This window comes from Pseudobutyrivibrio ruminis HUN009, from assembly GCF_000703005.1.
Classification (GTDB): domain Bacteria; phylum Bacillota; class Clostridia; order Lachnospirales; family Lachnospiraceae; genus Pseudobutyrivibrio; species Pseudobutyrivibrio ruminis_A.
Genome location: NZ_JNLH01000001.1, coordinates 777,231 through 834,901, shown reverse-complemented (window position 1 = coordinate 834,901; position 57,671 = coordinate 777,231). Strand labels below are relative to the sequence as shown.

Annotated in this window: 62 protein-coding genes and 4 tRNA genes (2 of these 66 cut by a window edge); 46 read left to right on the top strand and 20 right to left on the bottom strand. The window is 37.3% G+C overall.

Annotated elements, in window-relative coordinates:
- The 16 genes from tyrS to dnaA all read right to left on the bottom strand — a co-directional run.
- Positions 1–513: the 5' end (the start) of a tyrosine--tRNA ligase gene (tyrS, locus tag BO15_RS0103710; RefSeq protein WP_033152543.1), read on the bottom strand. The gene continues 708 nt to the left of window position 1, outside the view; the window shows 513 of its 1,221 coding nt (coding positions 1–513); it begins with the start codon at positions 511–513; its stop codon lies off the left edge, out of view.
- Between the two features lie 95 nt (positions 514–608).
- Positions 609–679, bottom strand: a tRNA-Cys gene (locus BO15_RS0103705).
- A 123-nt stretch (positions 680–802) separates the two neighbouring features.
- A tRNA-Ser gene (locus BO15_RS0103700) sits at positions 803–890 on the bottom strand.
- Positions 891–1,029: 139 nt separating this feature from the next.
- Positions 1,030–2,751, bottom strand: a complete 1,722-nt coding sequence (locus BO15_RS0103695; protein ID WP_033152541.1) for a peptide ABC transporter substrate-binding protein — start codon at positions 2,749–2,751, stop codon at positions 1,030–1,032.
- 69 nt (positions 2,752–2,820) lie between these two features.
- Positions 2,821–3,798: an ABC transporter ATP-binding protein gene (locus BO15_RS0103690; protein ID WP_033152540.1), complete on the bottom strand. Its 978-nt coding sequence runs from the start codon at positions 3,796–3,798 to the stop codon at positions 2,821–2,823.
- The gene (locus tag BO15_RS0103685) at positions 3,791–4,795 is read right to left on the bottom strand and encodes an ABC transporter ATP-binding protein (protein ID WP_033152538.1); all 1,005 of its coding nucleotides are present in this window, start codon (positions 4,793–4,795) and stop codon (positions 3,791–3,793) included. Before BO15_RS0103685 ends, BO15_RS0103690 begins: the two co-directional genes overlap by 8 nt.
- Before the next feature lie 12 nt (positions 4,796–4,807).
- Positions 4,808–5,866, bottom strand: a complete 1,059-nt coding sequence (locus BO15_RS0103680) for an ABC transporter permease (RefSeq protein ID WP_033152537.1) — start codon at positions 5,864–5,866, stop codon at positions 4,808–4,810.
- 27 nt (positions 5,867–5,893) lie between these two features.
- On the bottom strand, positions 5,894–6,805 hold the full coding sequence (locus BO15_RS0103675) for an ABC transporter permease (RefSeq protein ID WP_033152535.1): 912 nt from the start codon (positions 6,803–6,805) through the stop codon (positions 5,894–5,896).
- 58 nt (positions 6,806–6,863) lie between these two features.
- Positions 6,864–7,418 carry a Fe-S-containing hydro-lyase gene (locus tag BO15_RS0103670; protein WP_033152534.1) on the bottom strand — a complete coding sequence of 185 codons (555 nt, stop codon included), beginning with the start codon at positions 7,416–7,418 and terminating at the stop codon, positions 6,864–6,866.
- Positions 7,418–8,260 carry a fumarate hydratase gene (locus BO15_RS0103665; protein ID WP_099047341.1) on the bottom strand — a complete coding sequence of 281 codons (843 nt, stop codon included), beginning with the start codon at positions 8,258–8,260 and terminating at the stop codon, positions 7,418–7,420. The genes BO15_RS0103670 and BO15_RS0103665 overlap by 1 nt, the downstream gene beginning before the upstream one ends.
- Before the next feature lie 115 nt (positions 8,261–8,375).
- A complete protein-coding gene (gene gyrA / locus BO15_RS0103660) occupies positions 8,376–10,910 on the bottom strand; it encodes a DNA gyrase subunit A (RefSeq protein WP_033152531.1) in 2,535 nt (844 codons plus the stop codon).
- A gap of 50 nt (positions 10,911–10,960) precedes the next feature.
- The gene (gene gyrB / locus BO15_RS0103655; protein ID WP_033152529.1) at positions 10,961–12,889 is read right to left on the bottom strand and encodes a DNA topoisomerase (ATP-hydrolyzing) subunit B; all 1,929 of its coding nucleotides are present in this window, start codon (positions 12,887–12,889) and stop codon (positions 10,961–10,963) included.
- The gene (recF, locus tag BO15_RS0103650; RefSeq protein WP_033152528.1) at positions 12,886–13,983 is read right to left on the bottom strand and encodes a DNA replication/repair protein RecF; all 1,098 of its coding nucleotides are present in this window, start codon (positions 13,981–13,983) and stop codon (positions 12,886–12,888) included. The genes gyrB and recF overlap by 4 nt, the downstream gene beginning before the upstream one ends.
- Positions 13,973–14,188: a S4 domain-containing protein YaaA gene (gene yaaA, locus BO15_RS0103645; protein ID WP_033152527.1), complete on the bottom strand. Its 216-nt coding sequence runs from the start codon at positions 14,186–14,188 to the stop codon at positions 13,973–13,975. The genes recF and yaaA overlap by 11 nt, the downstream gene beginning before the upstream one ends.
- Positions 14,188–15,303, bottom strand: a complete 1,116-nt coding sequence (gene dnaN / locus BO15_RS0103640; protein WP_033152526.1) for a DNA polymerase III subunit beta — start codon at positions 15,301–15,303, stop codon at positions 14,188–14,190. The genes yaaA and dnaN overlap by 1 nt, the downstream gene beginning before the upstream one ends.
- A 273-nt stretch (positions 15,304–15,576) precedes the next feature.
- A complete protein-coding gene (gene dnaA / locus BO15_RS0103635; RefSeq protein ID WP_033152525.1) occupies positions 15,577–16,962 on the bottom strand; it encodes a chromosomal replication initiator protein DnaA in 1,386 nt (461 codons plus the stop codon).
- Between the two features lie 471 nt (positions 16,963–17,433).
- Between dnaA and rpmH the strand changes: the two genes are divergently transcribed.
- From rpmH to BO15_RS0103550, 17 genes are all read left to right on the top strand, one after another.
- A complete protein-coding gene (gene rpmH, locus BO15_RS0103630) occupies positions 17,434–17,568 on the top strand; it encodes a 50S ribosomal protein L34 (RefSeq protein ID WP_015550658.1) in 135 nt (44 codons plus the stop codon).
- Between the two features lie 48 nt (positions 17,569–17,616).
- Entirely contained in the window at positions 17,617–17,955 is a 339-nt protein-coding gene (rnpA, locus tag BO15_RS0103625; RefSeq protein WP_033152524.1) for a ribonuclease P protein component, read from the top strand.
- A 20-nt stretch (positions 17,956–17,975) separates the two neighbouring features.
- Complete coding sequence (gene yidD / locus BO15_RS0103620; protein ID WP_090395199.1) at positions 17,976–18,188, top strand: membrane protein insertion efficiency factor YidD; 213 nt, start codon at positions 17,976–17,978, stop codon at positions 18,186–18,188.
- A gap of 17 nt (positions 18,189–18,205) precedes the next feature.
- A complete protein-coding gene (locus tag BO15_RS0103615) occupies positions 18,206–19,477 on the top strand; it encodes a YidC/Oxa1 family membrane protein insertase (protein WP_033152523.1) in 1,272 nt (423 codons plus the stop codon).
- Between the two features lie 13 nt (positions 19,478–19,490).
- Complete coding sequence (jag, locus tag BO15_RS0103610; RefSeq protein ID WP_033152522.1) at positions 19,491–20,120, top strand: RNA-binding cell elongation regulator Jag/EloR; 630 nt, start codon at positions 19,491–19,493, stop codon at positions 20,118–20,120.
- A 148-nt stretch (positions 20,121–20,268) separates the two neighbouring features.
- Positions 20,269–21,639, top strand: coding sequence for a tRNA uridine-5-carboxymethylaminomethyl(34) synthesis GTPase MnmE (gene mnmE / locus BO15_RS0103605; protein WP_033152521.1), 1,371 nt, complete (start codon positions 20,269–20,271; stop codon positions 21,637–21,639).
- A 79-nt stretch (positions 21,640–21,718) separates the two neighbouring features.
- Positions 21,719–23,605: a tRNA uridine-5-carboxymethylaminomethyl(34) synthesis enzyme MnmG gene (gene mnmG, locus BO15_RS0103600; protein WP_033152520.1), complete on the top strand. Its 1,887-nt coding sequence runs from the start codon at positions 21,719–21,721 to the stop codon at positions 23,603–23,605.
- Positions 23,606–23,671: 66 nt separating this feature from the next.
- Entirely contained in the window at positions 23,672–24,391 is a 720-nt protein-coding gene (gene rsmG, locus BO15_RS0103595; RefSeq protein WP_052169753.1) for a 16S rRNA (guanine(527)-N(7))-methyltransferase RsmG, read from the top strand.
- Between the two features lie 35 nt (positions 24,392–24,426).
- Positions 24,427–24,894 (top strand): hypothetical protein, encoded by a 468-nt coding sequence (locus BO15_RS0103590; RefSeq protein WP_033152519.1) that lies wholly within the window; start codon positions 24,427–24,429, stop codon positions 24,892–24,894.
- Between the two features lie 300 nt (positions 24,895–25,194).
- Positions 25,195–25,965, top strand: a complete 771-nt coding sequence (locus BO15_RS0103585) for a ParA family protein (protein ID WP_033152516.1) — start codon at positions 25,195–25,197, stop codon at positions 25,963–25,965.
- Positions 25,966–25,967: 2 nt separating this feature from the next.
- Entirely contained in the window at positions 25,968–26,858 is an 891-nt protein-coding gene (locus BO15_RS0103580; RefSeq protein ID WP_033152514.1) for a ParB/RepB/Spo0J family partition protein, read from the top strand.
- A 26-nt stretch (positions 26,859–26,884) separates the two neighbouring features.
- Positions 26,885–27,376, top strand: coding sequence for a DUF4446 family protein (locus BO15_RS0103575; protein WP_033152513.1), 492 nt, complete (start codon positions 26,885–26,887; stop codon positions 27,374–27,376).
- 10 nt (positions 27,377–27,386) lie between these two features.
- The gene (locus BO15_RS0103570) at positions 27,387–28,262 is read left to right on the top strand and encodes a DUF3881 family protein (RefSeq protein WP_157752310.1); all 876 of its coding nucleotides are present in this window, start codon (positions 27,387–27,389) and stop codon (positions 28,260–28,262) included.
- 29 nt (positions 28,263–28,291) lie between these two features.
- Positions 28,292–28,365, top strand: a tRNA-Arg gene (locus BO15_RS0103565).
- Positions 28,366–28,549: 184 nt separating this feature from the next.
- Positions 28,550–29,155, top strand: a complete 606-nt coding sequence (gene fliY / locus BO15_RS0103560; protein ID WP_033152511.1) for a flagellar motor switch phosphatase FliY — start codon at positions 28,550–28,552, stop codon at positions 29,153–29,155.
- Between the two features lie 12 nt (positions 29,156–29,167).
- Complete coding sequence (locus BO15_RS0103555) at positions 29,168–30,697, top strand: ABC transporter permease (RefSeq protein ID WP_033152505.1); 1,530 nt, start codon at positions 29,168–29,170, stop codon at positions 30,695–30,697.
- Between the two features lie 203 nt (positions 30,698–30,900).
- Positions 30,901–30,973, top strand: a tRNA-Lys gene (locus BO15_RS0103550).
- Between the two features lie 88 nt (positions 30,974–31,061).
- Here BO15_RS0103550 and trmB read toward each other — a convergent pair.
- A complete protein-coding gene (gene trmB, locus BO15_RS0103545; protein WP_033152503.1) occupies positions 31,062–31,706 on the bottom strand; it encodes a tRNA (guanosine(46)-N7)-methyltransferase TrmB in 645 nt (214 codons plus the stop codon).
- A 112-nt stretch (positions 31,707–31,818) separates the two neighbouring features.
- Between trmB and BO15_RS0103540 the strand changes: the two genes are divergently transcribed.
- The gene (locus BO15_RS0103540) at positions 31,819–33,213 is read left to right on the top strand and encodes a D-alanyl-D-alanine carboxypeptidase family protein (protein ID WP_033152501.1); all 1,395 of its coding nucleotides are present in this window, start codon (positions 31,819–31,821) and stop codon (positions 33,211–33,213) included.
- Between the two features lie 128 nt (positions 33,214–33,341).
- Here BO15_RS0103540 and BO15_RS0103535 read toward each other — a convergent pair whose 3' ends face one another.
- Positions 33,342–33,854, bottom strand: a complete 513-nt coding sequence (locus BO15_RS0103535; RefSeq protein WP_033152500.1) for a hypothetical protein — start codon at positions 33,852–33,854, stop codon at positions 33,342–33,344.
- A gap of 171 nt (positions 33,855–34,025) precedes the next feature.
- Between BO15_RS0103535 and BO15_RS0103530 the strand changes: the two genes are divergently transcribed.
- Positions 34,026–34,658: a type IV toxin-antitoxin system AbiEi family antitoxin domain-containing protein gene (locus tag BO15_RS0103530; RefSeq protein ID WP_052169752.1), complete on the top strand. Its 633-nt coding sequence runs from the start codon at positions 34,026–34,028 to the stop codon at positions 34,656–34,658.
- On the top strand, positions 34,658–35,512 hold the full coding sequence (locus BO15_RS0103525; protein ID WP_033152498.1) for a hypothetical protein: 855 nt from the start codon (positions 34,658–34,660) through the stop codon (positions 35,510–35,512). The genes BO15_RS0103530 and BO15_RS0103525 overlap by 1 nt, the downstream gene beginning before the upstream one ends.
- 3 nt (positions 35,513–35,515) lie before the next feature.
- On the opposite strand, the gene mobA is transcribed toward BO15_RS0103525, so the two are convergent.
- Positions 35,516–36,133 (bottom strand): molybdenum cofactor guanylyltransferase, encoded by a 618-nt coding sequence (gene mobA, locus BO15_RS0103520; protein WP_033152496.1) that lies wholly within the window; start codon positions 36,131–36,133, stop codon positions 35,516–35,518.
- Positions 36,134–36,197: 64 nt separating this feature from the next.
- Here mobA and BO15_RS0103515 point away from each other — a divergent pair, with 64 nt between their 5' ends.
- From BO15_RS0103515 to BO15_RS0103455, 13 genes are all read left to right on the top strand, one after another.
- A complete protein-coding gene (locus BO15_RS0103515) occupies positions 36,198–37,556 on the top strand; it encodes an aminotransferase class I/II-fold pyridoxal phosphate-dependent enzyme (RefSeq protein ID WP_081828545.1) in 1,359 nt (452 codons plus the stop codon).
- A gap of 46 nt (positions 37,557–37,602) precedes the next feature.
- Entirely contained in the window at positions 37,603–38,196 is a 594-nt protein-coding gene (locus BO15_RS0103510) for a guanylate kinase (protein WP_033152488.1), read from the top strand.
- A gap of 1 nt (position 38,197) precedes the next feature.
- Positions 38,198–38,638: a YaaR family protein gene (locus tag BO15_RS0103505; RefSeq protein WP_033152486.1), complete on the top strand. Its 441-nt coding sequence runs from the start codon at positions 38,198–38,200 to the stop codon at positions 38,636–38,638.
- A 19-nt stretch (positions 38,639–38,657) separates the two neighbouring features.
- Positions 38,658–39,698, top strand: a complete 1,041-nt coding sequence (holB, locus tag BO15_RS0103500) for a DNA polymerase III subunit delta' (RefSeq protein ID WP_033152484.1) — start codon at positions 38,658–38,660, stop codon at positions 39,696–39,698.
- A gap of 12 nt (positions 39,699–39,710) precedes the next feature.
- Positions 39,711–40,586 (top strand): PSP1 domain-containing protein, encoded by an 876-nt coding sequence (locus BO15_RS0103495; protein WP_033152482.1) that lies wholly within the window; start codon positions 39,711–39,713, stop codon positions 40,584–40,586.
- On the top strand, positions 40,586–41,329 hold the full coding sequence (locus BO15_RS0103490; protein ID WP_033152480.1) for a tRNA1(Val) (adenine(37)-N6)-methyltransferase: 744 nt from the start codon (positions 40,586–40,588) through the stop codon (positions 41,327–41,329). Before BO15_RS0103495 ends, BO15_RS0103490 begins: the two co-directional genes overlap by 1 nt.
- Positions 41,330–41,353: 24 nt before the next feature.
- Positions 41,354–42,199: a 16S rRNA (cytidine(1402)-2'-O)-methyltransferase gene (rsmI, locus tag BO15_RS0103485; protein WP_033152478.1), complete on the top strand. Its 846-nt coding sequence runs from the start codon at positions 41,354–41,356 to the stop codon at positions 42,197–42,199.
- 16 nt (positions 42,200–42,215) lie between these two features.
- Positions 42,216–42,674, top strand: coding sequence for a divergent PAP2 family protein (locus BO15_RS0103480; RefSeq protein WP_033152476.1), 459 nt, complete (start codon positions 42,216–42,218; stop codon positions 42,672–42,674).
- A gap of 23 nt (positions 42,675–42,697) precedes the next feature.
- Positions 42,698–43,456 carry an NAD-dependent protein deacylase gene (locus BO15_RS0103475; RefSeq protein WP_033152474.1) on the top strand — a complete coding sequence of 253 codons (759 nt, stop codon included), beginning with the start codon at positions 42,698–42,700 and terminating at the stop codon, positions 43,454–43,456.
- 157 nt (positions 43,457–43,613) lie between these two features.
- A complete protein-coding gene (rpsF, locus tag BO15_RS0103470; protein ID WP_033152473.1) occupies positions 43,614–43,904 on the top strand; it encodes a 30S ribosomal protein S6 in 291 nt (96 codons plus the stop codon).
- A gap of 24 nt (positions 43,905–43,928) precedes the next feature.
- Positions 43,929–44,369, top strand: coding sequence for a single-stranded DNA-binding protein (locus BO15_RS0103465; protein ID WP_033152471.1), 441 nt, complete (start codon positions 43,929–43,931; stop codon positions 44,367–44,369).
- A 46-nt stretch (positions 44,370–44,415) separates the two neighbouring features.
- A complete protein-coding gene (rpsR, locus tag BO15_RS0103460; RefSeq protein WP_028234190.1) occupies positions 44,416–44,670 on the top strand; it encodes a 30S ribosomal protein S18 in 255 nt (84 codons plus the stop codon).
- An 84-nt stretch (positions 44,671–44,754) separates the two neighbouring features.
- Complete coding sequence (locus BO15_RS0103455) at positions 44,755–45,288, top strand: histidine phosphatase family protein (protein WP_033152468.1); 534 nt, start codon at positions 44,755–44,757, stop codon at positions 45,286–45,288.
- Here the strand turns inward: BO15_RS0103455 and BO15_RS0103450 are convergent.
- Complete coding sequence (locus tag BO15_RS0103450; RefSeq protein WP_033152466.1) at positions 45,285–45,812, bottom strand: hypothetical protein; 528 nt, start codon at positions 45,810–45,812, stop codon at positions 45,285–45,287. The genes BO15_RS0103455 and BO15_RS0103450 overlap by 4 nt on opposite strands.
- Before the next feature lie 125 nt (positions 45,813–45,937).
- Here BO15_RS0103450 and BO15_RS0103445 point away from each other — a divergent pair, with 125 nt between their 5' ends.
- The 13 genes from BO15_RS0103445 to BO15_RS0103385 form a co-directional block, all read left to right on the top strand.
- Complete coding sequence (locus BO15_RS0103445; protein WP_052169750.1) at positions 45,938–47,056, top strand: CapA family protein; 1,119 nt, start codon at positions 45,938–45,940, stop codon at positions 47,054–47,056.
- A gap of 15 nt (positions 47,057–47,071) precedes the next feature.
- Entirely contained in the window at positions 47,072–48,190 is a 1,119-nt protein-coding gene (locus tag BO15_RS0103440) for a hypothetical protein (RefSeq protein WP_033152465.1), read from the top strand.
- Between the two features lie 44 nt (positions 48,191–48,234).
- Positions 48,235–48,783 carry a prolyl-tRNA synthetase associated domain-containing protein gene (locus BO15_RS0103435; RefSeq protein WP_033152463.1) on the top strand — a complete coding sequence of 183 codons (549 nt, stop codon included), beginning with the start codon at positions 48,235–48,237 and terminating at the stop codon, positions 48,781–48,783.
- Positions 48,784–48,807: 24 nt separating this feature from the next.
- Positions 48,808–49,077, top strand: a complete 270-nt coding sequence (locus BO15_RS0103430) for a DUF1294 domain-containing protein (protein WP_033152461.1) — start codon at positions 48,808–48,810, stop codon at positions 49,075–49,077.
- A gap of 14 nt (positions 49,078–49,091) precedes the next feature.
- Positions 49,092–49,742 carry a DNA/RNA nuclease SfsA gene (gene sfsA / locus BO15_RS0103425; RefSeq protein WP_033152460.1) on the top strand — a complete coding sequence of 217 codons (651 nt, stop codon included), beginning with the start codon at positions 49,092–49,094 and terminating at the stop codon, positions 49,740–49,742.
- 3 nt (positions 49,743–49,745) lie between these two features.
- The gene (locus BO15_RS0103420) at positions 49,746–50,651 is read left to right on the top strand and encodes a DMT family transporter (protein WP_033152458.1); all 906 of its coding nucleotides are present in this window, start codon (positions 49,746–49,748) and stop codon (positions 50,649–50,651) included.
- Between the two features lie 215 nt (positions 50,652–50,866).
- Positions 50,867–52,159, top strand: coding sequence for an ABC transporter substrate-binding protein (locus tag BO15_RS0103415; RefSeq protein ID WP_033152456.1), 1,293 nt, complete (start codon positions 50,867–50,869; stop codon positions 52,157–52,159).
- A gap of 52 nt (positions 52,160–52,211) precedes the next feature.
- On the top strand, positions 52,212–53,084 hold the full coding sequence (locus BO15_RS0103410) for a carbohydrate ABC transporter permease (RefSeq protein WP_033152454.1): 873 nt from the start codon (positions 52,212–52,214) through the stop codon (positions 53,082–53,084).
- Entirely contained in the window at positions 53,084–53,905 is an 822-nt protein-coding gene (locus BO15_RS0103405; protein WP_033152452.1) for a carbohydrate ABC transporter permease, read from the top strand. The genes BO15_RS0103410 and BO15_RS0103405 overlap by 1 nt, the downstream gene beginning before the upstream one ends.
- 9 nt (positions 53,906–53,914) lie before the next feature.
- Complete coding sequence (locus BO15_RS0103400) at positions 53,915–55,420, top strand: alpha-N-arabinofuranosidase (RefSeq protein WP_033152449.1); 1,506 nt, start codon at positions 53,915–53,917, stop codon at positions 55,418–55,420.
- 25 nt (positions 55,421–55,445) lie between these two features.
- Positions 55,446–56,435 (top strand): LacI family DNA-binding transcriptional regulator, encoded by a 990-nt coding sequence (locus tag BO15_RS0103395; RefSeq protein ID WP_033152447.1) that lies wholly within the window; start codon positions 55,446–55,448, stop codon positions 56,433–56,435.
- Positions 56,436–56,585: 150 nt separating this feature from the next.
- Entirely contained in the window at positions 56,586–57,065 is a 480-nt protein-coding gene (locus tag BO15_RS0103390) for a hypothetical protein (RefSeq protein ID WP_033152444.1), read from the top strand.
- A gap of 13 nt (positions 57,066–57,078) precedes the next feature.
- A protein-coding gene (locus tag BO15_RS0103385; protein WP_033152442.1) for a hypothetical protein crosses the window boundary here: on the top strand, positions 57,079–57,671 show its 5' portion. Its footprint extends 343 nt past the window's final position; the window shows 593 of its 936 coding nt (coding positions 1–593); it begins with the start codon at positions 57,079–57,081; the stop codon falls past the right edge of the window.

Below are 57,671 nucleotides of genomic sequence, written 5' to 3'. Positions count from 1 at the left end.
CTGCATAATCATGTAGTTGAACTCAAGGAATGAAAGCCCCTTTTCCATACGCTGCTTGTAACACTCAGCACGAAGCATGTTGTTAACTGAGAAACATGCACCAACTTCTCTAAGAAGCTCTACGTAGTTGAGATCAAGTAACCAATCAGCGTTGTTAAGCATAAGAGCTTTGCCATCAGAGAAATCGATGAAACGCTCCATCTGACGCTTGAAGCACTCAGCGTTGTGATCGATGTCCTCACGTGTAAGCATCTTTCTCATGTCTGTACGACCTGAAGGATCACCAATCATAGTAGTACCGCCACCGATAAGGGCGATTGGCTTGTTGCCAGCCATCTGTAATCTCTTCATAAGTGTGAGAGCCATAAAGTGACCGGCTGTAAGGCTATCTGCAGTACAATCGAAGCCGATATAGAAAGTTGCCTTGCCCTCATTTATTAATTTTTTAATTTCTTCTTCGTTTGTTACCTGAGCAATCAGGCCACGAGCAACTAACTCGTCATAAATTGTCATTGCAAAATTCTCCTTTCTCACATTTTTGAATAGTTAGTTTTGTATAAACAAAAATCCCTCGCCCCCATTACTTAGGGTCGAGGGATTTAAATTAGAGGTGCCAACCAGATTTGAACTGGTGATAGAGGTGTTGCAGACCTTTGCCTTACCACTTGGCTATGGCACCATATGGAAATGAATTTATTTGCTCCGCAAAGAAATTCGTTTCCCACGACACATCCCATTCGCGAAGCGAATTATCAATGGATGTGTCTTCCCGCTATTTCTGGGAAAACCTTTTCTCAAAACACGGAGAAGGAGGGATTTGAACCCTCGCGCCGGTTGCCCGACCTACACCCTTAGCAGGGGCGCCTCTTCGGCCTCTTGAGTACTTCTCCAAAGTTGTAGGTAAATTACTTATTTTGTTTCGACGCAAGTGTTATTCTACTAGAGTAATGCACCATTGTCAACAATATTTTGGGGAAATCTTCACGATTTCCCCAAAAATTTTTCACACTTTAAAATCTAGTAAAAAGACTAGTTGATTGTTGCGTGATAGAAGTACTTCATTCCCTCTACAGTACCATATACACCCTTTACATAATCCTTGATCATGTATGGATCGTTGTAGTAGTAGATAGGGATGATGCACCATGTATCCATAAGGTAATCCTCAGCCTCATGCATAAGCTCTGCACGTGCAGCAAGATCTGCCTCTGAACGGATATCAGAAATCATCTGATCATACTTAGCCCAATCAAGATCCTTGCTAGAATCCTTACCGAACTGTGGGTTGTTGTTTCCTGAAGATGTTGTGTACATTTCAAGCATATTTACAGGATCGTTGTAATCCATGATCCAACCTTCACGAGCGAAGTCATACTTACCAGCCTTACGTGTCTCCTGGAATACGTTCCACTCTTCCTGATCGATAGAAAGGTTGATTCCTACTGTTGCAAGGTCAGCCTGGATACACTCACCAATCTTTACATTACCTTCTGAGTTATTTGTAAGGTATGTTAATGAAATATCCTGTGTAAGAGCATCTGAAGCTGTATCATATAAACCGATAGACTCAAGAAGTGATTTAGCCTCTTCTACGTTTGCTTCGTAATCTGTTGAGTAGTAATCCTTGTTCTTGAACTCACCACCGTTACCATCTGAGCATCCAGCTGGAACGAATGATGTAGCAACTTCCTGGTTGTTCTGACCAACTGTATCAATGATGTACTGACGGTCAATTAAAAGAGTGATAGCATGACGGAATACCTTTGCCTGCTCCTCATCAAGACCAAGTTCATCATAAAGATCTGTGTTGTAGTTGAATGATGCATAGTATGTACCAAGGTTATCAAGTACTACATACTCTGAACTTGTCTTAGCTGTTTCCATTTCCTCTACAGGAATATCATCGATGAAATCAAGATCTCCTGTTGTGTAAGCTGTGTAAGCAGCTGTTGTTTCAGCTGTAAGCATTACGTTAAGTGTTGTAACTGTTACTGAATCAGCATCCCAGTAATTGTCGTTCTTTACATATGTCATATCTGAATCATGATTCCATGATTTAAGAACATAAGCACCGTTACATACGAAGTTGTCGCCTGCATCGTTTGCCCATGTACCAACTGGATCACCATCAGACATAGAAGCTTCTACAGCTTCCTGGTTAACTGGGAAGAAGAATGGGAATGCACATAAATCAAGGAAATATGGACATACGCTCTTAAGTGTTACTGTAAGTGTCTTACCATCTTCAGAAGCAACCACATCTTCATCACCAAGACCTTCCTCATATGTGAAGCTTGGGAAGATTTCACAAAGGTAGCTGTAATCAGCTGCAACCTCAGGAGAAGCTGCACGCTTCCAAGAGTAAACGAAATCTGTTGCATCAAGATCATCACCGTTAGACCACTTTAAACCATCACGCATTGTGAATGTGTATGTAAGTCCATCATCTGATACCTCATAGCTCTCTGCACAAGCTGGCTCAAGCTCGCCTGACTCGTTGTAACGCATCAAACCTTCAAATGAGTTTACTGCAAGACATCCACCATCTACTGATGAGTTAAGAGCTGGATCAATGTGAGCTGGCTCACTAGACATCCAAATATTAAGTGTTGTCTTATCTTCCTTTGTTGTTGCAACTGCTGGTGCTTCACCTGTAGATGAGCTCTCAGTAGATGCTGCCTTATTGCCACATGCAACCATTGAAAGTGCCATAGCAGCAACAAGTACTAATGAGACTAATTTCTTCTTCATACTATCCCTCCTATAATTTTAATCTCTTTATATTTCAATCCCTTTAGGAATTAAAACCAATACCTTCTCTTATTTGTTCCAACATGCAACCATGTGACCATTTCCTCTATCTGTAAATGGAGGCATCTCACATGCACACTGCTCTGTAGCGTAGCGACATCTTGTTCTGAAAGGACATCCACTAGGCATCTTAAGAGGACTTGGAACATCGCCCTCAAGAATAATTCTCTGGCTCTTTCTAGCTGTCTCAGGATCTGGAATTGGTACTGCTGAAAGAAGTGACTGAGTATATGGATGAATTGGGTTGTCCATAAGCTCGTCTGCATCAGCAATTTCCATCATGTGACCTAAGTACATAACAGCAATTCTGTCAGAGATATGCTGAACTACTAATAAATCGTGAGCAATAAATAAGTATGATAAACCTCTTTGCTTTTGGAGGTCCTCAAACATATTTACAACCTGTGCCTGAATTGAAACATCAAGAGCAGATACAGGCTCATCACAAACGATAAATTTTGGATCTACAGCAAGGGCTCTTGCAATACCGATTCTCTGACGCTGTCCGCCTGAGAACTCGTGAGCATAACGTGTTGCATGCTCAGCGTTAAGTCCAACTGTTTCCATAAGCTCCATGATTTTGTCATGGCGCTCTCCCTTTGATGTGTAAAGCTTGTGCACATCAAGAGGCTCACCAATAATATCTTCTACAGTCATACGTGGGTTAAGAGAAGAGTATGGATCCTGGAATACCATCTGCATCTGCTTACGATATGGCTGCATTTTTACATCAATTTTTTTCTCGCTATCATAAAGAACATCGCCATCAAAAACAATACGTCCGCTTGTTGGCTGATAAAGACGTAAAAGAGTACGTCCTACAGTTGTCTTACCACAACCTGACTCACCAACAAGACCAAGTGTCTCACCTGGCTTGATTGTAAATGAAATATCATCAACAGCCTTAAGAGGAACTGTTCTAAATCCATTTTTTACTGGGAAGTACTGCTTTAAGTGGCTTACTTCTAAAATATTCTCGCTACTCATTTACTACTTCCTCCTGCTTCATATTCTTAATATTCATCCAACATGATGCCATGTGTGTCTCGCCAACTCTGATTTCTTCTGGCTTTTCCTTTAAGCAAATCTTCATTGCTTCATCGCAACGAGGACAGAATGCACAGCCCTCTGGCATATTTAGAAGATTGATTGGTGTACCACCGATTGGTACTAATCTTTCTTTGCTATTTGATTTTGTTGGAATAGAGCGGAGTAAGCCCTTTGTATATTCGTGTGAAGGAGAGTAGAAAATATCATCTGCTGTACCTCTTTCACAAACACGACCACCATACATAACGATAATTTCATCACACATAGATGCGATTACACCAAGGTCATGAGTTACCATGATGATTGCCATACCAAGCTTTTTCTGAAGATCTTGCATAAGCTCAAGAATCTGTGCCTGGATTGTAACATCAAGGGCAGTAGTAGGCTCGTCAGCAATAAGGATATCTGGCTCACAAGCAAGTGCCATGGCAATCATAACACGCTGTCTCATACCACCTGAAAGCTCATGTGGATACTGCTTGAGACGCTTTTCTGGCTCATTGATTCCTACAAGGCTAAGTAATTCCTTTGCTCTTTCGTTTGCCTGTTCCTTTGTTTTATTTGTATGTAAAAGAATTGCTTCTTTTAACTGATAACCGATTGAAAATACTGGGTTAAGAGATGTCATTGGATCCTGGAAAATGATAGAAACGCATCTACCACGGAAACCTGCCATCTGCTTAGCATCCCAATCTACAATGTTTTCGCCTTTGTATAAAACCTTGCCGCCGGAAATGCTTCCGTTGTCAGCAAGAATCTGCATTATTGAATATGCAGTAACTGATTTACCTGAACCAGACTCACCTACGATACCAAGAGTCTTTCCTGGCTCAAGTGTAAAATTAACTCCGTTTACAGCACATACATCACCGTTATCTGTAGTAAAGGTAGTATGTAGATCCTGCAACTCTAATATGTACTTATAATCTTCCATCACTATCACCTCTTATCTAGATAACTTTGGATCGAATGCGTCACGAAGACCATCGCCAAGTAAGTTTAATGCAAGTACAATCAAGCAGATTGCAAATGCTGGGAACAAAAGTCTTTCTGGATATGTCATCATACCGCTTCTTGCTTCGTTTGCAAGAGAACCAAGTGATGGCATTGGAGCAGAAACACCAAGTCCTACGAATGAAAGGTAGCTCTCTGTAAAGATAGCTGATGGAATCTGAAGGGCAGTAGTAATGATAATTACTGATAAGCAGTTTGGTAAGATGTGCTTCAAAATTGTACGTGATGTAGATGTACCGATACATTTTGCAGCAAGAACATACTCATTCTGCTTGATAGTAAGAATCTGGCCTCTGATAAGACGGGCCATACCTACCCAATATAAAAGTCCAAATACGATAAACAAAGCAATCATATTTGTTCCAAGTTTGGCAAAAATAGTTCCTTTGATAACACTTCCAAGTGTTTCGTTTAAAACTACAGCAAGAAGAATTATCAACAACATGTCTGGTAAAGAATAGATGATATCAACAATTCTCATCATAACAAGGTCAACTCGTCCACCAAGGTAACCTGAGATAGAACCGTAAAGCATACCAATCATTAAAACAAGGATTGATGCAAAGATACCAACTACAAGTGAAACTCTTGCTCCGTAAATTACACGGATAAAATAATCTCTTCCAAGAGAATCAGTACCGAAGATGTGTGGGAATACGCTTTCCCCTTTTGCTATTTGCTTAAGCTCTGATGCACTGTATTCAAATGGATGTAAGTTTGCAGAACCCTTCATGATATCTGCATAACCGTAAGGAATAACAAGTGGTGCAAAAATAATAACTATGATAAGTGCTACGAGAATTCCAATAGCAAGCATTGCTAAAGGATTCTTTCTAAGACGTCTCATACCATCCTTAAAGAATGTAGTAGATTCGCCCATAACATCCTGCTGTCTTTTTTCTTCGTCTGTTGCCTTTTCAAAATCCTGCATAGAAAACTTGCTAAGGTCAATCTGTGCAGAAAAAGGCGCCTTTTTAAAATTGTCCTTCATCGAATATAACTCCTTTTCAATTGATTCTTAGTCAAGCTTAATACGAGGGTCAACAATCTTATAAACAATATCTGTTATAAGGTTTGCAATTACCATTACTGTTGCAAGGAAGATGGTAGTTGCCATGATAAGTGTGTAATCACGGTTTGTGATAGCACTTACGAACTTTGATCCAAGTCCACCAAGGTTGAAGATTGCTTCTACAACCATTGAACCAGTAAGAATACTAGCAACCATTGGTCCAACATATGTAATAACTGGAATTAATGCATTTCTAAGACCATGAACGAAGATAACTTTTCTCGATGAAACACCCTTTGCCTTTGCTGTGCGGATGTAATCCTGTCCAAGTGCATCAAGCATTGATGTCTTTGTAAGTCGAGTAATATATGCAAGTGGAGATAAACAAAGAGCAAGCACTGGCAAGAATACTAAGTTTTCTCCAGCAGAGAAAGCTTGTATCACACCAAGCTTTACACTAAATACGTAAAGCAAAATAGTTGCTACTACAAACGATGGCATGGAGGTAATTATCGTAATGAAGAAGATAATCAATCTATCCTGCCATTTATTTCTCTTAAGTGCTGCAATTGATCCAAGGATAATTCCAAAGATGATTGCAAAGAATGCTGCAATTAAACCAATCTTTGCAGAGATAGGAAAACTCTCCGCGAAAATATCTTTAATCTCACGACCGTTTTTAAGAGATACACCGAAATCGCCGTGTGCCATATTTTTCATATAAATTATGTACTGCTCCCACAGAGGCTTATCCAAATTATATCTAGCCTCAAGCTGTCTAATAACAGCCTCGTTGACAGCCTTTTCTTTATTGAAAGGACCGCCTGGAATAGCATTCATTGCAAAGAATGTAATCAAACTAATAACGATTACAGTTACGAATGCCAGCAAAACTCTTTTAACAACATATTTTGCCAATTTTTTATACTCCTTTTCTTGTACTACTTTATTTAAAAACCCCGCACAGTTTTTAAATCTAATTTAGAATTTGAAATTCCTTGATAGCTGTTTCGTATAGGTTGTTTCCATCAGAATCAATAACCACGATTACTGGAAAATCCTCTACATAAAGCTTTCGGATTGCTTCAGCTCCAAGGTCCTCGTAACAAATCACTTTTGAAGATTTGATACATTTTGATAGAAGAGCACCAGCTCCTCCAACAGCTGCAAAATATACAGCTTTGTTTCTAACTATGGCATCTACAACATCTGGATTTCTTTTACCCTTTCCAATCATGGCCTTCATTCCAAGGTCAAGAAGCTGTGGGGCGTATTTATCCATACGGCTTGCTGTAGTAGGACCAGCCGACCCAATTGGTCTTCCTTCCCTGGCTGGGGATGGTCCCATATAGTAGATTGTGGAATTTTCAATAGATATTGGAAGTTCTTCTCCCTTATCAAGAGCTTCTTTCATCCGCTTGTGAGCGGCATCTCTAGCAACATATATTTCTCCTGTTATGTAGACATAATCACCTGAATGAAGTGATGTTGCTATTTCTGAAGTTATTGGAGTTTGAATTTTATGCTCCATTAAATCTCCCTTGTAATATGCCTATTTACGTGGCAACAAATATTGATTGCCACTGGTAGTCCTGCAATGTGAGTTGCATATGTATTAATATTTACTGCTAGAGCAGTAGTAGTACCACCAAGTCCTCCTGGACCAATACCAAGATTATTAATCTTTTCAAGCATTTCATCCTCTAGGTCCTTAACCCATGGGGTTGATGGTCTATCATCGAAGCTTCTTGTAAGTGCTTGTTTGGCCATGAGGGCTGACTTTTCAAAAGTTCCACCTATGCCTACTCCAACAACCATTGGTGGACAGGCATTTGGCCCAGCATCTTTTACCGCCGTAAGAATAGCTTCTTTAACTCCCTCGATTCCATCAGCCGGCTTTAGCATGAAAACTCTACTCATGTTTTCAGAACCAAATCCTTTTGGTGCTAATGTAATCTTTAATTTGTCCCCAGCTACATAATCGTAATGGATTACAGCAGGTGTGTTATCTTTTGTGTTGATTCTTTCGATTGGATCTGAAACTACTGACTTTCTAAGGTATCCCTCAGTGTAACCTTTTCTAACGCCCTCGTTTATCGCATCCGTTAAAAGTCCATCGTCGATATGAACTTCCTGCCCAATCTCCACAAAAAATACTGCCATTCCAGTATCCTGGCAAATAGGATTTTGTTCCTTATCTGCTATTTCAAGATTTTCTTGAAGCTGGTTTAAAATTTTCCTTCCAAGCTCAGATTTTTCAGTGTTAACAGAATTTTTTAATCGTGAATTCATATCATCAGATAGATAATGATTTGCCTGAATACACATTTCACTAACGATGTTAACAATATCTGCTGTTTTAATGTTCTTCATCACTATATCCTGTTAATGCTTTAATTTATCGTCGCTTTAAATGAGTAAAGCAATAAGTTTTAAATAAAAAGGGCTGCTATTTTTAAAATAACAGCCCCATTGCTATTACACACTTTTATGATTCGGTTGTTGAACCTTCATTTAATTCTTCAACCTCTTCCGCAAGTATTGTATCACTTTTTCTAACTTTTGCAATACTAATTAGCTTAGTATTTTCTTTTAGGTCGATTAATTTAACACCTGATGTGATTCGACTTAGAAGAGCAGTGCCGGCTACATTGATTCTGATAATTGTACCAGCATCATTGATGAGCATTACTTCATCATCCTTCTCAACTTCCTTTGCTCCGATTAGGTTACCAGTCTTTTCTGTAATCTTGTAACACTTAACACCCTTACCACCACGATGGATTGTGTTGAACTCAGTCATAAGAGTACATTTACCAAGACCATTTTCTGATACAGTCATCAAGCTTTCGCCCTGAGATATAAGCTGCATTCCAATAATCATATCATCAGCTGCAAGGTTCATACCGATAACACCCATTGTTGCACGGCCTGTTGGACGAACTTCCGTCTCGCTAAAGCGGATTGCCTGACCATATTTTGTAACCATAATTACATCTTCATCGCCATCTGTAAGCTTAACTTCAATAAGCATATCATCATCACGAAGTGTAATTGCTGTAAGACCATTCTTTCGAATGTTTTCGTATTCAGTTATCTTTGTCTTCTTAACAAATCCATCTGCAGTTGCCATGAATAAGTATTTATCTTCGCTATAATCCTCAATAGGAATCATAGCTGTTACCTTTTCATCTGGCTGAAGCTGAAGGATATTTACTACTGCAATACCTCGGCTTGTTCTGCTGCTTTCTGGAATCTCGTATGCTTTGATTCTGTATACTCGACCCTTATTTGTAAAGAAGAGGAGATAGTCATGGGATGACATCATAAGCATTTCAACAACATAATCATCATCGATTGTATCCATGCCCTTGATTCCCTTACCACCTCTGTGCTGAGTCTTGAAGTTGTCTTCGTTCATACGCTTGATATAACCAAGCTTTGTGAAGGTAACAACTGTATTAGTGACAGGAATCATATCCTCCATATTGATATCGTACTCATCATATCCGATTGATGTACGTCTATCATCGCCGTACTTATCAGCGATTTCTGTAATTTCAGTTTTGATTACTGAAAGAAGTACCTTTTCATCTGAGAGAATAGCCTTCAATTTTCCGATTAATACCTGTAATTCATTGTATTCCTGCTGAATCTTGTCTCTTTCCAAACCTGTAAGAGCACGAAGACGCATATCAACAATGGCCTGAGCTTGAGCATCTGAAAGACCAAAGCGTTCCATCAATGTAGCTTTGGCTGTTGCTACATCAGCTGAATTACGGATAATCTGAATTACTTCATCGATATTATCAAGGGCGATAAGTAATCCCTCTAATATGTGAGCACGTTCCTCAGCTTTGTTGAGCTCGTACTTTGTACGACGAGTAACAACATCCTTCTGATGGTTAAGGTAATGTACAAGCATTTCCTTAAGGCTAAGAATCTTTGGCTGATTATCAACAAGTGCAAGCATGATAACACCAAAAGTATCCTGAAGCTGAGTGTGCTTATAAAGCTGATTTAAAATGATGTTAGGATTTACATCACGTCTAAGCTCAATACAGATTCTCATACCTTCACGAGATGACTCATCACGAAGATCTGTGATTCCGTCGATTCTCTTATCTTTGTGAAGCTCTGCAATCTTTTCAATAAGACGAGCTTTGTTTACCATGTATGGAAGCTCAGTAACAACAATTCTGTTTTTACCATTGTCCATTGGCTCGATTTCTGTAACGGCACGAACTCTGATTTTAGCACGACCTGTACGGTATGCTTCTTCGATTCCAGCCTTTCCAAGGATTACACCACCTGTAGGGAAATCCGGACCCTTTACAATATCAAGAAGCTCGTCGATTTCTGTATCTCTATCTTCTTCGATTTGGTTGTCTATGATTTTATTAACAGCACCAATTACCTCACGAAGATTGTGCGGTGGTATATTTGTTGCCATACCAACGGCGATACCAGTTGTACCATTAACAAGAAGGTTAGGGTAGCGGGCTGGAAGAACTGTTGGCTCTTTTTCAGTCTCATCAAAGTTTGGCATGAAGTCTACGCCATCCATGTCAATATCTTTACCAAGGGTGAACTTTTCATCCTTGTAGTTGATACCAAACATTGTCATGGAAATCTTTGAAAGACGAGCCTCTGTGTATCGCATGGCAGCGGCGCCATCGCCATCCACAGAACCAAAGTTACCATGGCCATCTACTAGTGGATAACGTGTGTTCCATTCCTGTGCCATGTTGACAAGTGCACCATAAATAGAACTATCACCATGAGGGTGATATTTACCCATTGTATCACCGACAATACGAGCACATTTTCTGTGTGGCTTGTCAGGACCATTATTAAGCTCAATCATAGAGAAGAGAACTCTACGCTGAACTGGTTTTAAACCATCTCGTACATCTGGAAGAGCACGTGAGGCAATTACACTCATGGCATAATCGATGTATGAGGTTTCCATTGTTTGTTTCAGATCAACATCATGAATATTATCAAAAATTTTGTCGTCCATATTTTTCCTTCGTCTTTGCTATCGGGGCTTGCCCCGAAATTTTTTAAGATTTAGATATCTAAGTTCTGTACGTATTTAGCATTTGCCTCGATGAATTCGCGTCTTGGCTCAACCTTGTCACCCATAAGAGTAGAGAATGTAACATTGATTTCTGAAGCATCTTCATCATCAATAACTACACGCTTAAGAATTCTCTTTTCAGGATCCATTGTTGTTTCCCAAAGCTGCTCAGCATCCATCTCACCAAGTCCTTTGTATCGCTGAATCTTGTTTGAGCTATCACGTCCAACTTCTGTAAGGATCTGATTTAATTCTTCATCAGAATATGCATACCAAACCTTTTTGTTTTTCTCCAACTTGTAAAGTGGAGGAGTAGCAAGATATACATAACCCTGCTTAATAAGCTCTGGCATAAATCTGTAAAGGAATGTAAGCATAAGTGTTGCAATGTGAGCACCATCAACATCGGCATCGGTCATGATAATGATTTTATGGTAACGAAGCTTTGAAATATCAAAGTCTTCATGAATACCAGTACCGAATGCTGTAATCATTGCCTTGATTTCGGCATTGCTGTAAATTCTATCTTCACGGGCTTTTTCTACGTTAAGGATTTTTCCACGAAGTGGCAAAATAGCCTGTGTTGCACGGCTTCGAGCTGTTTTTGCTGAACCACCAGCGGAATCTCCCTCTACGATAAAGATTTCGCAGTTTTTAGGATCTTTGTCTGAGCAATCTGCAAGCTTTCCAGGAAGTGACATTCCTTCAAGAGCTGTCTTTCTACGAGTAAGATCACGAGCCTTTCTAGCTGCTTCTCTTGCTCGCTGCGCAAGCAGCGATTTTTCGCAGATAGTTTTAGCAATTGTAGGATTCTGCTCAAGGAACCATGTAAGCTGCTCAGATACAATAGCATCAACAGCACCACGAGCTTCTGAGTTTCCAAGCTTTTGCTTTGTCTGACCTTCAAACTGAGGCTCTTCAATCTTGATAGAAATAATTGCTGTAAGACCTTCTCTAATATCATCACCATCAAGCTGTGGATCTGAATCCTTTAAAATCTTGTAATCTCTAGCATATTTATTAAATACTTTTGTAAGAGCACCTCTGAAACCAGTAAGATGTGTACCACCTTCTGGAGTTACGATGTTGTTAACGTAGCTGTAAGCCTGGTCCTGATATCCATCGTTGTGCTGCATAGCAACTTCAACGTAGATATTATCCTTTGTGCCTTCGCAATAAATAACTTCATCGTAAAGTGCTTCGTTTCCACGGTTGATATACTGAACAAATTCCTTGATACCACCTTCATAGTGGAAGCTTTCCTCATGTGGTTCATCGCCTCTTTTATCTGTAAGAGTAATACGAAGTCCCTTTGTAAGGAATGCTGTCTCACGAAGTCTTACTTTAAGTGTCTTATAATCGAAAATTGTAGTTTCAAATATTGTATCATCTGGAAGGAATGTTACCTTTGTTCCAGTCTCTTCAACAGGACAAGTTCCAATCTCTTTAAGAGGATACATTGTCTTTCCACGCTCATATCTCTGCTTAAAGATTTTTCCTTCACGCTTAATTTCTACTTCAACCCAATTTGAAAGGGCATTAACAACTGAAGCACCTACACCGTGAAGTCCACCTGATACTTTATATCCGCCACCGCCGAACTTTCCTCCGGCATGAAGCACGGTAAATACAACCTCTACCGCAGGGATACCTGCCTTACTGTTAATTCCTGTAGGAATTCCTCGGCCATCATCGACTACTGTAATCGAATTGTCAGGATTAATTGTTACTTGAATATGAGTACAAAATCCAGCAAGCGCTTCATCTACAGCATTATCAACTATCTCATATACTAAATGATGAAGACCTCTTTCAGATGTAGATCCAATATACATACCAGGACGCTTACGAACTGCTTCAAGTCCTTCCAAAATCTGTATTTGGTCTGCACCGTACTCCTGATTTACTTCCTTACTCACCTGTGTTCCTCCGTTATTAATTCTATAGAACCATTTGTTACTTTATAAACTGTGTTTAGCAAAAATCTATTTTTTACAAATTCATCAAGACCTGTGCAGGTAATGATAGTTTGTGTATCAATTAAATTATCAAGCAAATCACTTTGACGATTTTTATCAAGCTCTGATAAAACATCATCTAAAAGTAATATTGGTTTATCATTTATTGTATTTTCAACTAATTTAATTTCTGAAAGCTTTAGCGAGAGAGCGCAGGTACGCTGCTGGCCTTGGCTTCCATATTTTCTAATGTCAATTCCATCAACTGTTATTTTGATATCATCTCTGTGAGGTCCAACAGATGTTTGGCAGAACCTCATGTCTTTTTCCTTGTTTTTAACTAATTCATCAAGAAAAAATATATCCTCTATATTTGGATCATAGGTTACTTCAATATTTTCCTTACCAGAGGTAATCTTTGAGTGGATATCTTTAACAATAATGTTGATATCATTGATAAATTGCTGACGTCTTGTGATTATCTTTTTGCCATAGGATATAAGTTGTTCATCCCATAAGCTTAAAGTTTCTTTTAATTCAGGCTTATAAATCATCTCTTTAAGAAGAGCATTTCTTTGATTTAAGGCTTTGTTGTAATTTGTTAAATCTGAAAGGTAGATTTTATCAATTTGGCAAAGCTCTGCATCCATAAATTTTCTTCTCTCAGAAGGACCATTTTTAATGATGTTTAAGTCCTCGGGAGAAAAGAAAATAATATTTATAAGTCCAAATAATTCAGCTGCTTTTTTTATTGGAACCCTATTAATGGCAATTCCTTTTGATTTATTTTTCTTAAGGTGAATATCTATTTGATATTCCCTGTCATTTTTTTCAACAATAGTTTTGATATGACTTTCATCAGTATCAAACTTTATTATTTCTTTATCACGACTTCCCTTATGGGATTTTGTGGTGCCACTTAAATAAGCAGCCTCTAATATGTTTGTTTTACCTTGAGCGTTATCTCCATAAAGAATAGTAGTATGATCATCAAAATTTATATTAAGTGATTCATAATTTCTAAAATTCTTAAGTTCAATGGATTTAATTATCATTAGTAACTGTTACGCTTTCTCCATTAAATTCAACAACATCGCCAGGATAAATTTTCTTGCCTCGACGAGTTTCTACTTCGCCATTATATTTAACAAGACCTTCTTCAATAACTTCCTTTGCCATTGCACCTGATTCAACAAGATTTGCAAGCTTGAGAAGCTGGCCAAGTTTTATAAATTCATCTCTAATTTGAATAGTTTCCATTAGTTTGCTCCTGGATTATTAAAGTTTACAGGAAGAACGATGTAAATAAATGATCCATTATCATCCTTGATGAAACATGGACTCTTTGCATTTAACATGTAAAGATTGATTTCTTCATCGTCTATTACCTTAAGGGCATCAATAACAAACTTTGGATTAAATCCAATCATGATATCTTTTCCCTCTTTTACAATATCAATATCTTCATTCATTGATCCAATAAATGATGAAATTGAAAGTGACATTGTATTATTTGTTGCATTTACAATAATTGGCTTTTTGTCACCTTCGTTAACAAGAATAGTTGCTCTATCAATACAATCAAAGAATTCTCTTTTATTGATTTTGATTTTTGTTTCATAATCAGCTGAAAGCATCTGCTCAATTTTGAAGTATTCTCCTTCAATGATACGAGATACAACAGTAGTCTGATCAAATTCGAAAATGATGTGGTTATCAGTAACAAAAATATTTACTTCATCATCAATACCACCATCAATGATTTTTACAATTTCATTAAGTGTCTTCTTTGGAACTACAACCTTTACATCAGGTGCATCGTTCTTTAATTCAACATTTCTGATAGAAACTCTGTGTCCATCAAGTGCTACAACTTTAAGCTTATTATCTTTAATTTCAATAAGCTCACCAGTCATCATTTTATTATTATCATTATCAGCAACAGAAAAGATTGTCTGTCTGATGATATCTCTTAATGTAAGCTGTGATAAAACGATTGGCTGATTTCTAGGAATTACAGGAATATAAGAAAAGTCTTCTCCAGATTTTCCTACAATATCAAATTTAGCTTTTTCACATGTAATAGATGTTTTAAATGAAGAATCTGTTTCTATAGTAACTTCATTTTCAGGAAGCTTTCTTACAATCTCAGAAAACTTTTTAGCATCAAGAGCAATGATACCTCTTTCTAAAATGTTTCCATTAACAATAGTTTCAATTCCTATTTCCATATCATTAGCAGTGAGTTTGATTTCACCAGAAGATGCATCAATAAGAATACATTCAAGTATTGCCATTGTGGTTCTGGTTGGTACTGCCTTTGATACAATATTTACTCCTTTAACAAGGTCAGCTTTTTGACAAGTAATTTTCATTTGATACGCTCCCTTTCTTAAACATAAAAAATAAATAACTTTTATTCTAAGTATTATTCTTATAGGTTGTTGATTTGTATATAACTGTGAAACACCAGTATTTATACGTAAAACATGAATTGTTAACTCATGAAAAACTGTGAATTAAGTATTGATAATGTATGGATAAATTGTGAATAAAAAGTGTCTAAATTTTCAAATATTAACCGTTATGTAATATAATAAACATGGTTTTAACAATTTATCCCAAGGGTTATCAACAAGTTATTAACATTAATTAGGATTTATTTTTTTCTTAATTGTTTCTACAAGGTTTCTTGTATTTTCATCTTTATCAATTTCATCTTCGATTTTATTAGCACCGTGGATGATTGTTGAATGATCTCTTCCTCCAAGAAGAAGACCAATTGCTTGTAAAGATGAATCTGTCATTGTGTTACATAAATACATGGCAATTTGTCTAGGTCTAACTACTGAGCTAGATCTATTTTTAGAAGCCATTTGATCAACTGTAATATTAAAGTGCTCAGCAACTACTTCTATTATAAGCTGCGGAGTAATTTCTCTTGAAACATTAGGAGAGATGAAGTTTTGTAATTCTCTCTCAGCAATATCCATTGTAATATCAATCTTTTCAAGTCGTGAGAAAGCAATAAGCTTGTTAAGGGCTCCTTCGATTTCTCTAATGTTTGATTGAATATTTTCAGCAATATATTTTCTAATTGATTCATCAAGATTAAAGTTTTTCTCTTCAATCTTTTTATTAAGAATAGCCATACGTGTTTCATAATCTGGATATCCAATATCAGCCATAAGACCCATATCGAATCTTGATTTGAAACGATCATCCAATGTCTCCATATCCTTTGGAGGTTTATCAGATGAAATAACAATTTGTTTACCCATTGCATGTAATGCATTGAAGGTATGGAAAAATTCTTCCTGTGTTGATTCCTTTCCTATAATAAATTGAATATCATCTACCATAAGAACATCAACTGTACGATATTTATCGCGGAAGCGCTGCATTGCAGTAGCGTTATTGTTTGTTCTAAGGTTTTCAATAACCTCGTTAGTAAATTCTTCTGATGTTACATATAATATGTGAGTGTTTGGATTTTGATTTTCGATGTAATTACCAATAGCTTGCATTAAGTGAGTTTTACCAAGACCTGGTCCACCGTAGATATATAGTGGGTTGTAAAATTCTCCTGGTGATTCAGCAACTGCAAGAGCTGCAGTTTGAGCAAATCTATTATTTCTACCAACGACAAAATTATCAAAAGTAAACTTAGGATTAATAGTAGAATTACCCATTCTTTTTTCTTCAAAAGAAGGTGTTTCTTCTATTTTAATGTGTTCGATATTTTTTTCTTTTTTGATTTGGTTTGCATTGTCTTGAGATATGACTAAGATGTCATCATATTGAATTCCAGTAAGTTCTGCGATTGTGATACGAAGTGGAGTAGTAAACTTTCTGGTTACATAACCAAGTGTCATACTGTTTTGATCACCGTTATAGATGATATATAATTTGTTATCTTCTATTTGAAATAATTCTAGAGGTTTAAGCCAAGAATCATAAGAAACATCAGTGACTTTATACTCATTTTTTAGGTAGTCTAGGATTTCATCCCATTTTTTAACAAGTTCTTCCATATAATTTCCCTTTTATCCACATTTAAACTATTTTATATTCTACCTTAAATACGGCTTTTATTCAATAATTAGTGTAAAAACGTGTAGGGGGTAGTTTAAAGGCTAAAATGGCTTATTTTTTGAATTTGAGCGTTTAAAATTGATATTGTGAGTTATCCACAGTTATAGAAGAGAGTTTTCCACAATTTTTGCCTTTAAAATTCATATAATTTTCTGTTTTTTGTGGAAAAATGTTAATTATTACTATTTTATCCACATGGTTATCCACAGCTTGTAGATAAATAATAAATTTTTTTTTGCAATTTTATACTATATTTAGTATTGTTTATTTTTGATTTTATTTATATCTTGTGTTTTTTAGTTATCCACATTGTTTCATTATTATAATAATGCTTTTTATTATTGACTTTATGGGCTTTTCCTTATATAATTTTAACTGATGTTTTCTCATAAAGAGGAGGTGGATATATTATGAAGATGACATATCAACCAAAAAAGAGACAGAGATCCAAAGTTCATGGATTTAGATCTAGAATGAGCACAGCAGGCGGACGTAAGGTTCTTGCTGCAAGACGTGCAAAAGGAAGAAAGAAATTATCAGCTTAGGCCACAGACCATGTGGTCTTTCTTTCTATTTTAAGGAAAATTTTTGTTATGGAATTTAGTGAATCTCTAAAAAAAAATAAAGACTTCACAACTGTATACAGAAGAGGTATGTCTAAAGCTAACCGACAGCTTGTAATGTATATCTACCATAATAATACAGATCGAAATCGAATTGGAATTTCTGTTAGTAAAAAGGTTGGAAATTCAGTAGTACGACATCATTTGACGAGACTGATAAGAGAAAGTTATAGACTTAATGAAGAGATGTTCAATAGTGGTTTGGACATTGTAGTCGTTGCAAGAGAAGCCAGTGCATCCGCAACTTTTGATGAAATACAAAAATCTTTACTTCATCTTGCAAATCTTCATAGGGTAACTCGAAAATAAATGGAATCGTCGTTTCTATTATGTTGAAGAAGATATTTATATATTTAATTAAGTTTTATCAAAAATATATTTCTCCAATGAAAACTACCAAGTGTCCTTATTATCCAACATGCTCTTGCTACGGCCTTGAGGCAGTTCAAAAGTATGGGGCTATTAAAGGCGGTGGATTAGCTCTTTGGAGAATTATCAGATGTAATCCTTTTTCTCATGGTGGATTTGATCCGGTTCCATAGTAACTGGAGGTTTTACATTGAGCGATTTATTTCTTACCGCTTACGGTGGATCTATCCTTGGACCTATTGCTAAGGTTTTAGGATGGATTATGGATAAGATTTATGTTTTTCTTGCTGGTTTAGGTATTGAAAACATAGCTCTTACAATCCTTATTTTTACTATTCTTATTTATGTTTGTATGTTTCCTATTACATACAAGCAGCAGAAGTTTGCAGTACTTACTCGTAAGATGCAGCCTGAGATGAAGGCTATTCAGGATAAGTACAAAGGTTCTAGAGACCAGGCAACTATGCAAAAGCAGCAGGAGGAGACTCAGGCTTTATATGACAAATACGGCATTTCACCTACTGGTAGCTGTGTTTACATGTTAATTCAGATGCCTATTCTTTTCGCACTTTATAGAGTTTTCTATAATGTACCTGCTTATATTGGTTCTGTTAAGAATATTTTTACAGAATTAGTTAATGGTATTGTAGCTACAGATGGTTTTGCTACTACTATGCAGACTATCTATGATGATGCTGGAATCAGATTACAGCAGACACCTGAATTTGCAAGTGCAGATACTGATGCAGTTTCAAACTTTATAATTGATGTTTTGTATAAGCTTCCTGCTTCAGGATGGGCAGAGGTTGCTGATAAGTTCCCTAGCTTATCTTCATCAATCGATTCTGTTGTTGCAAAGCTTGAGCAGATTAACTATTTATTTATTTTAAATATTTCTGATACACCACTTAACCTTGTTAAGACTGGTTGGGCTGGAAAGAATTTTGGTTTAATCATTGCTGCTTTAATGGTTCCACTTCTTTCATATCTTTCACAGCTTGCTACAATCAAGCTTATGCCTACAAATACTGAGGGACAATCAGATCAGATGGCACAGCAGATGAAGACAATGAATCTTATGATGCCTTTAATGTCACTTTTCATTGGTTTCACTGTTCCTGTTGGTCTTGTTTTCTACTGGATTGTCGGTGGTGTAGTTCGTATTACACAGCAGTACTTCTTAAATAAGCATTTTGAGAAGATTGATCTTGAAAGTATTATTGAAAAGAATAAGGATAAAGCAGCTGCTAAGGCTGAAAAGCGTGGTATTCGTCAGGCTCAGATTTATGAAGCAGCTCGTATGTCTACAAAGTCTTCTTCTATGGCTGACAAGGCAAACCTTGTAAAAAATAATGAAGAAGCAATCAATGCAGCTAATGAGTTAAGATCAAAAGCTAATCCTAATTCACTTGCTGCAAAGGCAAATCTTGTAAAAGATTTCAATGAACAAAATAATAAGTAAGGGGGCAATAATCTTGGAATTCAAAGAATTTACAGGTAAAACTGTTGATGATGCACTTACTAATGCTACTGTTAGTTTAGGTGTTACATCTGATCAGATTAAATACGAAGTTATTGAAGAGGGAAGTACAGGTTTCCTTGGAATCGGTTCAAAGGATGCAATTATTAAAGTTGTTATTTCTGCTGATGAAGATCCAAAGGAAGTTGCTAAGGAATTCCTTGAAGGAGTTTTCGAGGCAATGCAGCTTGAAGTTAATATTTCAATGTCATTTGATGAAGAAGATAAAACTCTTTCAATTGATTTAGCTGGTCCAGAGATGGGTGTTTTAATTGGTAAGCGTGGACAGACACTTGATTCACTTCAGTATCTTACAAACCTTGCAGTTAATCGTTCATCAGAAAATTATACTAGAGTAAAAATCGATACAGAAGATTATAGACGTCGTAGAAAAGAAACTCTTGAGAATCTTGCAAGAAATATGGCAAGCAAAGTTAAGAGAACAAAGAAGTCTGTTACTCTTGAAGCTATGAATCCTTATGAGAGACGCATTATTCACTCTGCACTTCAGAATGATAATAATGTTACTACTCATTCAGAGGGCGAAGAGCCATATCGTTATGTAGTTATTACTCTTAAGAAATAATTTTTGATTTTTTTAGGGTTAGTCTTTTTATTTGGACTAACCCTTCTCTTTGTTTTTAAAAGAATCTAGATAAATATGATTTTAAATAGTATTTTATAGTTAAGTGTTATTTAAAATTATATTTATTAATTTAATTTGGAGGTTTGATTTGTACCAGTCAGATACTATTGCTGCAATCGCAACATCTATGAATAGTTCTGGAATAGGTATCATTCGCGTTAGTGGCGAAGATTCTATTGCTATCGTTGATACTATTTTTCGTGGTAAGAATAAATTAAAAGATTGCGATAGTCATACAATTCAATATGGTCATATTTATTCTGGTGATGAGATAGTAGATGAAGTGCTAGTACTTATCATGAAAGCTCCTCGTAGTTATACTACGGAGGACGTTGTTGAAATAGATTGTCATGGTGGCATTTTAGTTCTTAAAAAAGTTTTATCTCTTTTAGTTAAAGCTGGAGCACGTATTGCTGAACCAGGTGAGTTTACAAAGAGAGCTTTTTTGAACGGACGTATAGATTTATCAGAAGCAGAATCAATTATGGATTTGATTTCTTCAAATTCAGAGCTTGCTATGAAGAATTCTATAAAGCAGCTTTCTGGTTCATTAAATAAAATTATTGTTGATTTGCGTGACAAGATTTTATATGAGACTGCTTATATAGAGTCAGCATTAGATGATCCAGAGCATTATGATTTAACTGGCTATCCGGAAGAACTTAAAGGTAAGGTTGAAGGAATTATTGATACTGTCGATGGATTAATAGATTCATTTAATTCTGGCCATATTTTAAAAGAGGGTATCAATACTCTTATTCTTGGAAAACCAAATGCAGGAAAATCTTCTTTGCTCAATACTTTATCAAGACGAGAGAGAGCAATTGTTACAGATATTCCTGGTACCACTCGTGATACGTTGGAAGAGCAGATTACTATCAATGGTGTTAGTTTAAATATTATTGATACAGCAGGTATCAGAGAAACAGATGATGTAGTAGAAAAGATTGGCGTTGATAAAGCAATTGATTCTATTGATGACGCTGATTTAATTTTATTTGTTTTGGATTCATCGAGACCTCTTGATGAGAATGATGAGTTCATTATTAATAAGATTTTGGATAAAAAGGTTATTATTTTATTAAATAAATCTGACCTATCATCAGTAATTAGCGAGGAAGAAATATACAATAAATACAATAAATGCGTTATTTCATTCTCGTCAGTAAGCCTTGATGGACTTAAGACACTTGAATCTACTATTACTGATATGTTCTTTAGTGGTGAGGTTCGCAGTGATGATACTTTATACATTACAAACTCTCGTCAGGCTGCTTGTCTTAGTAATGCAAAGACAAGTCTTGAGAATGTTTTAGCTAGTATTGAAAATATGATGCCAGAAGATTTCTTTTCTATTGATTTGATGGATGCCTATAGTTATTTAGGTGAAATTACTGGTGAAACAATTGATGATGATTTAGCTAATAAAATTTTCTCAGAATTTTGTATGGGAAAATGATATTTCAAATCGAACAAAGTGAAGATTTGAAATATCAGGAGGGCCTTCGCCCGACTATAAGAAATAAAAGGAGTTATTTATGTCTGTAGTTGAAGAATCCTATGATGTAGTTGTTGTAGGTGCAGGTCATGCTGGTTGTGAAGCTGCTCTTGCATCTGCTCGAATGGGATTAAATACAATTTGTTTTACAGTTAGCATGGATTCAGTTGCTTTAATGCCATGTAATCCAAATATTGGTGGTAGTTCAAAAGGTCATCTTGTCAGAGAGTTAGATGCACTTGGTGGTCAGATGGGTATCAATATTGATCATACATTTATTCAATCAAAGATGCTTAATTCTTCTAAGGGACCTGCTGTTCATTCACTTAGAGCTCAGGCTGATAAAAGTGCTTATTCTCTTAGAATGAGAAAGACAATGCAGGATACTGATAATCTTACACTTAGACAAGCTGAAGTCACTGAACTTATTATGGATGGTAAAAAGGTTGCTGGTGTTAAGACTTTATCTGGAGCTATTTATCATGCAAGAGCAGTAGTTATTTGTACAGGAACTTATCTTAGAGCTAGATGTTTGTACGGAGATGTAATTGAACATACTGGTCCTAATGGTTTAAAGGCAGCTAACCATTTAACTCAATCATTATTGGATAATAATGTAGAAATGAACCGCTTTAAGACCGGTACTCCGGCTAGAGTTGATAGTCGTTCTATTGATTATTCTAAGATGGAAATCCAGCTTGGTGATAATCCTGTAGTTCCATTTTCATTTAGTACCAATAGAGAAGATGTTCAGATTGAACAGGTTCCATGTTATCTTACTTATACTAACGAAAAGACTCATGAAATTATTAGAGCTAATCTTGATAGATCGCCAATGTATTCTGGTGTAATTGAAGGAACTGGTCCTAGATACTGTCCAAGTATTGAAGATAAGGTAGTTCGTTTTGCTGATAAGAATAGACATCAATTATTTGTAGAGCCAGAAGGTCTTAATACAAATGAGATGTATATTGGTGGCATGAGTTCATCAATGCCAGAGGATGTTCAGTACGCTATGTACCATACAGTTCCTGGTCTTGAAAATTGTAAAATTGTTCGTAACGCATATGCGATAGAATATGATTGTATTAAAGCAACTCAGTTAAAAGCATCACTTGAGTTCAAAGATATTGATGGTCTTTTTGCTGCTGGTCAGTTTAATGGAAGTAGTGGATATGAAGAAGCTGCAGCACAAGGATTAGTTGCTGGTATAAATGCAGCACTAAAATTACTTGGAAAAGACCCAATGATTCTTGATAGATCTAATTCATATATTGGTGTTCTTATTGATGACCTTGTTACAAAGGAAACAAAGGAACCATATCGTATGATGACCTCAAGAGCAGAGTATAGACTACTACTTAGGCAGGATAATGCAGATTTACGCCTCTCTAAAATTGGATACGAGGTTGGTTTATTACCTAAAGATAGGTATGATCATGTGGTAGAAAAGGAGCGCCAAATCGAAGAAGAGGTTGCTCGAGTTAAAGAAATCAACATTGGGGCTAGAAAAGAAGTTCAAGCTCTTCTTGAGTCATATGGAAGTATACCTCTTTCAAATGGTATCAAGTTAGTTGACTTAATTAGAAGACCGGAACTCGATTACGATAAGCTTGCACCTATTGATCCAGATAGACCAGAGCTTTCTGATGAAGTAAGAGAGGAAGTTAATATTTATATCAAGTATGAAGGATATCTTACAAGACAGGCTAAACAAGTTGCTCAGTTCAAAAAGCTGGAGTCAAAGATGATTCCTACTGATATAGATTACAATGATGTTTCAAGTTTACGTATTGAAGCTCGTCAAAAACTCACAAAACTTAGACCAGCAAACATCGGACAGGCATCAAGAATCTCTGGTGTAAGTCCAGCAGATATCTCAGTACTTTTAGTTTATTTGGAAACTTATAAGAGTAAAGAAAAATAATTGGTCTGTTTTGAGGGTACTTCTATATACCCTCAAAACACTACGATTTTTTATAATAGGAGATTTATGAGTAGAGATTATTCATATTTAAAAAATACAATCAATGATTGGAATCTTACTTTAGATGATAATCAGATAAATCAGTTGGATTTATTCTATGAGATGCTAGTCGAAAAAAATAAGGTAATGAATCTTACAGCTATTACTGAGTTTGATGAAGTTATAGTTAAGCATTTTGCAGACAGTTTATCTATAGGTAAGGTTATGCCTTCAAATATTAATACTGTTTGTGACCTTGGAACAGGAGCTGGTTTTCCTGGTATACCTATGGCTATTGCTTATCCTAATATTCAATTTACATTGATTGATTCTCTAAATAAAAGAATCAAATTTCTTCAGGAAGTAGTAGATTCATTGGGATTATTGAATGTTACTTTGATTCATGCAAGAGCAGAAGAGGCTGGTAGAAACAAACTATACAGAGAGCAGTTTGATTTAGTTGTTTCTAGAGCCGTTGCTAATATTAGTACATTATCCGAGTACTGTTTACCATTAGTAAAACTCAATGGATATTTTATTAGCTTTAAATCTGGTGATATCAAAGAAGAGGTTTCATTATCTGGTGATGCTATCCAAAAGTTAGGTGGCTCTATGGAAGAACCTGTATATTTTTCTCTTCCAGATACAGATATTAGTAGATCTTTTATTATTATTGATAAGAAAAAATCTACACCTAAGGCTTATCCTAGAAAAGCTGGCACACCTAGCAAGGAACCTTTAAAGTAAATTTTCACATGAAACATTATTATGGGGGATGATTTATGGTAAATGACTTCCTAAAAAAATATCAGGAAGAAATTATTTCTGAAAAAATACAGCTAAAAGAAGATATGGATTTATTAGAAACTAAGATAAAAGAAGAAAAAAAGTTTCTTAATGTACTTGAAGAATCTAATGAATCTTATTTTGTTGAGTTTACTCCTAGAGATATTAATGCAAAAAATAATGCAAAGGCTGCAGAAATTCGTCAAATTCTTTCTGATTTAGAATCTCAAATGAGTAATAAAACAAAACAGATGAAGTTTTACGATAGTAGATTAGTAGAGATTAATGCTCTTCTTAATAATACTGCAGTTATAAATAGACCATCTGATTCTAATAATCAAGTTATAGTTGAAAATAATATTGATGATAATATTAAAAATCAGCTTAATTCTATTAAAGACATTATTGTTTTAGATCCTTATAGAGCAAAAATTGAACTGGAAAATTTAATTTCTAGTCTATAAAATAGTTACCAAACTAGATATAGAAAATGTTTCACGTGAAACATTTTCTATATTTAAGGATGTTAAACACAAAATATAGTATAAGGATTTTTGAATCAACTTCTATATATTGCTATTTTTATAAATAATGTTTCACGTGAAACATTTCTAAAAGATATATAAATTATCAATATCTAGTAAACAAACATCCATATATTGCAAACCAAAACAAAAATTCTTGGTAGAATTGAATATATTGGAATGATATAATTTTACTGTTCACAAATTTAAATACTAAACTATAAAAGAGGGAGACAATAAATGAAGAGAGTAATTGCAATAGCCAACCAGAAGGGTGGAGTTGGTAAAACTACTACAAGTATTAACCTTTCAGCATGTTTAGCTGAAGCAGGTAAAAAGGTTCTTGTTATTGATACTGATCCACAGGGAAATGCAACAAGTGGACTTGGTCTTGATAAGGACGAATGTGAGAATACTGTTTATGATTTAGTTCTTGATCAATGTAGTATTAAAGAATGTATGTATAAGGTTGAAAATATTCCAAACCTTACTATTATTCCTTCAAATGTAGACTTGGCCGGAGCGGAGATTGAGCTTCTTGGTATTAATGAAAAGGAATATATTCTTAGAAATGCAGTTGACTATGTAAAGGATGACTTTGATTATGTAATCATTGATTGTCCACCATCTTTGAATATGTTAACTATTAATGCTATGACAACAGCAGACTCTGTACTTGTACCAATTCAGTGTGAGTATTACGCACTTGAAGGTATTAGCCAGTTGATTCATACAATCGACCTTGTTCAGCAGAGACTTAATTCAAAGCTTAAGATTGATGGCGTAGTATTTACTATGTATGATAAGAGAACAAATCTTTCTTCTGATGTTGTTGATACAGTTAAGAATAATCTTAATGCAACAGTATATCAGACAATCATTCCTAGAAATGTAAGACTTGCAGAAGCTCCATCTCATGGACTTCCAATTAACTTATATGATGAAAAGTCTGCTGGTGCAGAAAGTTATCGTAATCTTGCAAAAGAAATCATTGGAAGAAAGGATTTATAATTATGGCAGCAAAAAAGGGAGGATTAGGTAAGGGACTTGATTCCCTTATTGTTAATAAGAACGAGGGTGTCGTAGTAGCAAACCCAGAACAGCACGGTGCTCCAGTTGAAGTAGAAATTGATAAGGTTGAACCAAACAAGCTTCAGCCTAGAAAAAACTTTGACGAAGATAAGTTACAGGACTTAGCGGAGAATATCAAAATTCATGGAATCATCAATCCACTTCTTGTTCAGGATAGAGGTTCATATTATGAGTTAATCGGTGGCGAGCGTAGATGGAGAGCTGCTAGAATTGCTGGTCTTAAGAAAGTACCAGTTATCATTATGAATCTTAGTGAGCAGGAATTCGTAGAGATTTCCCTCATTGATAATATTCAGCGTGAGCAGTTAAACCCAATCGAAGAAGCTATGGCTTTTGCTAGACTTATTGATGAGTTCAAGCTTAAGCAGGATGAAGTAGCAGAGAGAGTTTCAAAGAGCCGTACTACTATTACAAATGCTCTTAGATTATTGAAGCTTGATAAGCGTGTTCAGGATATGATTGTAGATGATAAGCTTACAACAGGTCATGCTAGAGCAATGCTTGCAATTACAGATTTGGATAAGCAGTATGAATTTGCAGAGAGAGCATTCGATGAAAAGATGTCAGTTCGTGATGTAGAGCGTGAGGTTAAGAAGCTCTTAAATGACAAGGCTGATAAAAAATCAAAGGCTGCTGGTCTTGATCCTCAGCTTGCTGCTGTATATCAACAGACACAGGAAAAGCTTAAGGGTGTACTTGGAACAAAAGTATTTATCAATGCAAAAGACAATAAATCAGGAAAGCTTGAGATTGAGTATTATTCTCAGGATGAGCTTAACAGAATCGTTGATTTACTTGAATCTATAAAATAAACATATGTTCGATTGGAGAAATAATAATGATAGAACAATATCTTGGAATTAGTACAGACTACATTGTAATAGGACTTGCAGCACTAGTTCTGATAATGACAATCCTTTTAATTGTATTTATCGTGCAGATGCATAAGCTTAAAAAGAGATACAAAATCTTTATGCAGGGCAGCGATGCAAAATCATTAGAAGATACACTTGTTTACAGATTAGAGCAGGTAGATGAGCTTATAGAAGCAAATGCTAGCAATGAAAGAAATATTGATGCAATCTTCAAAAATATGAAGGATTGCTTCCAAAAAATCGGTCTCGTTAAATACGATGCATTTAACGAGATGGGTGGAAAGCTTAGCTTTTCACTTTGCATGCTTAATGAGAAGAACTCAGGTTATATCATTAATGCGATGCATTCAAGAGAGGGTTGCTATACTTATGTTAAGGAGATTATAGATGGCAATTCTATAATTCAACTTGCAGAAGAAGAGGAGCAGGCTCTTAATCAAGCTTTAAATGTTTAATGGACGGTATATGATGCATAAATTTTTACCAGCAATTGGATTTAGTAAACTTAATAAAGAAGCACTGAATAATCTTATTCAAGAAATAATTCTTCGACCTGATTACCAGGAGTCTGCAATAGATTTCGAAGGTAATCAGTTTGTTGAGCTTAGATATATGGTGGCAGACAATGTTGGCCTTGTTTTGCGTGGAATCTATAACGATAATGATGAGTTTATATTAGATTACTATTATCCAACTTATCTTGGTGAGAGTATATCATCCAATAATGAAGTGGATGTAATAAAGCAATCTGATAAAGAATGCTATCATGTTATGGTAGATGAAGTTAGATTAGGAGTTAATCTGATTTTTCATCTCCAAAACATGGGAGAGTATCTCAGAAGAAATACCACCAACGGTAAAGGTGTTAAGCGTGATATTAGATTAGCTGCTTTATCATTGGAAGGAAAGGTTATTCTTCCTCTTTACGATAATGAAAAAAGTCGAATAAAAGAGAAAATGAATAACAAGAAACGCATTGATCTTGTAGAGCAGGCTAGAGAGGGGAATGAAGAAGCTCTTGAAAGCCTTACCATGGATGAAATAGATTTATATCAGCGTATTACAAGAAGAGTTTCACGAGAAGATATATTGAGTGTTGTCACAAGCTTCTTTATGCCTTACGGAATAGAAAATGACAAATACGAGATTATGGGTGACATTCTTGATGTTAAAACAGTTGTAAATCATCTCACAATGGAGGAATTATATCTGCTTGTAGTAGAAAGTAACGATGTAGTTCTTGAAGTGTGTATAAACAAGAATAATTTATATGGAGAACCTACAATAGGACGCCGTTTTAAAGGCACTATTTGGCTACAGGGAACTGTTGATTTTTCTTAAGCTTTAGATTAAAATCAAATAGTTGTCGCGTTTGAGTAGCTCAGCTGGATAGAGCGTCCGCCTCCTAAGCGGAAGGCCGTGGGTTCGAATCCCATCTCGAACATGATCGGAAGGAGTCTATGAAATAGGCTCCTTTTTTAATTAGGAAATATAACACTTTGTCCACACAAAATTCGCAACTTTGGGGTAAAATACCTTTGTATGGAGAATTGTATATTGTATAATAAAATATAAATAAAACAATTCAAAGAAAAGGGGGAAAATAAATTAGAGGAGGACGGTAGTGTATGGCAGATTTAAGTTTAACTAAAGAGCAACAGGATACTCTTGGAGAAATTGCAAACATCAGCATGGGTTCATCTGCAACATCTCTGAGCGCATTATTAAATAATTTAAAGGTAGATATTACAACACCAAAAATCGAGCTTATTCGTAAAAGCGAATCACTTGATGATTATCACAATGTTTGCGTGTTGGTACATATAAATTATATTAAGGGATTATCAGGAAGTAACGTATTAATCCTAAAGGAAAATGACGTAAAAATAATCGCTGATCTTATGATGGGTGGCGATGGTACAAATACAAGTGGTGAAATTGGCGAGCTTCAGCTTTCAGCTGTTTCAGAAGCTATGAACCAGATGATGGGAAGTGCAGCAAGCTCAATGTCACAGCTACTTAATAGAGTAGTAGATATCTCACCACCAAAAACAGACAATATCGACGTAGAAAGCGTAAAAATATTCGAGAGATTATTTGAATCACCTGAAATAGATTTTGTCAAAATAACATTTGATTTAAAAATAGGAACGATAATAGATTCAGTTATGGTACAGTTGTATCCTATTTCGTTTGCACAGGATATGGTATCTCTATTTGAAAAAAAGGATTAACTAGGGGGCACAATGGACGAGAACGCAAAGAAAATTCAAACAGAAATAGCCAAGGATAAGATTCAGATTATTCTATCAAGCATAGCACTTGCTGTGTTAATTATCATGGAGTTTTATATCATGATAAATTTCAAAAGCAATTTTATGGCTATGGCGGTAGGAATACTTCTGATGATAGTTGCTTTGTTTTTCCTTATAAGTGCCATGTTAGATATATCTCTTAAGCAAAAAAACATGGAGCAGGAAAAGTATGAGGAAATTTACAATGCACAAAAGGCATCGTATCTCGTCATAAAGAAAAGCTTTGATGAAATGGATCAAAGACTTCGAACAATCGAGGAAAACAGTGCTTTACCTGCTGAAGATATTATTAATGCACAAAAGGCCGTAGCTAAGGTTACTATTTCACGAAGCAAGGAAAATACGGATGCGTTGATGAACTCAAATGATGAGTTGATCAATCAGCTGGTAAATATCCAGGAAAAGCTTGAAAACAATAACAGTCAGATTCTTGAAAAACAGCAAACTTTATTAAAAGAAACAAATCTTGATATACAGCAAAAGATAGCAGCTCTTACATCGCAAATATCTAATATTGAAGGAAAAATCCAAAATGGAATTCCAGTAATGGCTCAGCCGATGCAGATGCAAATGACACCACCTCCAGTAATGCCAGTAATGCCTGAACCTGTGGCAGCACCAGAGCCTGAACCAGAGCCAGTAATGGAAAAACCTATGGTTGAGGAAGTTCCATTAGAAGAACCTGTAGTAGAGGAAGCTCCAGTGGAAGAGGTAATTCCAGAGGAGCCAGTAGCTGAGGAAGCTCCTGTAGAGGAAATAACAAACGTAGAAGATATTGAAATTCCAGAAGAGGTTGTAGAACCTGTAATGGAAGAAATTCCAGCTGAAGAAATACAGGTAGAAGAACCAATTGAGGACGTAGGCCTTGACTTAGACGCTGTGATTGAAGAAGAGCCTACAGAAGAGCCAGTTGAAGACCTGGGCCTTGATTTAGATGCTATAGTAGAAGAACCTTCAGTGGAAGAGGAAATTCCAGTAGAGGAATTGCCAGAAGCTGAAGAACCAGTTGATGATTTAGGCCTTGATTTGGATGCAGTGGTAGAAGAAGAAACTACAGAGGAGCCAGTAGAAGACCTGGGCCTTGACTTAGATGCAGTAGTAGAAGAAGCTCCAGAGGAGGAAGTAATCCCAGAGGAGCCAGTAGCTGAGGAAGCCCCAGTAGAAGAATTAGTTCCAGAGGAACCAATAACAGAAGAAATCCCAGCCGAGGAGCCGGTTGTAGAAGAACCAGCAGCAGAAGAAACTCCAGTAGATGACATAGGTGCAAACTTAGATGCTCTATTAGATGAGGTTGGAGATATTCCAGAAGAGGAACCAGAGCCTGAACCTGAACCGGAGCCAGAGCCTGAGCCAGAACCAGAAGATGATTCTATAGTTATCCCAGATGTAGGAATTGATTTAACTGATCCAAATAGGGTAATGAGTCCAGAAGAAATAGAAAAGCTATTTGCAAATATATAAAATTAAGATACCTGTCTCAAATCAGAGGCAGGTATTGTTATTTATATAATCAATAAACAATAAAGAATGAGCGTGTTGGAATTTTCAGATAACTGTAGTAAAAAAAGTTGTTAAAAAACGTAAAAAAATGAAAAAAAGACTTGCAAAAAAATCAATCAGGCTATATACTTATATTCGTTGCTGAGGCAATAACAAATGAATGAGCGCGATTAGCTCAGCTGGCAGAGCACCTGACTCTTAATCAGGGTGTCCAGGGTTCGAACCCCTGATCGCGCATTTGACCATCGAAGATTCTTCGGTGGTTTTTTTATATCTAAAAATATTTAAAATAAAAGCCTTGATTGTAATAATCAAGGCTTTACTATTATCTACTTGTAATGAGCTTACAAATTGGATTTCCCTTACTAGAAAACTTCTCTTCGTATTCAGTCATAATATTGCCGGCGTTCATAGTCTCATCATTATGTAAATCGTAAGTTACAGCATCAAGTTTCCATAAAGGATGATTGTCTATTTCTTCTACAGAAAAATCAAATAAATCTCTGTTGTCAGTTTTGAATTCAATATGTCCTTCCTTAGAAAGAATTGAATTATATCTGTTTAAGAAAGTAGAAGATGTAAGGCGACGCTTCGCATGTCTGTCCTTTGGCCATGGATCGCTGAAGTTGAGATAGATTCTATCTACTTCATGGCAAGCAAAGATATCAAGTATCTCAGCAGCATCAAAACAGATGAAACGAAGATTAGGAATTTCTTCATCCTGCACCTTCTGAACGGCTCTAAGTAAAACAGAAGTGTATCTTTCGATTCCTATATAGTTAATATCAGGGTTCTCTTTTGCAAGAGTGGTGATAAACTGTCCTTTACCCATTCCAATTTCAATATGAATAGGATTGTCATTGCCAAATACTTCTTTTTTATATGAGCCCTTGAGCTTTGTAGGATTCTGAATGCAATAAGGACTATTTGCAACAACCTCATCAGCTCCTGGGATATTTCTTAATCTCATAATAACCTCCAAAAATAAAATCAAAATGGATTATAACATAAAAATCGTAAGATTAGTATTGCAACAGACTAAATAGAGAAGTTATACTAAATAGTCGTAAAGGAAAAAGAGTATGAATATAAAAAGAAAACTTGCAAAGGCATTAGCCTTTATTTTTATTGCTAACAGCATATTTTCAATGAAAACAATCCAGGCTGAGGCTGCAGATTATTGGCCTAGTGGAGTTGATGTAGTGGCGGAATCAGCCATTGTAATGGAAGAGGAAACAGGAACAATCCTATATTCTAAGAATATGGATGATGTGCATTATCCTGCCAGTATCACAAAAATAATGACAGCCCTTATCGTCTTGGAAAATTGTGATTTGGATGAGACAGTCACATTCTCTGCAGAAGCGGTATATGGCACAGAGCTTGGTTCGTCCAGCATTGCCAGAGATGTTGGAGAGGAAATGACGGTTGAGCAGACACTCTATGGAATGATGTTAGAGTCAGCAAATGAGTGCGCTTATGCATTAGGTGAGCATGTGGCCGGAGATATGGATAGCTTTGTTGATATGATGAATGCTAAGGCTAAAGAACTTGGCTGCAAGAATACCCACTTCAACAACTCAAATGGTCTTCCTGATGAAGAGCATTATACAAGTGCTTATGATATGGCTTTGATTTCAAGAGCAGCATACAAGATTCCAAAGTTTGCAGAAATCGTTGGAACAAAGAACTATACAATTCCAGCCACAAATAAACATTCAGATCCAACACCACTTAATAACCATCATCAAATGCTTCATTACTACAAAACAAATCAGTATCTGTACGATTACTGCTTAGGTGGTAAAACAGGATACACTGTAGTGGCAGGCGCAACACTTGTTACATATGCTAAGAAAGATGGTATGACCCTTGTGTGCGTTGTAATGAAAGATACAACCACAGACGAATACACTGATACAACAAACCTGTTTGAGTACTGCTTTGATAATTTCAGCAAATATGCAGTAGCGGATTTTGCTTCAATATCAGAGGATGATGTTAATGTAACTGGTGTCCTTAGTGAAAACAGTGAATTAATAAAAGTAGACGAAGACGGAATAATTGTTATTCCTAAGACAGCCAGTATATTAGATGTAACCTCAACTGTAGTTCCATATTCTGATGAGGAAGATTCATCAGTTATAGGACAGTTACAGTATTCGTATGCAGATAAATCAGTGGGATATGCCAATTTGATATTTACAAACGCAGATACAACTGGTAGTTATCCATTCGATAACATTCCAGTAGAAGATGGTGGAAGTGGTAAAGAGTATATACAAGTTGATTATCCTAAAATTGGGTTAGTAATCCTTATAGTTCTTGCGGTTATTTGTTTGATTATGTTTATAAGAAGTAAATCAAGTGAGATACTTTTATTCAGACATCGATTCATGAGCAGACATCAAAGACCACAAAAGACAAACATGACTATCATTAGAGATAATGGTAGGAGAAGAAAAAGACGTAGATAAACGACAAGAAATGTCCTGATTCTTCATGATAAAGACAAAGTATAACAAAAACGACAGCCTAAGTTAGATAAGCTGTCGTTTTGTATTATTATAGACATGAAAATTATTTTCACGTTAACAGAAAATATTTATCTATTTATCAGACTATTTATTAAGATTTCTAATTGATGTTTGTTGTTTGTAAACAATATAATCCCATTTGAAGAGTTAATCATGGTAATTACCTTGTCTGCAAATGTATCTGATTCTGAAAGAAGCTGGAACAGATAATCCTTGTATTTGCCATCAGCCTTCAGAAATAGAGTTTCATAATTCTCAAAAGGAACGAGCTCGCAATGAGACTTTGTCATAAGAAAAGAAATTTCTTTATCCTGGCCAAGCTGTTCTTCAGTTTTGTTTATGATGAAATAGCCTCGATCATCCTTTGGCATACCAAGAGCTTTCACTGCACGTTGAACCTGTTTTGTTAAGCTGTCACTAGCAGGGTAAAGAGACTGAAAGTAGCTCATAAAATCAGAGGCACTTTTGAAATGTTCATTTGTACCTCGTTCTAGCACCTCTGTCATTAGTATCTTCCTAATTACCTTCTCACATTCTTTACGAGAAGGATTTTTTCTAAGTGTGATTTTTTCTTCAGACATATATTCCTCCAAAAAGACAAAAATAATAGCTATATTTGTATTATAAGACAAAATTACGACAAAAAGAAGACATTATGCAAAATATCACAGAAATATAGATTAGTTGACACCTCAATAATAGAATGTGATAATGAAGAAAATAACCTCGTAAAGCAAGCAGGAGTGGAAAAAATGGAAAACTTATTTTCAAGAGATGAAAAGAAGCAGTATCAGCTGGAGCAGATTAATGATTTAGTAGAGGCTAACGGCGGATTAATCAAAACAAGTGAAATTGAAGCCCTGGGAGTAGACTATCGTCGCGTGCTTAAGTTCGTAGAAGAGGGATATTTAATCAGAGTAAAAAGCGGATACTACACTACAAAGTATTTCGAGTGCAGTGAGGAGCAGTGGATTTATAAGCTGTTTGGAGAAGACGGAATCCTGACAATTGAATCAGCTCTTTGGGTGTATGGTTATTTAAAGGACAGACCATACAAGTGGAGTATTGCGATTAATAAAAACACAAGTAAATCTAGATTCCATATTGATTATCCAATTGTGGAGCCATACTATACAGAGCCAGAAGTTTTGGAGCTTGGTGTAACAGAGACGGATTTTGCAGGTGGTCGTATGAAAATCTACACCAAAGAAAGATTAATCTGCGACGTACTGAAATATCAGGAAAAGATAGATAGAGAGATATTCAAAACTGGAGTGTTAGCCTACATCATGGATGAAAAAAAAGATGTGGCAAAGCTTATGGAATATGCCAAGGAGCGTAAGGTTCTTAAAAAAGTTCAGAATATGATAGGTGTGTGGTTGTAATGATAAACAAAGGAAACATAAAGGAAAAGTCGGAACAACTAAATATTCCTTTCAAGAATTTGCTTTCTGCAGCAGTATGTGAAATTGTAATTGAGTTGCTTGCCAATGGAAAATATTGCAATGAGCTATATCTATGTAATTCGGCGGAATTCAAGTCAGATGTCTATAAAGATCTTTGCATTAGCAATATCTACTACGAGTATGTAAGAGACCTTGATGATAAAATGGCAATTCTTTACGTGCGAGATATACTAAAAGAAATAATGGCTAAGGGCGCTTTAGAGGGTATGGTGGTAAACGGTTCTGTAGGTGAAACCGGAATCAGCTTAAAAATAACCATTGATGATATGTACATTCCGATAAATCTATATTTCAAAAAGCACGGGGCAAGCCATGAACCAGAAAAAATCACCTTGGAACTGATTGCATACGGAAATAGAAAAGTAGATGTGCTTATCAATCCAAAAGAGGAAGAATTGTCAAAGCATCTGCTTGAGATAATAGATAAACTAGAGCTTATAAATAACATGGATCATTATTATGATGCCTATGAAATCCTTACATCAAATCCAGTAAATGGGCGAAAGGTAAAGGATAGATTAAATGAGCTTGTAAAAGAAAAAGATATAGTTATCGATGACACAAGACTTAATATGCTCAAAAGCTACGGTGATTACACCTACATGAAAAGAAAGTGGAAGGTTGAGTTGAGGCAAAAAAAGAAGTCCGAGCCACAATGGTCGGACGTTAATAATTGCCTAATTAACTTTTTAAGCCCTATCTGGGACGCCATGGAAAAAAACATGGTCTTCCTTGGAGATTGGATGCCACAGCTTAAGCGATTCCTAGATTAAGTCTTAGCAAACAAAGTTGTGCTTCAAAATAGAGAAGACAGCATAGTAATATGAGTTTCTGTCGTTTACTTTGTAGAACTGTTGCTCCATAGAAACAGTGGAAATGCTGTCAATAACTTCTGTATCCACAAGATTGGTATAGCATCTAGCCTGAATGTAACTCTTGGTAGTTTTTTTGAAAAAGATACCTTTGAAAAGAGGGCCGATGCAACGCTTGTGATAAACACCACAGATGGTATCTAAAAATTCACCATCAAACTTAAAAGTTGTGATGTCGTAATTATATGAATGGTCATAGAGATAAGCTGCAATGCGTGGATCCATAAATGGAGTGTCCACTGACATGAAAAATGCTCTATCTCCTGAAATCATTGTAAGGCAGGAAAGAATGGCGCCTACAGGGCCGGCGTTTCGATAGATGTCAGGAATTTCCTGAGCATCAAGGCCCAAATGAGTAAGGTCACCACGCTCATTTACTGAAAGGTAAATCTTATCAAAAAATGGACTGAATTTATCGTAGATATATTCAACCATAGTTTTATCTTCAAAGGGTAAAAGTGCTTTCTTTGTACCCATGCGGGAACTATCGCCACCGCAAAGGATAACTAAAGTCCTATTCATAACATCCTCCTTGCTTTGATAAAATCCATTATATTGATTCTTTGTAGAAAATAAAAGCTAGAAAATGAGTTTAGAAAAAATATTAGAAGATTATTCAAAATCGAATATGTATCCATTCCACATGCCAGGCCATAAGAGAATGCTTGAGGGGCCATACAAAATAGATATGACGGAAGTGGATGGAGTGGACGATTTGCATGACCCAGAGGAGGTTATAGCTGAGGAGCAAAATAGGCTGGCTAGAATCTATGGAGCTGATAAAAGCTTTATTTTAGTAGGCGGCTCCACGGTAGGAAACCTTGCTGCGATATATAGCTGTTGTTGTGAAAATGATTTAATTCTTATCCAGAGAAATTCTCATAAAAGTGTTTACAATGGCGCAATCCTAAGACACTTGAAGGTTGGATATGTTAATTCTAGAGCAGATGAAAACGGAATATATAGGGCAGCAACTTTAGAAGAGATTAAATCTGCAGTAGAAAAATACGGTATGCCCAAAGCAATTCTTCTGACGAGTCCTACTTACGAAGGATATCACTGTAAGCTGGAAGATATTTCAAAATACTGTCACGCCAAAGGCATAATACTGATAGTGGATCAAGCCCATGGTGCTCATCTCGGATTTAATGAAGCATTTAAAGAATCTGCAGTTGGTAAAGCAGATATCACTGTCCAAAGTCTCCATAAAACTTTACCAGCTCTTACACAGACAGCGGTAATGCATGTGAGTGGAAATAGAGTTGATAGTAGAAAGATTGCAGCAGCATTGGATATTTTCGAGACCAGTTCACCAAGCTATGTACTGATGAATTCCATTAGTCACTGTATGACCATTCTTGAACAATCTGCGGATATGTTTAGGGATTATGTGGATAACTTAAAGGATTTCTATAAGATTAGCGGACAATTAAAGCACCTGAAAGTATTGGTAGAACCTAGCGAAACAAAGGATCCAGGAAAGCTTGTAATAATTACAAAGCACACAAATATCTCCGGGGTGGAACTGGCTAGAATCCTCAGGGATAAATACGAAATAGAAACAGAGCTTTCAAGCTTTTCATATCTGCTTGCCATGACAAGCATTATGGATTCCAGGGAAGGTTTTGAGAGATTAAAAAAAGCATTGCTTGAAATAGACGAAGGACTAGAGAATGGAAACGTAGATGTGCCAATGGTCTGGATTGATAGCAAAAAAATAATGGAGCCTTGGGAAGCCAAGAAAGGCGAAGGTCGACAGGTCAACATTTCACAGGCCACAGGACTTGTATGTCAGGATGAGATTTGTCTTTATCCGCCAGGGGCACCTGTTGTAGTACCTGGAGAAGTCATTTCAGCGGAGGCAATCAAACTAATCCGCCAGGCAAAGGAAAGTGGAATACACGTAACAGGAATAAATAATGACTGTATCTACGTTGTCAATTAGCCTTGGCTGAATTATACTTTAGATACAAAAGAAAAAAGAGGACAAAATGGGAAGTATTTATTGCATAATGGGCAAAAGCTCATCGGGAAAAGACACTATATTTAAGCTTTTGCTAGACAAAGGGGATTTAGATTTAAAGCGAATTGTTTCATACACAACCAGACCAATCAGAAGTAATGAAAAGCCTGGTGATGAATACAACTTCGTATCCATTGAAGAAAAGGACAAATTAGTTGAGGCGGGAAAAGTAATCGAAATTCGTAAATACGATACTGTTCATGGTCCATGGTTCTATTTTACTGTAGACGATGGACAGATTGATTTATCGAAAAATGATTATCTTATCATTGGTACAGTTGAAAGCTTTGTAAAGATTCGTGATTATTACGGAAAAGACGCTGTTTTGCCGATATATATAGAGGTAGATGATGGTGTTCGTCTTTCGAGAGCACTTGAGAGAGAACGAAGTCAGGAACACCCAAAGTACGAGGAAATGTGTAGACGATTCTTGGCTGACCAGCAGGATTTCTCCCAGGAGAATCTAGATGCAGCACAGGTTTCCAATGTCTTCAAAAATGATGATGACAGCAGAATCACCTGCGACAGAATCGCCGCCTTTATAAAAGATAGAAGGGGTTAGCATGGATATTAGAGTAAATGATGTGAGCCAAGTTCAACCTACAGACCAGGCAAAATCCACAGCACCTGTAGATGACACATTCAAATTTACACTTGCAGCAGCCGTAGATGATGCTGAGCTTCAGGAAAAGCTCACAAATCTTTTAAACGACATAACCACTCAGGGAAAGCTTTTGTCTGAGCATATGGACATTCGTGACATGAAGCGCTACCGCGGATTGGTCAAGGATTTCCTTAACGAGGTTGTAAATCGAAGCCACAAGTTTTCGCGAGAAAACTTTTTAGACAGACGTGGTCGCCATAGAGTTTATGGTATGATAAAGCTTGTAGATGAGCATATGGACGAGCTGGCAACAGCCCTTGTTCAGGATGAAAAGGACCACATTGATATATTAAATAGAGTAGATGAAATCAGGGGATTGCTCCTTGATATAATCACCTAGATTAGGAGAATTTTGTTAGATGAGCTTTGCGCAGATAGTAGGGCAGGAAGAGGCAAAAAGCCTATTAAGAAATGCAGTTAAAACAGGAAATCATAGCCATGCCTATATTTTCAGCGGTGAAAAAGGCTCAGGAAAGATGATGCTTGCAGAGGCATTTGCGGCAATGCTTCAGTGTGAAAACCCATCCGAGGAAGATGCTTGCATGGAATGTCATTCCTGCAAACAGGCATTATCAAGAAACAATCCAGACATTATTTATGTTAGAAGAGAAGATGGCAAAAACAACATTAGCGTAGATGTAGTACGTGAGCAGATTGTAAATGATGTTGATATCAAGCCATACAGCAGCAAATATAAAATCTATATAGTAGATGAAGCAGAGAAAATGAATCCTCAGGCGCAGAATGCCATTCTTAAGACCATTGAGGAACCACCTGAATACGCGATTATCATTCTGCTTACAGCAAATCATAATGCATTTCTTCAGACAATCCTGTCTAGATGCGTTCTTATCCAAATGAAATCCGTAGATACAGAAAGCATAAAGCGGATATTGCAGACCAATTACGAAACTGTTGATTATCAGGCACAAATGGTGGCAAGCTTTGCCCAGGGAAATGTGGGAAAAGCCATAGCGTTAGCTACAGACGTCACCTTTAATGATGTAAAAAATCGTGTTGTTGCCTTATGCAAAAAAGCAAGCAAAATGGATGAGCAGCAGATAGCTGACGAAGTGAAATCCATCAAAGAGGACAATGACAGAGATAAAAAAGAAGATTCCGATAATGAGAAATTTCAGCCATTTATCGAGCAATTGCTAGATTTAATAACTCTTTGGTATCGAGATGTGCTATTATATAAATCGACATCGAGGGATGATTTACTGCTATTTTCAGAAGATGCCTTCGATATTCACGACCAGGCCCAGAACCTGTCATATCATGGCCTAAACGAGATTTTCGATGCAATCTCAGAAACTAGAGCCAGACTAAATGCAAATGTCAATTTTGAATTGACCATTATGCTTCTTATACAGAGGATGAGAAATCCTGAAAACTAAAGGAGACACTAGATGATAAAGGTTATTGGAGTACGCTTCAGAGGAGGCGGAAAAGTATATTACTTTGATCCAAACGGCATAGAGCTTAAGCGCGAGGATCAGGTTATTGTTGAAACAGTTCGCGGTGTTGAAATCGGAACAGTTTTACTTGTAGACAAGGAGATTTCAGATGATGAGGTTCCAGGACCTATCAAGAAAATCATCCGTAAGGCTACCGAGGAAGACGCTAAAAAAGCTATAAAGAACATTGAAAAAGAAAAAGAAGCCATGAGAATATGCGAGGAGAAAATCGCAAAGCGTGAGCTTGAAATGAAGTTGGTTGGTGCTGAGTACACATTCGACAACAACAAGCTTATTTTCTATTTCACAGCAGATGGACGTATCGACTTCAGAGAGCTTGTAAAGGATCTTGCAGCAGTGTTCCATACACGTATAGAGCTTCGTCAGATTGGTGTTCGTGACGAGACAAAGCTTATGGGTGGCATCGGAATCTGCGGTAGAGAGCTTTGCTGTAAGAGCTGGCTTGGTGATTTTGTTCCAGTATCAATCAAGATGGCAAAGGAGCAAAACCTTTCACTTAACCCTACAAAAATCTCAGGACTTTGCGGCAGACTTATGTGCTGTCTAAAGAACGAGCAGGAAACATACGAATACCTCAACAGCCGCCTACCAGGAATCAACGACACAGTTACAACTCCTGAGGGAATCAAAGGTACAGTTCAGTCGGTAAACGTTCTTCGTCAGACTGTACGAGTTCTTTTTGAAGATGGCGATTTAAAAGAGGTAAAGGATTATCCTACATCAGTTCTTAAGTTCAAGCCTCGTAAGAAAAAGGTACAGGTTTCCAAGGAAGAGGCAAAGGAACTTGCCGACCTGGAGGATAATTAATGAATAATCTGTTGCAGGAAGACGAGCGACTAGATGATTTACAAATAAATGGATATCAAATAATTCAGCATCCTGACAAATTCTGTTTTGGCATGGATGCTGTCTTGCTATCGGGCTTTGCTAGCGTCAAGGAAGGAGAAAAGGTTCTTGATTTGGGAACAGGAACAGGAATTTTGCCTATTCTTCTTGAAGCTAAGACTGAAGGAAAGCATTTCACAGGATTAGAGATACAGCCTGAGAGTGCAGATATGGCACGCCGCTCGGTATTAATTAATCATCTGGAAGAGAAAATTGATATAATAGAGGGTGACATCAAAAATGCTAGTGAAATCTTCGGAAAAGCATCCATGGATGTTGTCACCAGCAATCCACCATACATGACAAATCATCATGGATTGAAGAATCCAAACGATGCCAAGGCCATAGCTCGCCACGAGCTGCTTTGCACATTGGATGATGTGGTGAGAGAAACTGCAGCTGTTTTAAGACAGCGAGGCAGATGTTACTTTGTACATAGACCATCACGCATTGTAGAAATCTTTGAAGCCATGCGAAAATACAAGCTTGAGCCAAAGAGGATGCGCTTGGTTTACCCATACGTGGACAAGGAACCAAATATGGTTCTGATAGAAGGCGTGCGAGGCGGCGGAGCCCAGCTCACAGTAGAAGCGCCACTGATTGTATACAAGGAGCCAGGCCAGTACACAGATGAAATCTACGAGATATACGGATTAGATAAATAATTATCTTCCAATAGGAGATTATAAATGTCACAGACAGGAACAGTATATTTAGTTGCAACTCCAATAGGAAACCTTGAGGATATGACTTTTCGAGCAGTCAGGATTCTTAAAGAGGTGGATTTGATTGCAGCAGAAGATACAAGAAATTCAATAAAGCTATTAAATCATTTTGAAATAGACACACCTATGACCAGCTACCACGAGTTTAATAAAGTGGAGAAGGCCGTCACTTTAATAGAAAAATTAAAAGAAGGTCAGAACATTGCGGTAATCACAGACGCAGGCACACCTGGTATTTCAGACCCAGGGGAAGAGCTTGTTAGGATGTGTTACGACGAGGGAATCGAGGTCACATCGGTCCCAGGTCCAGCGGCATGTATCACAGCTGTTACCATGTCTGGGCAGGCCTGTAGACGATTCGCTTTTGAGGCATTTTTGCCAAAAGACAAAAAAGAACGTCGCAGAGTTCTAGAAGAGACCAAAAATGAGACAAGAACTGTCATTATTTACGAAGCACCACATCATCTGATAGGCACATTGAAAGAGCTTGCGGAGGTCCTTGGTGAGGACAGAGGAATCACTCTTTGTAGAGAGCTTACAAAGAAACACGAAGAAAAAGAGAAGACCACAATCGGTGGAGCTTTAAAATCTTACGAGACAAAAGAGCCTAGAGGAGAGTACGTTCTTGTTATAGCTGGCAAATCTAAAGCAGAGGTTTTAGAGGAAGCAAGAGCGGCATATGAGGACATGACCATTGAAGAGCACATGGATATGTACTTAAGCAAGGGCATGGATAAAAAGGAAGCCATGAAGGCAGTGGCAAAGGACAGAGGAGTCAGCAAGCGCGATATTTACAACGCTTTGCTATAGGAGATAGGAGAATATAATGCATTTCATCGTGGATTTGTTTACAAACAAGATTTTTTTAGCACCTGCAGCAGGATGGTTTGTTGCACAGATTATCAAAATCATCATCGACACAGTAAAATCAGGTTTTTGCAAGGAGAGACTCTACGGCGGAGGGGGAATGCCAAGCTCTCACTCAGCTACAGTTACAGCACTTATGGTTGTGACTGGGGCAATCTACGGGGCTTCCTCATTTGAATTTGTAATGGCATTATTCTTTGGAATAGTTGTTATTTATGATGCAAGAGGAGTCCGATTTGAAACACAGCGCCAAGGCAAGGCACTGAACAATCTTAACGAAGAGCGTAAGGAAGAAGGCAAGCAGCCACTTGATATTAATAGATTCAAGGAAAAGATGGGCCATACCGTTCCAGAAATCGCTGTTGGTATGCTCATTGGAATCATATGTGCTGTAGTTGTTTTACACCTTAACATATAGATTTAAAGAAGGGGGGAAGCGTTTTGGATAAAATTGAAGAACTGAAAAATATGATAGAAGAATCATCGAAAATCGTATTTTTCGGAGGTGCGGGAGTATCCACAGAAAGTGGAATTCCAGATTTCAGAAGTAAGGACGGCTTGTACAATCAGCATGATGTCAGATTCGACATGTACCAGCCTGAGTATTTGCTTAGCCACAGCTGCCTGATGAAGGAGCCAAAGGTTTATTTCGAATTTCATCGTCAAAAGATGGATACGCGAAATATTGAGCCAAATAACGCCCATAAATATCTGGCTAAGCTGGAAGAAATGGGCAAGCTCACTGGAGTAGTCACTCAGAATATTGATGGCCTACACCAGAAGGCTGGCAGTAAGAAAGTTTATGAGATCCATGGCAGCGCACTTCGTAATTACTGCATGAATTGCGGAACCAGCTATCCAGTAGATTTTATTTTCGATTCAGAGGATGAGATTCCAAAGTGCGATTATTGCGGTGGCACAGTCAGGGCTGATATCACTCTTTACGAAGAGGGATTGCCTGAGGATGCAGTGGAAGGCGCAATCAGAGCCATTTCAGAAGCAGATATGATGATAATTGGCGGTACATCACTTACGGTATATCCGGCAGCATCATTTGTTAATTACTTCAGAGGAAAGTATCTGGTAATAATCAATCAGACAGATTTGTCAGTGCGCAGAGCAGAGAATACACTAGTGATTACAGACAGAATCGGACAGGTGTTTACAGAATTAGCTAAGCTTCAGGGAATAGAATTATAAATCCCTGAAATAATACAAAAAATACAATAAAAATTCAGTTAAGCCTTGAAAAACGCACAGCTTCATGCTATTATCTTAATTCGTGGTATAAAACATTTATATCCTTGCTAGGCTAGCATTGCTAGTTTGGCCAATAGACCAAAAGGAGGTAGAAAGCATGAACAAGTATGAATTAGCACTCGTTGTTAATGCGAAGATCGAAGACGATGCAAGAACTGCCACAGTTGAAAAGGCAAAGGAGTATATCACTCGCTTTGGTGGACAGATCTCAGACGTCGATGATTGGGGCAAGAAGAGACTTGCTTATGACATTCAGAAGATGAATGAAGGATACTATTACTTCATCCACTTCGATGCTGAGCCAGGCGTACCTGCTCAGATCGAGGAGAATGTTCGCATCATGGACAACGTACTTCGATTCTTATGCGTTAAAGCTGACGAGGCTTAATAGTATAAGATAAGGAGATTAATTATGAATAAAGTTATTCTTATGGGACGTCTCACAAGAGACCCAGAAGTTCGTTACGGTGGAGCAAACAACAGCGCTGTTGCAAGATTTTCATTAGCAGTTGATCGTAGATTTAAGCGCGATGGAGATGAGCAGACAGCTGATTTCATTAACTGTGTTGCATTTGGCAAGACAGGTGAGTTCCTTGAGAAGTATGCTCGCAAGGGCACAAAGTTCGTAGTTGAAGGTCGTATTCAGACAGGCAGCTACACAAACAAGGACGGCCAGAAGGTTTACACTACCGATGTTGTATGTGAGAATGTTGAGTTCGCAGAGAGCAAGAATTCTCAGGGCGGCGGAAACAGCAGCTTCGACGGTGGCGCAGGTTTCGCACCAAGCTCAGATGCAGGCGACGGCTTCATGAATATCCCTGATGGAATTGACGAGGAATTACCGTTCAACTAAGTCAAGGCAACGAAAGCTTTGACTAACATCTATAGGAGGTTAAATCATGGCTTTTAATAAGACAGGCGATGGTCAGCAGAGAAGAAGACCAATGCATAGAAGAAAGAAAGTCTGTGTTTTCTGTGGTAAAGATAACGTTATCGACTACAAGGATACAGCAAAGCTTAAGAAGTACATTTCTGAGCGTGGAAAGATTCTTCCACGTCGTATCACAGGCACATGTGCTAAGCACCAGAGAGCTCTTACAGTAGCTATCAAGCGTGCTCGTCACGTTGCACTTATGCCATACGTACAGGATTAATTCTTGAATTTATAAGACACTATTTGGAGAAATCCAGATAGTGTCTTTTTTGTAAAAACAGGAAGAATTAGGACGTATATAAACATGGATCATTTTTATTTTATTAGACACGGGGAAACCGTTTGGAACGTAGAAAATAAGATTTGCGGTGAAACAGACATCGAGCTCACAGAAAAAGGTCATGAGCAAGCCATAGAAACTGGTAAAAAGATATTGGAGCAGGGAATTACTGCGGACGTAATCCTGGCATCACCTCTTGTAAGAGCAAAAGAAACAGCGAGACACATCTCTGAGATTACAGGAATACCAATGGAAATAGAGCCAAGGCTCAAAGAGCAGAATTTTGGAAGATATGAGTCCACTCCAAGAGATGGAGCAGAATTCCACGAAGCAAAAAAAGATATGGCAAGCAGATTTGGAACAGGTGAATCTATGCTCCATCTTGCTCAGAGAATATACAATCTCATAGATGATATAAAGGTGTCAGATAGGGAAGCCATCTTGGTAGCCCATAATGGAATTGCAAGAATGGTGGAATCCTACTTTACAGAAATGACAAACGAGGAGTTTTCATCTTGCGGAATCAAGAACTGTGAGGTTAAGAGATACGATTTTTAAACCCCCATATCGAAATTCATTCCAGAGAGGAGGCCAGCATCGGCTTCCTTTCTGTTTTTTTGATAAGGATTATCTTCGTTTGGATAGGCAATCTTAGTGTGGGTGGTGCCGCCTGAGACGTAGGTGCGGCCGCACTCAGGGCAGACAGCAGTATGGATAGAAACAGAGGCCTGAAGGACTTTGCCGCCACTTTCCTCAGCTTTGTCGTAGGCATTGTTTACGTGCTCTTGCTCATGGCCGCGGACACGAGCCGCAGCTGCATTAGGTGATATATGGGCAGCAGATTTAAAGGATACTTGCTCGTCAGATCCGTCCTGATATTTTCTGCTGGCGCAAGTTTCGCATTCAATTATGCCAGCTCGCTTTGCAGCGCGTTCGCTGGTAATATTCTTGGCTAAGGACTCACTTTTGCCCTCAGCACGCAATTCATCTGCAATTTTAGAATCCACAGGATTTGTTGCGCCAGAATTAATAGAATTACTATATGGAGAAAAGTTAGTGTTTATGCCATTAATACCCAACATAGAATCACCACCTTAAAACGGACAAAGGTCATATATAAAGATAATAACATTAATGTACGTCTAAAGTATGAAGTTGTATAATAAGAGCTAAATTTAGCATTTTAGGGAGTATGGAAGGAAAACCAATGAAAAGAAGGATAGCTTTATCAATATGCTTGGCCTTATCGCTAGTAGCATGCGGCAAGCAAACGGTTTTGCAAGAGCAGGTGTCGGCCCAGGAGGCCAACTATAGCCAGCCACAGCCTGTGGAATCTACCACAGAAGATAATGGTGAATATGATTTCACGTTATGCTTTGCCGGCGATATCAACTTTGACGAAAATTGGGCCACAACCCAGTATCTGAATACCTGCGCAAATGGTATTGCGGATTGTATTTCACCGGAGTTGATAAGTACCATGCAGCAGGCCGATATAATGTGGATAAATAACGAGTTTACATACAGCGACCGTGGACAACCACTGCCCGGAAAAGCATACACTTTCAGAGCCAATCCGGCCAGAGTAGAGAACTTGAAGTTGCTTGGAGTTGATATAGTGGGCCTTGCAAATAATCATGTGTACGATTATGGCAAAGATGCTCTACTTGATACCATGGATACTCTAGATGCAGCAGGGATTCCATATGTAGGAGCAGGCCATAATCTGGCTGAGGCAAGTGAGCCAGTGTACATGGAAGTCCAGGGAAAGAAGATTGCATTCGTGGCTGCATCACGTGCAGAAAAGAACAAGATGACACCACAGGCCACGGATACCGAGCCAGGAATTCTCAGATGCTATGACACAGCCCTCTTTGACGAAGAGATAAAAGAGGCAGATGCTAATGCGGATATTGTGGTGGCGCTACCTCATTGGGGCACGGAGTATTCCACAGTGCTTGAGCCGGTACAGACATCTACGGCACATGAGTATATTGATGCTGGAGCGGATGTAATCATAGGAGCCCACACACATTGCCTTCAGGGCTTTGAGTTTTACAATAATGTGCCAATCGTATATAGTCTTGGAAATTATTGGTTCAACGAAAAGACGTTGGATACCATGCTTATCACACTGCATTGCTATGGCGATAATAATGAGGAAAACATGGATGTAATCATTACACCTGCATTGCAAGCAAACTGCACAACACAGTACGTGGCAGATGGTGCAAAGCAGCGCCAGTTGTATGATAGGCTTGAAAGCATATCAGTAAATGCGCAAATAAGCGACGACGGAATTATTACACAGGAAAAGACAGAATAGAGGAGAATTTTGAAAATGAAAAAGAAAATAGCAGTGTATGTTCTTATTAGTGCAAGCATAGCATTTGCCTTGCAAGGATGCGGAGAAGAAAAACCAGGTTTACTGGAGAACGACGTAAAAGAAAAATCAACGGTAGAAAGCGACAGTACCGAAGACATAACGAATGGAACAGAAGGTATTATAAAACTAGAAGAAGGCGAAAATGAGTATACTGAAGCAGTCTATGAATTTGCCTCATCAGTCGATGAGATTCAAGGCGAACAATTTGCAAGTTATCTTGTGGATTTTGATGAAAATGGCAAAAATGAGGCATTTGTTTTGTGTGGGCATCAGGATAAAGAGGATGACACTCGCTGGTATTCATCCACAGTGTGGTTTGTAAATGAAAGCTTAGAGGTGGAACAGCTATTTGGTTGGTATGATCCAAATGTAACGTATTATGTCGAAGAAGAATTTAAAGACATTGATGGAGAAAAATGCTTTTATCTAAGTGGATATAATACTTTTGATGATGAACCCTTTAGCTATATGTATATGCTAAAAGATGGTTCCATAGCAGATGTAACAGAAGACATAAACGACGAAAATGAGGCTTTTGAATCAAAATATACCAAAGAAGAGCTTGAAGTGATGACACCCCAAGAACTATTTGATGCATTTTGCAATGGTGAAATACAGGCTGAGTTCACAGATATAGACGGGAACACAGGATATATTGATACCAAAGACTGGGGATGGTCTGAGGATGATATGAATGACTATCAAAAAGTGGTTGACCCATATGATGTAGATAATGATGGAGAATTAGAATATATCATTGATACAATATATGGAATCATGTGCTTTGATTGCAAAGATGGTAAGGTTACTATGTTTGCAGATGGCGAAGGAACAGCGGCATTTTGTAGTTATATAACATATAATAATTCTACATGGATTTTGTACCAAGACACTATGCATGAAGGCCGCAGTATGTATCAGCTTTATAAGTTTAACGGAAATCTTCAAATAGAGGATTCTATGAATCTATACTGGAATGAAGATGAAGACGGTAATCGTACATATTATTATAATGATGATGAAATATCTGAAGAAACTTATAATGATATTTACAGCGATATTTTTGGTGAGTAAGCAAAGAAATTGAATTTGTAGGAATGTAGCAAAAGGAACAAGTCATGACAGAATTACAGACAGGAAGACCAGCGGACACAACGGGCCGTTTAGACAGAGAAGTCAGAGTATACGATTATTTGGATAATCTTGGGATTGAGTACAAGCGTATAGACCATGCACCCGCAGACACAATGGAAGTTTGCGCTGAAATAGATAAATCCCTTGGTGCATTAATATGTAAGAATCTGTTTTTGTGTAACAGACAGAAGACAAACTTTTATTTGCTTATGATTCCAGGAGATAAAAAGTTCAAAACAAAGGAGCTTTCAAAGCAGATAAATTCAGCAAGGCTGTCATTTGCTGACCCAGAGGATATGCTTAAGTATCTGGATATCGAGCCAGGTTCTGTAAGTGTGATGGGGCTGATGAATGATAAGGACCATGTAGTACAGCTTTTGGTAGATGAGGATGTGAAAAACAGTGAGTTTATCGGCTGCCATCCATGCGTAAATACATCAAGCATGAAGATAGCGGCAAAGGATATTTTTGACGTATATCTTCCAGCAGTAGGCCATGAGCCAAGAATAGTTACATTACTTGGCGAAGACTAGAATTTAAAGGATGGAGGAAAAGACATGGACAAGTTGATACTTGGATATTTGGTCCTTGCTAATATTGCAGGCCTCGCCGTAATGGGAATTGATAAGCAAAAAGCCATCAAAGGTGCTTGGCGCATTCCAGAAAAAACACTATTTTTATTCAGCTTAATAGGCGGCAGCATTGGAACTTGGGCAGGGATGTACCTGTTTCATCACAAGACAAAACACTGGTATTTTGTGATCGGCATGCCAGCAATTCTGATTATCCAGTTGGTTATAGCGGCATATTTAACGGGCTTGATATAGGAGAAAAATCATTAGTGAAATATAAAAATATAGTAGAAGCAAAGTTCATATCACGTCCAAATCGCTTTATAGCTCAGGTTGATATTGATGGGCAGGAAGTAACTGTTCATGTGAAAAATACTGGCCGTTGCAAGGAATTATTGCTTCCTGGCAGGACGGTTTACTTGGAAAAGGCCACAAATCCAGAGCGTAAAACACCATATGATTTGGTCGCCGTTGAGACACCTATCGGAATAATCAACATCGATTCTCAGGCGCCAAATGCGGTGGTGAAGGAATGGCTGGAAAAGCAGGATTATGACTATATCGACCCGGAGCATAAATATGGCGATTCCAGAATCGATTTCTTCATGAAAAAAGGTGAGGATGAATATCTTCTTGAAGTTAAAGGTTGCACACTTATTAAAGATGGTGTAGGCTTTTTTCCTGATGCGCCTACAGAGCGAGGAGTAAAGCACTTGAGAGAGTTAGCAAAGGCTACAAAGCTTGGCTACAAGGCTATGGTGGCTTTTGCTATTCAGGTAGATGGTGTTACAGAGGTGCGCCCCAATGTGGAGACTCACCCGGAGTTTGGTATCGCTTTACAAGAGGCGCGGGACGCAGGCGTACAGGTGCTGTTTTTGCAGTGCCACGTAGAAAAAGATTTATTGGAGATTATTAATTAACAGATGAAACGTGATTATAAAGGAATATTGCTTACAATCTTGGGAGCCTCCTGCTGGGGGCTCTCAGGTTCTGTGGGCCAGTATTTATTTGATGTGCAGCAGATGGATAGTCAGTGGCTTGTGCCGATTCGCTTAGGCTTGGCTGGAATAATATTGATCATCTATTGCCTTGCAAAATATAAAAAAGAGACTTTCAAGCCATGGGCCACACCTGGCCAGTCTATAAACATGCTGATATATGGCCTGCTAGGAGTTAGCTGCTGCCAGTTTTTATATTTCCTAACTATAGAGCTTTCAAATGCAGCAATAGGCACGATTTTGCAAGATTTAGCTCCTATTTTCATTTTGATGGTGACATGTCTGAATGGGAGAAGATTGCCTAAGCTTGGCGAAGTAAGTGCCATCATACTGGCAATTCTTGGTGTATTTTTTCTTACAACCCATGGAAATATCGAAAATCTTTCAGTAGCTAAGGGGGCGCTGATAGCGGGAGTTGGTAGCGCGGTATGCGTAATGATTTACAATGTACTTGCTCCAAGAATCACCAACGATACACCTGTAGTTATCGCTCAGGCATGGTCATTTTTGATGGGTGGCGCATTTGGATGCCTTGTTTTCAGGATATGGGAAATCCCTTATACACCTAATATTTACGGCCTGCTTGGCATAGCATTTGTTGTATTAGTTGGAAACATTGGAGCATTCACTCTATACATCAGCGGAGTTAAGCGAATCGGCCCAAACAAGGCCAGCCTATATAGCTTCGCAGAGCCTATAACTGCTGCAATCATCGGAACTACAGTCCTTGGAAACAAGTTCACAGTGTACGATGCACTTGGATTTGCATTGATTTTTCTGATGCTGTGCAGTATTACGTTTTCTAAAAAAGAACTAGGAAAAGTCAAATGAAACAAATATATTAATAGATTATTGTTAATTATTTCATGTTGACGAAATATAAAAATAGATTTAAATTGAATATAAGAAGCGTACACGAGTACTCAAACATAAATAAGGCATTTCTATAAGAAGTGCTTTTATTTTTGAAAATGTGCGCACGCGGGTACGCAATATAGTTTACAATAAAATTATTGGGGCGATTCATAAGGAGGAGGAAAAATTTTATGAAGCGAAAACTTATTAGTGGCTTATTAGCTGGATTGATGACGATGAGTTTGTTCTCAGGATGTGGTTCATCATCAAGTGCCACAGCTGCCACAGCGTCTACTGACACATCAGAAGCCAAAGAAAGTGGTGAAGCAACAACAATTTCTTTTTGGTGTAACTTTACTGGTTCGGATGGAGATGTATTAAGAGAAATTGTAGACAATTACAACAAAACAAATACAGATAACATTACAGTCGAAATCGACATTATGGACTATGCAACATTACAGTCTAAGCTACCAACAGCAATTTCTACTGGTACAGGCCCATCTTTTATATTGGCAGGTGTTGAGCTTATCAAGCAGTATAAAGAAAATGACATGATTGAGCCAATTGATGATTTCTGGGAGGTGACTGGAGTCGATAAGTCTAATTTCAATGAGAATGTATTGGAAAAATCGTATTTTGATGGAACACAGTATGGTGTACCAATGCAATATAATCTTCAGTATTTGTACTATAACAAAGATCTATTTGAAGCAGCAGGCTTAGATCCAGAGACACCACCTACTACGATGGAGGAACTGGAGAAGGCAGCAGTCGCATGTACCGATGAAGCAAATGGCATATACGGATTAGGACTTCCAGTAAATTATGGCAACTACGTTGAATATCTGTGGGCTAACGGAGGAGATGTAGTAAATAGCGATGGAACAGAGAACTATTTAAACTCTGAAGAGAATATCAAAACTTTAACATGGTTACAAGACATGATTAAGGAAGGTGTTTCTCCAGAAGCATTGGATGCAGGAGAAGCAGATACCATGTTCCAGGCAGGAAGACTTGCAATGTACACTAGTGGTCCTTGGAATATCAATGGTTTAAATCAGCTTGGTGTTAATTATGGTATTACAGCAATTCCAGCTGGTACAGCAGGTGCCTTTTCACCTGAAGGTGGATGTTCATGGATGCTTACAAAGGGAGCTGATGATAAGACAAAGCAAGCAGCATATAAATTCATGGCATATTGGCTTAGCGATGATGTCTTGAAGGAATGGTCTAACAGAAATGGATTCCCTGTATGGTCAAATTCAGTACTTCAAGATTCGGAAATCCAGTCAAATGAGATTTTAGCAGATGTATCAGCAGCTTCAACAATTGGTAGAGATTGGCATTTGACATTGGATTGCGGATCTCAGATTGATGCTGATGTAATGCAGCCAATGATGGAAAAGATTTTATCTGGAGATGATGTAACAACATGCGTTGAAGAGGCATCTGAGAAATTAGATGAGGTATTAGGTCTATAGAATGATTATGCTGGTGCTACAAAATGTAGCACCAGCATATTGGAGGAGAAACATGAAAAGGAATCAAAAATTAGCATACCTATTCATAGCACCATCATCATTAATCTTCATAATATTTGTGTTTGTGCCACTTTTTGAGGCTTTTTTCATTAGCTTGACCAACATGGATATTTACATGAATGGATACGAGTTTATAGGATTTGAGAATTACAGCAGAATGTTGGAAGATTCGAGAGTTTGGAATGCTACGAAAAATACGATTGTATACACAGGAATAGAAGTTCCATTGCAGATAGGATTATCGCTACTATTATTATTTTTAATGCTTAGTAATAATAGATTTCATAAGTTTTTACGTACTGTCTTTTACATACCTTATGTTTGTTCAATGACAGCAATAAGTATTATGTGGTCTATGATACTAAACAAGAATTCAGGAATGATTGCTTTTTTGTTAAGTAAAATTGGTGTAGAAATCCCAAATTTACTCGGAACAGAAGGATATGCAATGGGTACGGTTATCGCAGTATCTGTTTGGAAAACTTTTGGATATACTTTGACATTATTGTCAGCTGCTGCGCTTGGGGTTTCACAGTCATTATATGAAGCAGCAGAAATAGACGGAGCATCATGGTTTAGAAAATTCATTTATGTGACAATACCTGGTATCAAGGAAACAATAGCTTTCTGCCTGGTAACAACATTAATAGGAGCATTGCAGGTATTTGATCAGATATATGTATTAACTCAAGGTGGACCTCTATATTCAACAGAGACTTTAGTAGGATTTATTTACGACAGAGGATTCAAAACAGCTCCATTTGATGTTGGATATGCAACTTCAATTGCTGTTTATTTATTCTTCCTGATTGCAATAATAACTTTTATTTTGAGGAAGTATTCAACTAGAAGGGAGGAAGAATAATGAGTAAAAGGTCTTTTGACATAATTAGTTATGTATTGCTAACGATAATAATGCTTATTGTATTGCTTCCGTTGTTTTGGCTATTGGTGTCTGCTTTTAAGTCAGATTTTGATGTAATGCAATGGCCACCAAAGTTCTTTCCAACTGAATGGGTTACGACACAGTTTAAGTATGTATGGAGTGTTTTGCCAATACCAACGATGCTTAAAAACACAGTATGTTTCGCAGGTGCTGTGACGATAATTAGTCTGTTTTTTGATTCGTTAGCGGCATATGCATTTTCAAGAATGGAGTTCAGAGGAAGAAAAATTATATTTGGAATAATACTTTTAACAATGATGATTCCATTTCAAATTGTTATGATTCCAATTTATTTGGAAGAATATAAAATGGGAATTCTCAACACTTTTATAGGTCTAGTATTACCACGAGCTGCCAGCGCGTATGGTATTTTTATGCTTACTTCATTCTTCTCGGGGATTCCCAAATCTTTAGATGAAGCTGCTCGTATCGATGGTATGAGTGAAATACAAATATATTTGAAAATAATATTACCTTTATCAAAGCCGGCATTGGTAACATTAGGAATCTTTCATTTAATGAATAACTGGAACGACTTGTTATATCCCATGATGCTCACAAGTACGCAAGAAAAGAGAACACTTTCTGCAGGATTAGCAACTCTTGTTGGAAGTAATGCAATAAAGTATGGTCCAACTCTAGCAGCAACAGTAATTGCAATAGCTCCATTGTTAATAGTTTTCTTATTTGGTCAGAGATTCTTTATGGAAGGTATTGCTACATCAGGTATGAAAGAATAGGAGAAGAGGATGAAAAACAGAATTGTTATAGATAAAGACTTTAAAATTGGAAAAGTGGACAAAAGGATATTTGGTTCATTTGTAGAGCACATGGGTAGAGTCGTTTATACGGGAATATATGAAGGAAATCATCCTACAGCTGATGAAGACGGTTTCAGAAAAGACGTGGCAGAATTAGCCAAAAAGATGGGAGTAGGATTAGTAAGATATCCAGGAGGTAATTTCGTTTCAAATTATAATTGGATGGATGGTATAGGACCTAAAGAAAATCGTCCACGAAAAAGAGATTTAGCATGGAAATCAATCGAAACAAATGAAGTAGGAATTGATGAGTTCATGAAGTGGGCTAAACGATATGACATGGAGCCAATTATGGCCGTAAATATGGGTACAAAAGGAATAGATGAAGCAGTGGCTCTACTTGAGTATTGTAATAGCGAAGAAGGGACATATTATAGTAATCTACGCGTAAAATATGGATCCAAGGAGCCATATAAAGTAAAAACATGGTGCCTAGGAAATGAAATGGATGGCGAATGGCAGATAGGCCATAAGACGGCCCACGAATACGGGAGACTTGCACATGAAATTGGGAAAGCAATGAAGGTTCTAGATCCTACCATCGAGTTAGTAGTGTGTGGAAGCTCAATGTCTAGAAATGCTACATTTGGAGATTGGGAACGAGAAGTTCTTAGCAATACGTATGATGAGGCAGACTATATTTCTCTTCATCAGTATTATGATGGTCAGGATAAAGGAACCAAATCATTTCTTGCTAGGTCTTTAGATATGGAAAGATATATTGATTTGGTTTGTGGGATAGCAGATTTAGAGAAGAAAAAACGTAATAGTAAAAAGACAATGAATATTTGTTTTGATGAATGGGGGGTATGGTCAACACCAGACTATGAAGTGCAAAAATGGGTAGATGAACATCCTTGGCAAATTGCACCACCATTAGGTGAGCAGATTTATACCATGGAAGACTCTTTATTATTTGCAAGCATGATGATGGTATTATTGAAAAAATGTGATAGAGTAAAAATAGGTTGTCAGTCTTTATTAACGAATATAAGTGCATGTATTATGACAAAAAAAGGTGGTGAAGCGTGGGTTCAACCAATTTACTTCCCATTTGAGTTGATTGCAAATAATGCAGTAGGTACAGTTCTTCAATCAAAATATATTGGTGAAACATATTCAACAGATGATATGGAAGAGGTTCCTTTAATAGATAACCTGGCGGTTGCTAATGAAAGAGCCAATGAATTAGTATTATTCTTTGTAAATAGGAGTGAAAAGAAAGAGGAAATAAGCATCGATATCAGATCGTTTAAAGTAAGTGGAATAAGGGAATCAAAGGTATTATTTCATGATGATATAAAAACCAATAACGTAGAGAATCATGATGCTGTTAGACCACAGGAAATCGTCAATTACGAGTTAAATAATGATGACATAAAGCTATTATTAAAACCATTCTCTTTCCAGATGTTAAAAGTTGGGTTAGAATGAGTAGTAGTTTGAGTAGAGGGGAACGATGAGTATCACAACTAATGATTTAGCGAAGCTTTGTGGTGTTTCAAGAACGACAGTAATCAGAGCGTTAAATAACACAGGGCGGATAAATGATGCAACTAAAGAAATGATTCTGAAGACTGCTAAGGAGCATGGTTATAAGCCTGACTTATTAGCACGAAGCTTGGCAAAAGGACGTACTTATACAATAGGTATGGTTGTCTTAGATTCAAAAAATCGATATTTTGCACAGATGATTAGCGCTGTAAGTGCGGAAGCAGAGAAACTTGGTTATGGAGTTAATATTAATCTGCATAACAATGATTCCCAGAAGGAAATCGATAAGATTAAAAGGCTAGCTGCATATAAGACAGACGGTATCATTTTATCATCCATTAACAAAGGAGACGAATACAAGGCGTTTCTCGATGGTTTGGATATCCCAGTTGTTTCTGTGGATAACAAGATAGCAGAAGGGATACCTTTTGTGGATATCTCTCAGCGTAGCGCAATGAAAGCAGCTACAAATAAAGTTATTTCTAAGGGATATAGGCACATTGTATTTGTATGTCCACCAATAAATGGAAATAACAAAGAAAATATTTACGTTCATGAGCAACGTCTTTTAGGTTTCAATCAGGCTATTGAGCAGGCGCAAGATAAATGTACTGCAGGGTATTTATTAGATTGGGATTATCTTGAACATATAGAGGATTATCCAGTAAACAAAGAAACAGCTTTTATTTGCACAGCAGATGAGATGGCCTTAGAAATTATGATGAAGCTAAAAGAAAAAAGGCTTACAGCAGGCAGGGATTATGGATTGCATGGATTCGATGCAATAGATACACTAAAGTATATTTCACCAAGACTAAATTCGGTTAACAATAATGTAGAATTGGTGGCAAAAGAGGCTATGCAATTATTGTTTAATCTAATAGAGGCCAAAGAGAAAGAAAAAAATAAGCGGATAATAGTACCATATGATTTGGTAGATGGAGAAACAATCTAATTATAGGAATAAAGCGCAAGAGATAGCTTAATAGCTTCGCTTGCGCTTATTTAAATTCTAATAGGTTGATATGTTGAACAATAAAGTTGTTAGTGCTAAATTAGATATGCCTAAAAAATGGACATAATAAAGATAAAGAGGTAGAGAAATATGAAAAAGGTATTACTAGTTTTATGTACACTTGCACTAACCATGACAGCTTGCGGAAATAAGGAAGTAAGCTCAGATATAGCGCCTGTGGTGGATTCTACAGAAGAGGTTGAGACATCAGAAGAAGTCGAAAGCTCTGATGATGACAGCGAATCAAATAAGGTAGTTAATCTTGACGAGTATGTAGGCTACTACACAAATTATGATTATGAAGTCACAATCAGCAATGATGGAAGCAACTATTCAATGTCAGTAATTATCTATGGTCTAGCAAACATTGATGAAGGCGAGGTTAAGGCAGGCGAAAATAGCGTAATTTTTGATGCAGTTGATCCAAATGGAGAGCCAATTGAGTTTTCTTTTTATAAAGCTTCAGATGATAGTTATACTCTCGAGGTTGAAAAGACTACATGGGAGTATTTTGAGGTAGGCACAAAGTTTGAAGGCTTACTTAGAGATAACGCAGATGGAGCAAATTAGGAGACTAGATATTATGAAAAAGAAAGCTTTGTTATTAATGCTAAGCGCAAGCCTTATTTTAACAGGCTGCAAAACAATTAAAATTACAATTGAGGATGATGAGGATACACAAGCTACAGAGTCGGTGGAATCGGAATCATCAGATACAAAGGCGGATTCGCTGACAGAATCCACAGAAACAGCAACTACAGATGATGAGACTGAGCAGCTAGAGAATAACGATGAAAATATTACGGAATCACCAGCAGCTATCACAATCAAGAATCCTTCATGGGATAAGTTCAATAACACAGGATTAAATGCTGATGATTACCCACATCTTTCACTTACTAAGACAAAAGAGGAGAGTCAAGAGTGGCTCGACACTGATGTATGGTGCCAGAAGAATGGTTTCGAGTATCAGAAGCTTCCATACTCAGATGGAACATTTACATACATGGGGCTCTATCCAAAGGATGATTATTCATGCACAGCACTTACAATTTCATCCGAGAGCACAGGGGATATCCTTTATTATTTGGATTTATACGAGCTTTGCTATGGCCCAGATGAATCAGGCAGATATTCACAGGCTGTGCAGGATATTCAGTATGCAGTGATGGATGA

Excerpts from the sequence above, each read along its gene's own strand:
- BO15_RS0103695 (WP_033152541.1), bottom strand. The coding sequence starts at position 2,751 with ATGAAGAAGAAATTAGTCTCATTAGTACTTGTTGCTGCTATGGCACTT.
- BO15_RS0103690 (WP_033152540.1), bottom strand. The coding sequence starts at position 3,798 with ATGAGTAGCGAGAATATTTTAGAAGTAAGCCACTTAAAGCAGTACTTC.
- BO15_RS0103685 (WP_033152538.1), bottom strand. The coding sequence starts at position 4,795 with ATGGAAGATTATAAGTACATATTAGAGTTGCAGGATCTACATACTACC.
- BO15_RS0103680 (WP_033152537.1), bottom strand. The coding sequence starts at position 5,866 with ATGAAGGACAATTTTAAAAAGGCGCCTTTTTCTGCACAGATTGACCTT.
- BO15_RS0103670 (WP_033152534.1), bottom strand. The coding sequence starts at position 7,418 with ATGGAGCATAAAATTCAAACTCCAATAACTTCAGAAATAGCAACATCA.
- BO15_RS0103665 (WP_099047341.1), bottom strand. The coding sequence starts at position 8,260 with ATGAAGAACATTAAAACAGCAGATATTGTTAACATCGTTAGTGAAATG.
- gyrA (WP_033152531.1), bottom strand. The coding sequence starts at position 10,910 with ATGGACGACAAAATTTTTGATAATATTCATGATGTTGATCTGAAACAA.
- recF (WP_033152528.1), bottom strand. The coding sequence starts at position 13,983 with ATGATAATTAAATCCATTGAACTTAAGAATTTTAGAAATTATGAATCA.
- yaaA (WP_033152527.1), bottom strand. The coding sequence starts at position 14,188 with ATGGAAACTATTCAAATTAGAGATGAATTTATAAAACTTGGCCAGCTT.
- dnaN (WP_033152526.1), bottom strand. The coding sequence starts at position 15,303 with ATGAAAATTACTTGTCAAAAAGCTGACCTTGTTAAAGGAGTAAATATT.
- dnaA (WP_033152525.1), bottom strand. The coding sequence starts at position 16,962 with ATGGAAGAACTTGTTAAAAAATGGGATGAAATCCTAGACTACCTAAAA.
- rpmH (WP_015550658.1), top strand. The coding sequence starts at position 17,434 with ATGAAGATGACATATCAACCAAAAAAGAGACAGAGATCCAAAGTTCAT.
- rnpA (WP_033152524.1), top strand. The coding sequence starts at position 17,617 with ATGGAATTTAGTGAATCTCTAAAAAAAAATAAAGACTTCACAACTGTA.
- yidD (WP_090395199.1), top strand. The coding sequence starts at position 17,976 with ATGTTGAAGAAGATATTTATATATTTAATTAAGTTTTATCAAAAATAT.
- mnmG (WP_033152520.1), top strand. The coding sequence starts at position 21,719 with ATGTCTGTAGTTGAAGAATCCTATGATGTAGTTGTTGTAGGTGCAGGT.
- rsmG (WP_052169753.1), top strand. The coding sequence starts at position 23,672 with ATGAGTAGAGATTATTCATATTTAAAAAATACAATCAATGATTGGAAT.
- BO15_RS0103590 (WP_033152519.1), top strand. The coding sequence starts at position 24,427 with ATGGTAAATGACTTCCTAAAAAAATATCAGGAAGAAATTATTTCTGAA.
- BO15_RS0103585 (WP_033152516.1), top strand. The coding sequence starts at position 25,195 with ATGAAGAGAGTAATTGCAATAGCCAACCAGAAGGGTGGAGTTGGTAAA.
- BO15_RS0103580 (WP_033152514.1), top strand. The coding sequence starts at position 25,968 with ATGGCAGCAAAAAAGGGAGGATTAGGTAAGGGACTTGATTCCCTTATT.
- BO15_RS0103575 (WP_033152513.1), top strand. The coding sequence starts at position 26,885 with ATGATAGAACAATATCTTGGAATTAGTACAGACTACATTGTAATAGGA.
- BO15_RS0103570 (WP_157752310.1), top strand. The coding sequence starts at position 27,387 with ATGATGCATAAATTTTTACCAGCAATTGGATTTAGTAAACTTAATAAA.
- fliY (WP_033152511.1), top strand. The coding sequence starts at position 28,550 with ATGGCAGATTTAAGTTTAACTAAAGAGCAACAGGATACTCTTGGAGAA.
- BO15_RS0103555 (WP_033152505.1), top strand. The coding sequence starts at position 29,168 with ATGGACGAGAACGCAAAGAAAATTCAAACAGAAATAGCCAAGGATAAG.
- trmB (WP_033152503.1), bottom strand. The coding sequence starts at position 31,706 with ATGAGATTAAGAAATATCCCAGGAGCTGATGAGGTTGTTGCAAATAGT.
- BO15_RS0103540 (WP_033152501.1), top strand. The coding sequence starts at position 31,819 with ATGAATATAAAAAGAAAACTTGCAAAGGCATTAGCCTTTATTTTTATT.
- BO15_RS0103535 (WP_033152500.1), bottom strand. The coding sequence starts at position 33,854 with ATGTCTGAAGAAAAAATCACACTTAGAAAAAATCCTTCTCGTAAAGAA.
- BO15_RS0103530 (WP_052169752.1), top strand. The coding sequence starts at position 34,026 with ATGGAAAACTTATTTTCAAGAGATGAAAAGAAGCAGTATCAGCTGGAG.
- BO15_RS0103525 (WP_033152498.1), top strand. The coding sequence starts at position 34,658 with ATGATAAACAAAGGAAACATAAAGGAAAAGTCGGAACAACTAAATATT.
- mobA (WP_033152496.1), bottom strand. The coding sequence starts at position 36,133 with ATGAATAGGACTTTAGTTATCCTTTGCGGTGGCGATAGTTCCCGCATG.
- BO15_RS0103515 (WP_081828545.1), top strand. The coding sequence starts at position 36,198 with ATGAGTTTAGAAAAAATATTAGAAGATTATTCAAAATCGAATATGTAT.
- BO15_RS0103510 (WP_033152488.1), top strand. The coding sequence starts at position 37,603 with ATGGGAAGTATTTATTGCATAATGGGCAAAAGCTCATCGGGAAAAGAC.
- BO15_RS0103505 (WP_033152486.1), top strand. The coding sequence starts at position 38,198 with ATGGATATTAGAGTAAATGATGTGAGCCAAGTTCAACCTACAGACCAG.
- holB (WP_033152484.1), top strand. The coding sequence starts at position 38,658 with ATGAGCTTTGCGCAGATAGTAGGGCAGGAAGAGGCAAAAAGCCTATTA.
- BO15_RS0103495 (WP_033152482.1), top strand. The coding sequence starts at position 39,711 with ATGATAAAGGTTATTGGAGTACGCTTCAGAGGAGGCGGAAAAGTATAT.
- BO15_RS0103490 (WP_033152480.1), top strand. The coding sequence starts at position 40,586 with ATGAATAATCTGTTGCAGGAAGACGAGCGACTAGATGATTTACAAATA.
- rsmI (WP_033152478.1), top strand. The coding sequence starts at position 41,354 with ATGTCACAGACAGGAACAGTATATTTAGTTGCAACTCCAATAGGAAAC.
- BO15_RS0103480 (WP_033152476.1), top strand. The coding sequence starts at position 42,216 with ATGCATTTCATCGTGGATTTGTTTACAAACAAGATTTTTTTAGCACCT.
- rpsF (WP_033152473.1), top strand. The coding sequence starts at position 43,614 with ATGAACAAGTATGAATTAGCACTCGTTGTTAATGCGAAGATCGAAGAC.
- BO15_RS0103465 (WP_033152471.1), top strand. The coding sequence starts at position 43,929 with ATGAATAAAGTTATTCTTATGGGACGTCTCACAAGAGACCCAGAAGTT.
- rpsR (WP_028234190.1), top strand. The coding sequence starts at position 44,416 with ATGGCTTTTAATAAGACAGGCGATGGTCAGCAGAGAAGAAGACCAATG.
- BO15_RS0103455 (WP_033152468.1), top strand. The coding sequence starts at position 44,755 with ATGGATCATTTTTATTTTATTAGACACGGGGAAACCGTTTGGAACGTA.
- BO15_RS0103450 (WP_033152466.1), bottom strand. The coding sequence starts at position 45,812 with ATGTTGGGTATTAATGGCATAAACACTAACTTTTCTCCATATAGTAAT.
- BO15_RS0103445 (WP_052169750.1), top strand. The coding sequence starts at position 45,938 with ATGAAAAGAAGGATAGCTTTATCAATATGCTTGGCCTTATCGCTAGTA.
- BO15_RS0103440 (WP_033152465.1), top strand. The coding sequence starts at position 47,072 with ATGAAAAAGAAAATAGCAGTGTATGTTCTTATTAGTGCAAGCATAGCA.
- BO15_RS0103435 (WP_033152463.1), top strand. The coding sequence starts at position 48,235 with ATGACAGAATTACAGACAGGAAGACCAGCGGACACAACGGGCCGTTTA.
- BO15_RS0103430 (WP_033152461.1), top strand. The coding sequence starts at position 48,808 with ATGGACAAGTTGATACTTGGATATTTGGTCCTTGCTAATATTGCAGGC.
- BO15_RS0103420 (WP_033152458.1), top strand. The coding sequence starts at position 49,746 with ATGAAACGTGATTATAAAGGAATATTGCTTACAATCTTGGGAGCCTCC.
- BO15_RS0103415 (WP_033152456.1), top strand. The coding sequence starts at position 50,867 with ATGAAGCGAAAACTTATTAGTGGCTTATTAGCTGGATTGATGACGATG.
- BO15_RS0103410 (WP_033152454.1), top strand. The coding sequence starts at position 52,212 with ATGAAAAGGAATCAAAAATTAGCATACCTATTCATAGCACCATCATCA.
- BO15_RS0103405 (WP_033152452.1), top strand. The coding sequence starts at position 53,084 with ATGAGTAAAAGGTCTTTTGACATAATTAGTTATGTATTGCTAACGATA.
- BO15_RS0103400 (WP_033152449.1), top strand. The coding sequence starts at position 53,915 with ATGAAAAACAGAATTGTTATAGATAAAGACTTTAAAATTGGAAAAGTG.
- BO15_RS0103395 (WP_033152447.1), top strand. The coding sequence starts at position 55,446 with ATGAGTATCACAACTAATGATTTAGCGAAGCTTTGTGGTGTTTCAAGA.
- BO15_RS0103390 (WP_033152444.1), top strand. The coding sequence starts at position 56,586 with ATGAAAAAGGTATTACTAGTTTTATGTACACTTGCACTAACCATGACA.